The 55,655-nt window shown below is 57.8% G+C and carries 58 protein-coding genes, 1 tRNA gene and 1 pseudogene (2 of these 60 cut by a window edge); 32 read left to right on the top strand and 28 right to left on the bottom strand.

What is annotated here, in order from left to right:
- Both G502_RS0104625 and der read left to right on the top strand, forming a co-directional pair.
- Positions 1 to 874: the 3' portion of a PQQ-binding-like beta-propeller repeat protein gene (locus tag G502_RS0104625; protein ID WP_022727493.1), read on the top strand. The gene continues 458 nt to the left of window position 1, outside the view; only the last 874 of its 1,332 coding nucleotides appear in the window; the start codon falls outside the window, past its left edge; its stop codon occupies positions 872 to 874.
- Positions 875 to 883: 9 nt separating this feature from the next.
- Complete coding sequence (gene der, locus G502_RS0104620) at positions 884 to 2,236, top strand: ribosome biogenesis GTPase Der (protein ID WP_022727492.1); 1,353 nt, start codon at positions 884 to 886, stop codon at positions 2,234 to 2,236.
- Positions 2,237 to 2,293: 57 nt separating this feature from the next.
- Here the strand turns inward: der and G502_RS0104615 are convergent, their stop codons facing one another.
- From G502_RS0104615 to rpsF, 13 genes are all read right to left on the bottom strand, one after another.
- Positions 2,294 to 3,052: an SDR family NAD(P)-dependent oxidoreductase gene (locus tag G502_RS0104615; protein ID WP_022727491.1), complete on the bottom strand. Its 759-nt coding sequence runs from the start codon at positions 3,050 to 3,052 to the stop codon at positions 2,294 to 2,296.
- Positions 3,009 to 3,566 carry a DUF2937 family protein gene (locus G502_RS0104610; RefSeq protein WP_022727490.1) on the bottom strand — a complete coding sequence of 186 codons (558 nt, stop codon included), beginning with the start codon at positions 3,564 to 3,566 and terminating at the stop codon, positions 3,009 to 3,011. Before G502_RS0104610 ends, G502_RS0104615 begins: the two co-directional genes overlap by 44 nt.
- A 24-nt stretch (positions 3,567 to 3,590) precedes the next feature.
- Complete coding sequence (gene purF / locus G502_RS0104605) at positions 3,591 to 5,048, bottom strand: amidophosphoribosyltransferase (protein ID WP_022727489.1); 1,458 nt, start codon at positions 5,046 to 5,048, stop codon at positions 3,591 to 3,593.
- 17 nt (positions 5,049 to 5,065) lie between these two features.
- The gene (locus G502_RS18660) at positions 5,066 to 5,713 is read right to left on the bottom strand and encodes a CvpA family protein (RefSeq protein ID WP_022727488.1); all 648 of its coding nucleotides are present in this window, start codon (positions 5,711 to 5,713) and stop codon (positions 5,066 to 5,068) included.
- Positions 5,714 to 5,722: 9 nt separating this feature from the next.
- Positions 5,723 to 7,117: a DNA repair protein RadA gene (radA, locus tag G502_RS0104595; protein WP_022727487.1), complete on the bottom strand. Its 1,395-nt coding sequence runs from the start codon at positions 7,115 to 7,117 to the stop codon at positions 5,723 to 5,725.
- Between the two features lie 6 nt (positions 7,118 to 7,123).
- Positions 7,124 to 7,888 (bottom strand): ABC transporter ATP-binding protein, encoded by a 765-nt coding sequence (locus G502_RS0104590; RefSeq protein WP_022727486.1) that lies wholly within the window; start codon positions 7,886 to 7,888, stop codon positions 7,124 to 7,126.
- A complete protein-coding gene (locus tag G502_RS0104585) occupies positions 7,885 to 8,658 on the bottom strand; it encodes an MlaE family ABC transporter permease (RefSeq protein WP_026989067.1) in 774 nt (257 codons plus the stop codon). Before G502_RS0104585 ends, G502_RS0104590 begins: the two co-directional genes overlap by 4 nt.
- Positions 8,658 to 9,764 carry an alanine racemase gene (alr, locus tag G502_RS0104580; protein WP_022727484.1) on the bottom strand — a complete coding sequence of 369 codons (1,107 nt, stop codon included), beginning with the start codon at positions 9,762 to 9,764 and terminating at the stop codon, positions 8,658 to 8,660. The genes G502_RS0104585 and alr overlap by 1 nt, the downstream gene beginning before the upstream one ends.
- Entirely contained in the window at positions 9,754 to 11,277 is a 1,524-nt protein-coding gene (locus tag G502_RS0104575) for a replicative DNA helicase (protein WP_022727483.1), read from the bottom strand. Before G502_RS0104575 ends, alr begins: the two co-directional genes overlap by 11 nt.
- 109 nt (positions 11,278 to 11,386) lie before the next feature.
- Positions 11,387 to 12,616, bottom strand: coding sequence for an SAM-dependent methyltransferase (locus G502_RS18655; protein WP_040487693.1), 1,230 nt, complete (start codon positions 12,614 to 12,616; stop codon positions 11,387 to 11,389).
- A gap of 236 nt (positions 12,617 to 12,852) precedes the next feature.
- Complete coding sequence (gene rplI, locus G502_RS0104565) at positions 12,853 to 13,479, bottom strand: 50S ribosomal protein L9 (RefSeq protein WP_022727481.1); 627 nt, start codon at positions 13,477 to 13,479, stop codon at positions 12,853 to 12,855.
- 20 nt (positions 13,480 to 13,499) lie between these two features.
- Positions 13,500 to 13,757 (bottom strand): 30S ribosomal protein S18, encoded by a 258-nt coding sequence (rpsR, locus tag G502_RS0104560; RefSeq protein WP_022727480.1) that lies wholly within the window; start codon positions 13,755 to 13,757, stop codon positions 13,500 to 13,502.
- Position 13,758: 1 nt separating this feature from the next.
- Positions 13,759 to 14,172, bottom strand: coding sequence for a 30S ribosomal protein S6 (gene rpsF, locus G502_RS0104555; protein WP_022727479.1), 414 nt, complete (start codon positions 14,170 to 14,172; stop codon positions 13,759 to 13,761).
- A gap of 356 nt (positions 14,173 to 14,528) precedes the next feature.
- Between rpsF and fabD the strand changes: the two genes are divergently transcribed.
- The 5 genes and pseudogenes from fabD to mltG form a co-directional block, all read left to right on the top strand.
- Entirely contained in the window at positions 14,529 to 15,485 is a 957-nt protein-coding gene (gene fabD, locus G502_RS0104550) for an ACP S-malonyltransferase (protein WP_022727478.1), read from the top strand.
- 31 nt (positions 15,486 to 15,516) lie between these two features.
- Positions 15,517 to 16,254: a 3-oxoacyl-[acyl-carrier-protein] reductase gene (gene fabG / locus G502_RS0104545; protein ID WP_022727477.1), complete on the top strand. Its 738-nt coding sequence runs from the start codon at positions 15,517 to 15,519 to the stop codon at positions 16,252 to 16,254.
- A 211-nt stretch (positions 16,255 to 16,465) separates the two neighbouring features.
- Positions 16,466 to 16,699 (top strand): acyl carrier protein, encoded by a 234-nt coding sequence (locus G502_RS0104540; RefSeq protein ID WP_022727476.1) that lies wholly within the window; start codon positions 16,466 to 16,468, stop codon positions 16,697 to 16,699.
- 67 nt (positions 16,700 to 16,766) lie between these two features.
- On the top strand, positions 16,767 to 18,032 hold the full coding sequence (gene fabF, locus G502_RS0104535; protein ID WP_022727475.1) for a beta-ketoacyl-ACP synthase II: 1,266 nt from the start codon (positions 16,767 to 16,769) through the stop codon (positions 18,030 to 18,032).
- A 48-nt stretch (positions 18,033 to 18,080) separates the two neighbouring features.
- Positions 18,081 to 19,025, top strand: a pseudogene (mltG, locus tag G502_RS0104530) (endolytic transglycosylase MltG); the annotation flags it as partial.
- Positions 19,026 to 19,032: 7 nt separating this feature from the next.
- On the opposite strand, the gene G502_RS0104525 reads toward mltG, so the two are convergent.
- A complete protein-coding gene (locus G502_RS0104525; protein WP_022727473.1) occupies positions 19,033 to 19,812 on the bottom strand; it encodes an SDR family NAD(P)-dependent oxidoreductase in 780 nt (259 codons plus the stop codon).
- Between the two features lie 89 nt (positions 19,813 to 19,901).
- Between G502_RS0104525 and G502_RS0104520 the strand changes: the two genes are divergently transcribed.
- Together G502_RS0104520 and gmk are read left to right on the top strand one after the other, a co-directional pair.
- Complete coding sequence (locus G502_RS0104520) at positions 19,902 to 20,801, top strand: YicC/YloC family endoribonuclease (protein ID WP_040487502.1); 900 nt, start codon at positions 19,902 to 19,904, stop codon at positions 20,799 to 20,801.
- A gap of 11 nt (positions 20,802 to 20,812) precedes the next feature.
- The gene (gmk, locus tag G502_RS0104515; protein ID WP_022727471.1) at positions 20,813 to 21,451 is read left to right on the top strand and encodes a guanylate kinase; all 639 of its coding nucleotides are present in this window, start codon (positions 20,813 to 20,815) and stop codon (positions 21,449 to 21,451) included.
- 2 nt (positions 21,452 to 21,453) lie between these two features.
- Here the strand turns inward: gmk and rsmA are convergent, their stop codons facing one another.
- From rsmA to G502_RS18645, 4 genes are all read right to left on the bottom strand, one after another.
- Positions 21,454 to 22,299 (bottom strand): 16S rRNA (adenine(1518)-N(6)/adenine(1519)-N(6))-dimethyltransferase RsmA, encoded by an 846-nt coding sequence (gene rsmA / locus G502_RS0104510; protein WP_022727470.1) that lies wholly within the window; start codon positions 22,297 to 22,299, stop codon positions 21,454 to 21,456.
- Positions 22,292 to 23,323 (bottom strand): 4-hydroxythreonine-4-phosphate dehydrogenase PdxA, encoded by a 1,032-nt coding sequence (pdxA, locus tag G502_RS0104505; RefSeq protein ID WP_022727469.1) that lies wholly within the window; start codon positions 23,321 to 23,323, stop codon positions 22,292 to 22,294. The genes rsmA and pdxA overlap by 8 nt, the downstream gene beginning before the upstream one ends.
- A 50-nt stretch (positions 23,324 to 23,373) precedes the next feature.
- The gene (locus G502_RS18650; protein WP_022727468.1) at positions 23,374 to 24,927 is read right to left on the bottom strand and encodes a peptidylprolyl isomerase; all 1,554 of its coding nucleotides are present in this window, start codon (positions 24,925 to 24,927) and stop codon (positions 23,374 to 23,376) included.
- A gap of 123 nt (positions 24,928 to 25,050) precedes the next feature.
- A complete protein-coding gene (locus G502_RS18645; RefSeq protein ID WP_022727467.1) occupies positions 25,051 to 27,276 on the bottom strand; it encodes an LPS-assembly protein LptD in 2,226 nt (741 codons plus the stop codon).
- Between the two features lie 310 nt (positions 27,277 to 27,586).
- Here G502_RS18645 and G502_RS0104490 point away from each other — a divergent pair, with 310 nt between their 5' ends.
- Positions 27,587 to 29,089, top strand: coding sequence for a leucyl aminopeptidase (locus G502_RS0104490; RefSeq protein WP_022727466.1), 1,503 nt, complete (start codon positions 27,587 to 27,589; stop codon positions 29,087 to 29,089).
- A gap of 12 nt (positions 29,090 to 29,101) precedes the next feature.
- Positions 29,102 to 29,557 (top strand): DNA polymerase III subunit chi, encoded by a 456-nt coding sequence (locus tag G502_RS0104485; protein ID WP_022727465.1) that lies wholly within the window; start codon positions 29,102 to 29,104, stop codon positions 29,555 to 29,557.
- A gap of 33 nt (positions 29,558 to 29,590) precedes the next feature.
- Here G502_RS0104485 and G502_RS0104480 read toward each other — a convergent pair whose 3' ends face one another.
- Positions 29,591 to 31,477, bottom strand: a complete 1,887-nt coding sequence (locus G502_RS0104480; RefSeq protein ID WP_022727464.1) for an ABC-F family ATP-binding cassette domain-containing protein — start codon at positions 31,475 to 31,477, stop codon at positions 29,591 to 29,593.
- Between the two features lie 133 nt (positions 31,478 to 31,610).
- Here G502_RS0104480 and ndk point away from each other — a divergent pair, with 133 nt between their 5' ends.
- Positions 31,611 to 32,033 carry a nucleoside-diphosphate kinase gene (gene ndk, locus G502_RS0104475; protein ID WP_022727463.1) on the top strand — a complete coding sequence of 141 codons (423 nt, stop codon included), beginning with the start codon at positions 31,611 to 31,613 and terminating at the stop codon, positions 32,031 to 32,033.
- Between the two features lie 51 nt (positions 32,034 to 32,084).
- On the opposite strand, the gene G502_RS21900 is transcribed toward ndk, so the two are convergent.
- From G502_RS21900 to purM, 3 genes are all read right to left on the bottom strand, one after another.
- Complete coding sequence (locus G502_RS21900; RefSeq protein WP_022727462.1) at positions 32,085 to 32,207, bottom strand: aa3-type cytochrome c oxidase subunit IV; 123 nt, start codon at positions 32,205 to 32,207, stop codon at positions 32,085 to 32,087.
- Between the two features lie 85 nt (positions 32,208 to 32,292).
- Entirely contained in the window at positions 32,293 to 32,964 is a 672-nt protein-coding gene (gene purN, locus G502_RS0104465; protein WP_022727461.1) for a phosphoribosylglycinamide formyltransferase, read from the bottom strand.
- Between the two features lie 4 nt (positions 32,965 to 32,968).
- Entirely contained in the window at positions 32,969 to 34,006 is a 1,038-nt protein-coding gene (purM, locus tag G502_RS0104460; RefSeq protein WP_022727460.1) for a phosphoribosylformylglycinamidine cyclo-ligase, read from the bottom strand.
- Between the two features lie 107 nt (positions 34,007 to 34,113).
- Between purM and G502_RS0104455 the strand changes: the two genes are divergently transcribed.
- From G502_RS0104455 to ltrA, 9 genes are all read left to right on the top strand, one after another.
- Positions 34,114 to 35,289, top strand: a complete 1,176-nt coding sequence (locus G502_RS0104455; protein ID WP_022727459.1) for a DUF2066 domain-containing protein — start codon at positions 34,114 to 34,116, stop codon at positions 35,287 to 35,289.
- Positions 35,290 to 35,303: 14 nt separating this feature from the next.
- Entirely contained in the window at positions 35,304 to 35,873 is a 570-nt protein-coding gene (locus tag G502_RS0104450; protein WP_022727458.1) for a CDP-alcohol phosphatidyltransferase family protein, read from the top strand.
- Positions 35,870 to 36,961, top strand: coding sequence for an AI-2E family transporter (locus G502_RS0104445; RefSeq protein WP_022727457.1), 1,092 nt, complete (start codon positions 35,870 to 35,872; stop codon positions 36,959 to 36,961). Before G502_RS0104450 ends, G502_RS0104445 begins: the two co-directional genes overlap by 4 nt.
- The gene (locus tag G502_RS18640; RefSeq protein WP_022727456.1) at positions 36,958 to 37,692 is read left to right on the top strand and encodes a P-loop NTPase family protein; all 735 of its coding nucleotides are present in this window, start codon (positions 36,958 to 36,960) and stop codon (positions 37,690 to 37,692) included. The genes G502_RS0104445 and G502_RS18640 overlap by 4 nt, the downstream gene beginning before the upstream one ends.
- A complete protein-coding gene (locus tag G502_RS0104435; RefSeq protein WP_022727455.1) occupies positions 37,689 to 38,468 on the top strand; it encodes an SDR family oxidoreductase in 780 nt (259 codons plus the stop codon). The genes G502_RS18640 and G502_RS0104435 overlap by 4 nt, the downstream gene beginning before the upstream one ends.
- 96 nt (positions 38,469 to 38,564) lie before the next feature.
- The gene (locus tag G502_RS0104430) at positions 38,565 to 39,014 is read left to right on the top strand and encodes a flagellar basal body-associated FliL family protein (protein ID WP_022727454.1); all 450 of its coding nucleotides are present in this window, start codon (positions 38,565 to 38,567) and stop codon (positions 39,012 to 39,014) included.
- Positions 39,015 to 39,143: 129 nt separating this feature from the next.
- Complete coding sequence (locus tag G502_RS21320; RefSeq protein WP_022727453.1) at positions 39,144 to 41,858, top strand: methyl-accepting chemotaxis protein; 2,715 nt, start codon at positions 39,144 to 39,146, stop codon at positions 41,856 to 41,858.
- Between the two features lie 193 nt (positions 41,859 to 42,051).
- Positions 42,052 to 44,151: a sodium-translocating pyrophosphatase gene (locus tag G502_RS0104420; protein ID WP_022727452.1), complete on the top strand. Its 2,100-nt coding sequence runs from the start codon at positions 42,052 to 42,054 to the stop codon at positions 44,149 to 44,151.
- Between the two features lie 467 nt (positions 44,152 to 44,618).
- Positions 44,619 to 45,986, top strand: coding sequence for a group II intron reverse transcriptase/maturase (gene ltrA / locus G502_RS0104415; RefSeq protein WP_026989061.1), 1,368 nt, complete (start codon positions 44,619 to 44,621; stop codon positions 45,984 to 45,986).
- A gap of 107 nt (positions 45,987 to 46,093) precedes the next feature.
- Here ltrA and G502_RS18630 read toward each other — a convergent pair whose 3' ends face one another.
- Positions 46,094 to 46,645: an outer membrane protein assembly factor BamE gene (locus tag G502_RS18630; RefSeq protein ID WP_022727450.1), complete on the bottom strand. Its 552-nt coding sequence runs from the start codon at positions 46,643 to 46,645 to the stop codon at positions 46,094 to 46,096.
- Positions 46,646 to 46,776: 131 nt separating this feature from the next.
- Between G502_RS18630 and G502_RS0104405 the strand changes: the two genes are divergently transcribed.
- The 10 genes from G502_RS0104405 (at position 46,777) to cutA (ending at position 52,308) form a co-directional block, all read left to right on the top strand.
- Complete coding sequence (locus G502_RS0104405) at positions 46,777 to 47,340, top strand: ubiquinol-cytochrome C chaperone family protein (protein WP_022727449.1); 564 nt, start codon at positions 46,777 to 46,779, stop codon at positions 47,338 to 47,340.
- Positions 47,341 to 47,434: 94 nt separating this feature from the next.
- Complete coding sequence (locus G502_RS18625) at positions 47,435 to 48,001, top strand: YceD family protein (protein ID WP_022727448.1); 567 nt, start codon at positions 47,435 to 47,437, stop codon at positions 47,999 to 48,001.
- A 112-nt stretch (positions 48,002 to 48,113) separates the two neighbouring features.
- Positions 48,114 to 48,299, top strand: a complete 186-nt coding sequence (gene rpmF / locus G502_RS0104395; protein WP_022727447.1) for a 50S ribosomal protein L32 — start codon at positions 48,114 to 48,116, stop codon at positions 48,297 to 48,299.
- A 48-nt stretch (positions 48,300 to 48,347) separates the two neighbouring features.
- Positions 48,348 to 49,400 carry a phosphate acyltransferase PlsX gene (gene plsX / locus G502_RS0104390; RefSeq protein WP_022727446.1) on the top strand — a complete coding sequence of 351 codons (1,053 nt, stop codon included), beginning with the start codon at positions 48,348 to 48,350 and terminating at the stop codon, positions 49,398 to 49,400.
- Positions 49,400 to 50,374 (top strand): beta-ketoacyl-ACP synthase III, encoded by a 975-nt coding sequence (locus G502_RS0104385; RefSeq protein WP_022727445.1) that lies wholly within the window; start codon positions 49,400 to 49,402, stop codon positions 50,372 to 50,374. The genes plsX and G502_RS0104385 overlap by 1 nt, the downstream gene beginning before the upstream one ends.
- A gap of 90 nt (positions 50,375 to 50,464) precedes the next feature.
- Positions 50,465 to 50,761 (top strand): integration host factor subunit alpha, encoded by a 297-nt coding sequence (locus G502_RS0104380; RefSeq protein WP_022727444.1) that lies wholly within the window; start codon positions 50,465 to 50,467, stop codon positions 50,759 to 50,761.
- A gap of 37 nt (positions 50,762 to 50,798) precedes the next feature.
- On the top strand, positions 50,799 to 51,200 hold the full coding sequence (locus tag G502_RS0104375) for a MerR family transcriptional regulator (RefSeq protein ID WP_022727443.1): 402 nt from the start codon (positions 50,799 to 50,801) through the stop codon (positions 51,198 to 51,200).
- A gap of 119 nt (positions 51,201 to 51,319) precedes the next feature.
- Positions 51,320 to 51,396: transfer RNA gene (locus G502_RS0104370), tRNA-Pro, on the top strand.
- A gap of 100 nt (positions 51,397 to 51,496) precedes the next feature.
- Positions 51,497 to 51,955, top strand: a complete 459-nt coding sequence (locus G502_RS0104365; protein WP_022727442.1) for a protein tyrosine phosphatase family protein — start codon at positions 51,497 to 51,499, stop codon at positions 51,953 to 51,955.
- 26 nt (positions 51,956 to 51,981) lie between these two features.
- Positions 51,982 to 52,308, top strand: a complete 327-nt coding sequence (gene cutA, locus G502_RS0104360; protein WP_022727441.1) for a divalent-cation tolerance protein CutA — start codon at positions 51,982 to 51,984, stop codon at positions 52,306 to 52,308.
- A gap of 18 nt (positions 52,309 to 52,326) precedes the next feature.
- Here the strand turns inward: cutA and G502_RS0104355 are convergent, their stop codons facing one another.
- A complete protein-coding gene (locus G502_RS0104355; RefSeq protein ID WP_026989057.1) occupies positions 52,327 to 52,767 on the bottom strand; it encodes a CoA-binding protein in 441 nt (146 codons plus the stop codon).
- Between the two features lie 136 nt (positions 52,768 to 52,903).
- Between G502_RS0104355 and G502_RS0104350 the strand changes: the two genes are divergently transcribed.
- Positions 52,904 to 54,178, top strand: a complete 1,275-nt coding sequence (locus G502_RS0104350; protein WP_022727440.1) for an MFS transporter — start codon at positions 52,904 to 52,906, stop codon at positions 54,176 to 54,178.
- Between the two features lie 22 nt (positions 54,179 to 54,200).
- Here G502_RS0104350 and G502_RS0104345 read toward each other — a convergent pair whose 3' ends face one another.
- The 4 genes from G502_RS0104345 to G502_RS0104330 form a co-directional block, all read right to left on the bottom strand.
- A complete protein-coding gene (locus G502_RS0104345) occupies positions 54,201 to 54,551 on the bottom strand; it encodes a HesB/IscA family protein (RefSeq protein ID WP_022727439.1) in 351 nt (116 codons plus the stop codon).
- 64 nt (positions 54,552 to 54,615) lie between these two features.
- Positions 54,616 to 55,092 carry an SUF system Fe-S cluster assembly protein gene (locus tag G502_RS0104340; RefSeq protein ID WP_022727438.1) on the bottom strand — a complete coding sequence of 159 codons (477 nt, stop codon included), beginning with the start codon at positions 55,090 to 55,092 and terminating at the stop codon, positions 54,616 to 54,618.
- Complete coding sequence (gene sufU, locus G502_RS0104335; RefSeq protein ID WP_022727437.1) at positions 55,089 to 55,556, bottom strand: Fe-S cluster assembly sulfur transfer protein SufU; 468 nt, start codon at positions 55,554 to 55,556, stop codon at positions 55,089 to 55,091. The genes G502_RS0104340 and sufU overlap by 4 nt, the downstream gene beginning before the upstream one ends.
- Positions 55,557 to 55,655 carry the final stretch of an aminotransferase class V-fold PLP-dependent enzyme gene (locus tag G502_RS0104330; protein ID WP_022727436.1) on the bottom strand. 1,173 nt of this gene lie beyond the right edge of the window, so the window shows 99 of its 1,272 coding nt (coding positions 1,174-1,272); its start codon lies off the right edge, out of view — the gene reads right to left on this strand; it ends in the stop codon at positions 55,557 to 55,559.

Genomic DNA, 55,655 nt, shown 5'->3' with positions numbered 1-55,655 from the left:
ACGGTTCGGTGGCGGCTTGGCCTATCAGGGCGGGACACTTTTCGCCACCACGGGATTCGGCGAAGTTTTCGCGCTGGATCCTTCGAATGGCCAGATCAAGTGGGAGAATACGACACTCCTGCCCGTGAGGGCTGCGCCCACCGTCGCCAACGGCCATGTTTACGTGATCTCACTGGACAATCGGCTTTATGCTTTTGATGCCGACAGTGGAGAACGTATCTGGGATTTTGCTGGCATCGAGGAGGAAACCGCCTTCATCGGTGCTGCGGCACCCGTGGCGAATGACAGTTCTGTCGTGGCGGCCTTTTCGTCCGGGGAAATTGTCTCGGTGATGTCCCGCAATGGCCGTGCCCTCTGGGATGACAGTTTGTCCGGTTTCCGCCGGTCGGATCGCAGCCGTGACCTTTCTCATATTCGCGGCATGCCCGTACTGGATCGCGGATTGCTGACGGCGATCAGCAATGCGGGACGCATGGTGGCGATTGACCAGCGTCGCGGTTTGCGTGTTTGGGAAGCCTCGGTCGGCGGCATCGAGATGCCCTGGTCAGCGGGAAACATGGTCTATGCCCTGTCCAACAACAACGAATTGGTTGCCTTGTTGCGCGAGGAGGGGACCATTCGCTGGGTGGCACAACTTCCGCGTTTCGAAGATCCGGATGACCGGGAAGATCCCATTATCTGGTATGGGCCGGTTATGGGCGCCGGCAATCTGGTGATTGCCGGCAGCAACGGAGAACTGCGCCTTTACGATGGACGCAGCGGAGAACTGACAAACCTCATCAACTTGCCAGCAGGCGCGGCTCTTAGTCCGGTGATTGCTGGCGAGACACTATATGTCGTAACCGACAACGGGCAACTTGTGGCCCTGCGCTGAATCAGGAAGATGGCTTTTACCCTTGCTATTATCGGCCGGCCAAATGTCGGCAAGTCGACCCTGTTCAATCGACTGGCAGGCCGCAGGGTTGCGCTGGTGGACGATCGTCCCGGAGTGACCCGCGACCGACGCGAGGGTGAAGGCCATCTGTTCGATCTTGACTTCAAGGTGATCGATACGGCCGGGCTTGAAGATGTGGACGATGACAGCCTGGAAGCCCGTATGCGGCGGCAGACTGAACAGGCAGTACATGACGCAGATGCGGTCTTGATGCTGATCGATGCCCGTTCCGGTGTGACGCCGCTGGACCAGCACTTTGCCGACTGGCTGCGCCGCGAGGAAACGCCAGTCCTGTTGGCCGCCAACAAGTCTGAAGGTGCGGCCGGAGAAGCAGGACGCCTGGAGGCTTACAGCTTGGGGTTGGGCGAACCCATTGCCCTGTCGGCTGAGCATGGCCTGGGACTGGATGAACTCTACGAGTTCCTGGCCCCGTTCTTCAAAACCGAAGAGGCGTCCGAAGCAGAGGGTGATGTCGAGGATCTCGGGGAAGATCGCGGGCCCTTGCAACTGGCTGTCGTTGGGCGTCCCAATGTGGGCAAGTCGACCTTGATCAACAGGTTGTTGGGTGAAGAACGCCTTTTGACCGGTCCCGAGGCCGGGATCACGCGGGATGCCATTTCGGTGGATTGGGATTTCAAGGGGCGGCCCATACGGCTGGTCGATACGGCGGGATTGCGCCGGCGCTCGCGTGTGGATGACAAGGTCGAACGGCTGTCTGTCGCCGAAACCAAGCGCTCCATCGATTATGCCCAGGTGGTGATCCTTGTCCTGGATGCGGGACTTGGTCTGGAAAAGCAGGACCTGACGATTGCACGGCAGGTGGTGGATGAGGGACGCGCACTGATCATCGCCGTGAACAAGTGGGATGCCTGTACGGATCGGCAGGGCACGATGCGAGCCATACGTGACCGGCTGGAACGCTCCTTTCCTCAAACCCGGGGCATACCGCTGGTCACGATCTCGGCACAGGAAGGACGCGGTCTCCCGCGCTTGCTCGACGCCGTCATGGCGGCCTATGAAATATGGAACAAGCGTCTTTCGACCGGGTTGCTCAATCGCTGGCTGGAAGATGTCACGGCCGCGCATCCACCGCCTGCGCCGGGTGGCCGCAGGATTCGCATGAAGTACATTACACAGGCGCGCACCCGACCGCCGACCTTTGCGATATCCTGTTCAAATCCCTCAGACTTACCGGACTCCTATCTGCGCTATCTGGAGAATGCCCTGCGCGAGGATTTCGACATGCCGGGTACACCCATCCGAATCCACCTGAAGAAATCGAAGAATCCCTATGCATCGTGAATCCTGCGCATCGTGAATCCTGCGCATCCTGAATCCTGTGCGTCCTGGCAGGTGTCCTCAATTACGGGGGATGTCGATGATCTGACCGGTTTTATCGTAGTCGGGAGAGAGGGGCGGCAGGAAGGCTGGTGCTATCTGTTCAGGCGTGCGCAGCTTTTCCGGATCCTCGCCTGGAAAAGCCTGGGCGCGCATGGCTGTCCGAATTGGGCCGGGGGAGAGAAGATTGGCCTTGATTCCGAATTTCCCTACCTCTTCGGCATAGCTTTTCACCAGTGCATTCAGGGCTGCCTTGGTGGCGGCATAGACGGACCAATAGGCGTTTGCCTTGTCGGCCTGGCCCGAGGTCACGAAGAGCGCACGGCCGGCATCGGACAGGCGCAACAACGGGTCCAGGCTTCGCAACAAGCGATAGTTGGCGTGCACATTGACGGTGAAAGCTTCTTCCCAGGTTTTCGGGGGAATATGGGCAATCGGTGACAGCACGCCCAGGCTTCCCGCATTGCCAACCAATGCGTCCAGCTTGCCATATCGCTCGTAAAGTGCCGAACCGATCCCATCTATTCGATCCAGTTCGCTCAGGTCCAGTGGGACCAATGTGGGCTTCAACCCACCTGCCTTGCAGATTTCGTCGTCAACCTCTTCAAGAGCGCCGACGGTGCGTGCCACCAGTATGGTCTGGGCCCCCTCGGCAGCCAGAAGCTTTGCAGCGGAACGCCCGATACCACGCGTAGCTCCGGTTACGAGGGCCACGCGTCCGGCCATGCTGCCACCCTCAATGGCCTTGTTGGCGGAAGGAGCTGCTGTGTTGTCCGCCATGATAAGGCTTTCCTTTCATTCGTCTTAGGCTGCGCATGATGCTGCGCCCGGCATATTCCAGCAGGGCAGCGAAAGCAACGCCGATCAGGAGTCCGATACCGGCGTAGGCTAGCCCCTCCAGATTCAGAGGTAGGGCAGGCTGGAAATGGGACGCAACTGAACTTGCGATCTTTGGATCAAGATGTTGAAGCAGTATGAAGGGGCGGCTTACAGGATCACTGTTGGACAAGGCGCCATAGGCTTCCTGAAGGCGCTGGTAGGCCTGCAGGGTGATGCGCGAATCTTCAACCAGGATGCGGGTGTATGCCCCCGATTCCTGTTCAGCGCGCTGCAGGAACTGTTCCGGCGTCTGTCCCCTTGCTTCGGCTTCTCTCAGCAGCTGTGCGATATCCTGGCGAGCCTGATCCAGGCGTCCGGCAAGCTGTTGCCGGTATTGGGCCTGAAAGGCAGGAGCCTGCCCTGCAGCCGCTGCCCCCAGGGTTGCCAGCAGGGCGTTGATCAGGCGCCCGAGCATGACTGGCGGCTGCGCGTGCGGCTGTCAGCCCTTCTGCAGCTCCGTAAGCAATGACAGTTGGGGCGCATCGCTCGACTCCCGGTCCGTCAAGGGTGTGGGGTAATCGCCGGTAAAACAGGCATCGCAGAACTGGGGAATCTGCACGTTTCGCTTCGCTTCTCCCATGGCACGGTAAAGACCGTCCATGGAGATGAAAGCCAGGCTGTCGACGTCCAGGTGTGCGGCCATTTCCTCCACAGTCATCTTGTGGGCCATAAGTTGTTCACGCTCTGGCGTATCAACGCCATAGAAGCAGGAGTGCGCGATGGGCGGTGCGGCAATACGCATATGCACTTCGGTCGCGCCGGCTGCACGAACCATCTGCACGATCTTGCGCGAAGTGGTACCTCGAACGATGGAATCATCCACAAGGATGACCCGCTTGTCCTTCAGTTTGGCGCTGTTTGCATTGTGTTTCAGACGAACGCCAAGGTTGCGGATCTCCTGTCCCGGTTCGATGAAGGTACGTCCCACATAGTGGTTGCGGATGATACCGAACTCGAAGGGCAGGCCGCTTTCCTCGGAAAAGCCCAGTGCGGCCGGAACGCCGGAATCGGGAACCGGCACCACAAGATCGGCCGGTATGGGGCTTTCCCGTGCCAGTTCGTGGCCGATGTACTTGCGTGCGTCATAGACCGATTTGCCTTCCAGAACCGAGTCCGGACGGGCGAAGTAGATATACTCGAAGACACAGAAGCGTTGGGCCTGCTTGGGAAAAATGCGCAGCGAGCGTGGTTCGCCCCCGTCCAGGATCACCATTTCGCCTGGTTCGATTTCACGCACCAGTTCAGCGCCAATGATATCGAAGGCACAGGTTTCACTGGCCAGCAAATAGGAGTCTCCAATTCGGCCCATCACCAGGGGACGTACACCCAGCGGATCACGTACGCCGATAACGCCGTCTGCGGTCAAGGCCACCAGTGAATAAGCCCCCTCGACCTCGATCAGGGCCTCGGCCATGCGTTCAATGATGCTCTCGCCCTTAGCCGTGGCGATCAGGTGGATGATGACTTCGGTGTCAGACGTCGACTGGAACAGCGAGCCACGCCGCACCAGTTCACGTCGCAGGCTGTTGGCATTGGTCAGATTGCCGTTGTGCGCCAGGGCAAAGCCGCCGAATTCCAGATCCGCGAACAGCGGCTGGACGTTGCGCATGATCGTGCCGCCGGAGGTGGCATAACGGTTGTGCCCTACGGCCGCATGCCCCTTCAGTCGGGACATGACATGCTCGCTGCCGAAGATGTCGCCGACCAGTCCTATGTCCCTGTGGGCATTGAATTGGCTTCCGTCGAAGGAAACCATACCTGATGCCTCCTGGCCGCGATGCTGCATGGCGTGAAGCCCCAAGGCCGTATGGGCTGCAGCATCGTCGGAGGGGCCATGGATGCCGAAGACGGCGCACTCTTCGTTCAGACGGTCATCGTCGAAGGGATGCCTGCTCATCGTGGTGTCTTCCATCTCTATTGCTGCTGCTCCATCAGCCGATTCAATTCGCGACGTGTATCATCGGTATATCCACCTGACTCTTCTTCTGTGGAGCCATTGTCACCGGTTCCCGGCTGTAACGGGGGAACCGGATTGACGGTTTTGCTCTTCCCTGTGTCTTCACCGGGCAACATCAGTTCCTTGGGGACAATTTCCCGGATCAGGTCGGCCCCATCTTCCAGCATCGGCAACGCCCGGGCATTCTGTACCCATTGCGGGCGATCGGCCGGCGGCATCAGCCAGGCAAAGACCAGCCAGAGCAGACAAACGATAAGGGCGCCGCGCGCAATGCCGAACAAAAGCCCGAGGGAACGATCCAGAAAACCTATGCTGCTCTCCCGGACACGCTTACCGATTGTGCGTGAAATGATCGAGAAGAAGAACAGCGCCACAAGGAACAGTGCCAGTCCGGCTGCAATGTCCGCCAGTATTTCGATCGCGATGATATCACGTGCGACCTCCTGTGCGGGTAGAAAGAAATGAAGGGTAACCAAAGCGGCGCCGACCCAGGCTATAAGGCCCAGGAATTCATGGACGAGCCCCCGGCTGAAGGCCAGTAGCCCCGAGAGGAGGACCACGATCAGTATTGCGAGATCGACGGCATTGATCGGCAGGTTGTCCATGAGCCTTCTCTAGTCTTTTCCCGAACCGGCGGCGATGTGAGCGACAAGGTCCTGAAGGTGCGCAACTTCCTGGAGCTCTATACCGGGCGGCGGTGTCAGCTTGCGCCCTCGACGTGGAGGCAGCAGTGCGCGTGTGAAGCCCAGCTTTCCAGCCTCCTTCAATCTGACCTCGGTCTGGCTCACTGCCCGGATTTCTCCAGACAGGCCGATTTCCCCAAACACCACGAACTCCTCGGGCACAGCCGTGTCGCTGGCTGCGGATACCAGTGCAGCGGCCACGGCTAGGTCTGCAGCCGGTTCATTGATCCGCAACCCGCCTGCAACATTCAGATATACGTCCTTACCCGCCATCACAAGGCCACAGCGTGCTTCCAGGACGGCCAGAACCATGGCCAGGCGTCCGCTGTCCCATCCGACGACCGTTCTGCGGGGCGTTCCAAGGGGGGAGGGACTGACCAGAGCCTGGATTTCCACCAGCACCGGACGTGTCCCTTCTAGGCCTGCAAAGACCGATGCCCCGGATATGTTTCCCCTGCGTTCTGCCAGAAACAGTTCCGATGGGTTGGCGACTTCACTCAAGCCCTCGTCCACCATCTCGAAGACACCGATCTCGTCGGTGGCGCCATAGCGGTTCTTGACGGAGCGAAGGACACGGAACTGATGACCGCGTTCGCCCTCGAAGGTCAGGACGCAATCGACCATGTGTTCCAGGACCTTGGGACCGGCAATCATGCCGTCCTTGGTCACATGACCGACCAGCAGAAGGCAGAATCCGCGTTTCTTGGCCAGACGAATCAATTCCTGGGACGAGGCGCGAACCTGCCCGACTGTACCGGGGGCGGATTCCATGTTGTCCACGTGCATGGTCTGGATGGAATCGATGACAACAATGCGTGGCGGGTCTGGCCGATCCAAAGTGGCGACCAGGTCGCGCACCGAAGTTTCAGCGGCCAGCTGTACCCGGGAGTCCGTCAGTCCCAGTCGTGAAGCCCGCAACCTGATCTGGTCCACCGCTTCCTCACCCGATACATAGGCACAGACTTGAGCATTGTCTTCGCCTGCCAGAGCCGCTGTCACCTGAAGCAACAATGTCGATTTCCCGATACCGGGATCACCACCGACCAGGACGGCGGATCCTGGGACGAGGCCACCGCCACAGACACGGTCGAACTCACCGATGCCGGAAATGAAACGGGGCGGCGTGGCGCCCGTTCCCTTCAAGGCAACGAATTCAACCTCACGTCCTTTTGCATTCCCCTTGGATTTAAGACCCCCGGGGGTGGCTTGCTGGACCATCTCTTCTGCCAGGGTGTTCCACTCACCACAGCTATCGCAGCGGCCGCTCCATTTGGGATGGAAGCTTCCGCAGGATTGGCAGACATACTGGGTTTGGCGCTTTGCCATGATCGATCAGAACTGCACCTGGATGGGGCCTTCCGTTTGTCCGGTCACGAACTGTTCCACGTAGGGGTTGTCGGGGTGGTCCAGTGTCTCCGTGGGACCTTTCCATACGATGCGCCCCTCATAAAGCAGAGCGACCTCGTCGGAAATGCGCCGCACACTCGCCATGTCATGGGTGATTGTCAGACCGGTGAAGCCGTACTCGGTAATGCATTTGCGAATCAACTGGTCAATCATGTCGCCCATGATGGGATCCAAGCCCGTTGTCGGCTCGTCAAAGAAGATCACGTCCGGTTCAGTTGCAATGGCACGGGCCAGTCCGACGCGCTTTCGCATACCGCCTGAAAGTTCCGCAGGATAGAGTTCGGCTATATCGGCATCGAGACCGACGTTGGCAAGGAAACGCAAAGCGACCTCGTGCGCCTTCTTGCGGGACACTCCCTGGCTGTGCAGGGGATAGAAGGCAACATTTTCCCAGACGGGCAGGGAATCGAACAGGGCTGCGCCCTGGAAGAGCATTCCGAAGCGGGTGCGAAAACTGTCCAGAGCTCGGCCGTAGAGCTCCGTGATTTCTTCTCCATTGACGCGGATGGTTCCGGAATCAGGTTGGAGGATTCCGAGAATGCATTTCAAAAGAACGGACTTGCCACTGCCGGATCCCCCAATCACGACAAGCGAACTGCCTTTGGGAATATCCAGATTCACTCCCCGCAGGACATGGTTGCTGCCGAACGAGATGTGAAGGTCCCGGATTTCTATTGCGGTGCTGCTCATCGGTCGAAGAATAGGCCGGTGACAATGTAATTCGCACAGAGAATCAGGATCGAGGCAGAGACCACGGCATTCGTGGTTGCACGTCCAACGCCCTGTGCGCCGCCACGGGAATGATAGCCGTGATAGCAACCCATCAATGTGACCAGCATGCCGAAAACGGCGGCTTTCACCAGTCCTGAAATGACGTCCTGGGCGTGCAGGAAGTCCATGGTGTTGTTGATATAGTTGCTGGGATTGAAGCCCAGGCTGTAGATGGAGACCAGATAACCGCCAAAGACGCCAATAATGTCCGCAATAAGAACCAGTACCGGCAGCATCGTCATGCCGGCGATCAGCCGCGGGGCAATCAGGTACTTGAAGGGGTTCGTGGCCAGGGTCTTGAGGGCATCAATCTGTTCTGTAACCCGCATGGTCCCGATTTCGGCAGCGATGGCCGCGCCGATGCGTCCAGCCACCATCAGGCCGGCAAGAACCGGCCCGAGTTCACGGGTGATGGAGACGACAACAACGTTGGGAATGGCGCTTTCCGCCGAAAAACGGGCGAAGCCGGTATAACTCTGCAGGGCCAGGACCATGCCGGTGAATATGGCTGTCAAACCAACAACAGGCAGCGAGTAATACCCGATCTCGATCATCTGGCGTGCGATGAGCCTGGGGTAGAAGGGGGGACGGACGCAGTGAGAAAGGGCACGCCCTGAGAATATCACCAGGCGTCCAGTGACCTGAAGGAAGGAAAGAAAGGTCCGACCCAGCGGCGTAAGGATGGGAATCACGTCGTGTGGTCCAGATAGTGTCTGTGATAACGGCGACCGAGGCTTGTCAGGATCTCATAGGGGATGGTTCCAGCCTGCTCGGCCAGTCCGTCAACGTCCTGATCCGGGCCGAGAAGATCCACGCTTTGGCCTGCCCGGGCAAGGGCTGGCGGTAGATTGCTGACATCCAGTGTTATGAGATCCATGGAAACGCGGCCCAGAAACGGCAATTCATATCCTTCCATCCAGGCCCGACCTGTATTGGACAGCGCGCGGTGTAATCCATCGGCGTAGCCTGCCGCAATTGTGGCGACACGCCGAGGCGCATCTGCCGTGTAGGTCGCACCATAGCCAACGCTCTCGCCTGAATCAATCTCGCGCACCTGCAGGATTCGAGTGTTGAGCCGTACGACGGGCTGCATCGGTGAAGGCTGGCTCGGGGTCGGGTTGGCGCCGTATAAGGCCACTCCAGGTCGGGCCAGTTGGAAACTGTAGTCCGGCCCCAGAAAGAGGCCTGATGAATTGGCCAAGCTGGCCGGTATTTCCGGCAGGAATGCCTGTATCTGGCGAAAGCGCTCCAACTGCTCGGCGTTCATCGGGTGTGCGTCATCTTCCGCACAGGCCAGATGGCTCATGAGCAAGCGCAGATCCAGCCCCTCTATCAATTCTGGATGTTCCTGGAGCTTGTGCCATTCCGCACGGGACAGTCCCAGCCGATTCATGCCGGTATCCAGATGAAGGCTGGCAGGAACCGGGTGATCTTCCACAACCTGTCTGTAGCGCTCGATATCGCCGAGGCTGTTGAGCACGGGGCGAAGCTGATACTCGGCATAATCTGCTTCCGCCCCGGGGAAATATCCGCTGAGCACATAGACGGTTACATCGGGCAGGAGGCTGCGCAGTCTCATCCCTTCCTCGGGCAGGGCCACGAAAAAGGTATTGGCGCCGGCTTCCGCCAGTGCGGGTGCCACCTGGTCCAATCCCAAACCGTAGGCATCCGCCTTTACGACCGCTGCGCAGCGCGCTGGTGCTGCCTGATTAGCCAATCGGCGATAGTTCTGCTGAAGGGCCGTCAGGTCTATTGTGAGAAGGGCGCCCGCACGGGCCGGGACATCAGCGCACATCGGGCAGGTGATCGTCGGGTATGAAGTCGCTGAAGCGTGTGGTGTCGCCGTCGAAGGCCAGGGTCCGAATGCCGATCGGGCCGTGACGCTGCTTTGCGACAATGACTTCTGCCTGTCCGTAGGCCGCTTCACAGCGTTGCTGCCAGCGCTGATAGCGCTCCTGATACTTGTCTTCGGCCTCATTTTCGCGGTGAACAGGCTCGGCGCGCTCCAGATAGTACTGCTCGCGATAGACGAACATCACCACATCGGCGTCCTGCTCGATGGACCCTGATTCCCTAAGGTCTGCCAGCTGTGGCCGCTTGTCTTCGCGTTGCTCCACAGCGCGACTCAACTGGGAAAGCGCAATGACCGGCACGTCCAGATCCTTGGCCAGGGCTTTGAGGCCACGCGTGATGTCGGAAATTTCCTGCACGCGATTGTCGGAACGGGTTCCTGCCGGAACGGACATGAGCTGCAGGTAGTCCACCACAATCAGGCTCAGGCCGTGCTGACGCTTCAGGCGGCGTGCGCGGGTGCGCAGGGCCGGAATGTTGATGGCCGGTGTATCGTCAATGAACAGGCGCAGGTTCTGAAGGTTCCGGCTGGCTTCGAAGATGCTTTCGAATTCCTCCTGGTTGATTTCACCCTTGCGCAGGGAATCCGAGCGCACGCCCGACTGTTCCGAGAGAATGCGGGCTGCCAACTGATCGGCCGACATTTCCAGCGAGAAGAAGGCAACGCTTTCGGGAACTTCATAGGCCTGGCCATTCTCGTCGCGCTCAATCCGCTTGGAGCGTGCAACGTTGAAGGCGATATTGGTGGCAAGTGCTGTCTTGCCCATGGAAGGCCGACCCGCAAGGATCAGCAGATCCGACTTATGCAATCCGCCAAGTAGCTTGTCCAGATCGGTGAAACCTGTCGAAACGCCGGCCAGGTTCCCATCCCGCCGATAGGCGGCCTCGATCAGGCCGACGGCTTCGCTGAGGGCATTGCCGAAGCCTTGCAGTCCACCTTCGGACAGACCGGTTTCGGCCAGTCGGTAGAGTTTTTCTTCAGAGCCTTCGATCTGCTGCAAGGCGTCGGAGTCCAGGGAATGCTCGTAGGCCTTGTTGACGATATCCTCACCCAGGTCGATCAGTTCACGACGCAGATAAAGGTCGTGGATGATACGGCCGTAATGCTTCACATCGACGATGTTCACGTATGAGGCCTGCAGCTCGGCCAGATACTTGGCACCGCCGACTTCCGCCAGTGCGCCGTCCTGCTCGAAGTGATTCTTGAGCGTGATCGCTGTGGCCAACTGGCCGCGTTCGATCAAGGTGCGGCAAGCTTCAAAAAGACGTGCGTGTGCCGGATCGGTAAAATGGTCCGGTTGCAGGAAGCCCGCGACTTTCTCGTAAGCATGATTGTTGGCAAGCATTGCCGCCAGCAAGGCCTGTTCCGCCTCTAGATTGCTGGGCGGCATGCGTTCCGGCAAAGCGGAGTCCGCGCCCGAAACGGCACTAAGATGTGGGCTGCTCTGTGCTTCCATGATCCTGACTGTAACAGTTCCGTCCAGCCTTGGCGTGACCTTCAGGCCTGTGGATAACATAAATTAACGGGGATAACTTTACCCTGATCTCCCCGCTGGGGAAGGTGCGTTATTCGGCAGCCCGGACTTCCAGGTTCTGAACCTTGTTTTCCCACTCGTATATGTAGTCACGAGTCAGGGGTACGGCTTCGAGGTTCTTGGTGAGCTGGATCTGGAATACGCAAAGGCCCTCGTAACGGAAGCCCATTTCACTTCCGGCCAGGTACATCTCCCACATACGGCAAAAACGTTCGTCGTAGATTCGGGCGACTTCCTTGCGGTTCTTCTGGAAGCGTTCGTACCAATTGCGAAGGGTTTCCGCATAATGCAGGCGGAGGATCTCAATGTCTGTCGTGATCAGGCCGCTCTTCTCGATAACATCCGTTGCCTCGGAAAGCGAAGGCAGGTCGGCGCCGGGAAAGACGTATTTGCGGATGAAAGGATTTATGGGAGCCGGCTGGTCCAGGCGGCCAATGGTGTGCAACAGGCAGACACCGTTGTCATCAAGAAGGTCACGGACCTTCGTAAAGAACTCCTCATAGTTCCCCTTGCCCACATGCTCGAACATCCCGACTGAGACGATTCGGTCGAAGGACCCCTTTACATTCCTGTAGTCTTCCAGTTGGAAGTGGCAGCGGTTTGACAAACCTGCCTCAGCGGCGCGTTCTTCACTCAGATTGTGCTGTTCAACGCTCAGGGTCACACCGGTCACATCGCAATCCGCGACCTGTGACAGGTAGAGGCCCATTCCACCCCAGCCGGAACCAATATCAAGAACCTTCAGGTCCGGCTGATTGAGCAGCAGCTTGGCTGCGATATGCCGCTTCTTGTCCTCCTGCGCTTTCTCAAGTGAGTTGTTCGGGTCAGTGAAATAGGCACAGGAATACTGTCGATCACTGTCCAGAAACAGGTCGTAGAGTTCGCTGGACAGGTCATAGTGATGGGCGACGTTCTTCTGCGCCTTGCCGATTGGATTGAATTGTTTCAAGCGTCTGGTTTGACGAAACAGGTCATTGGTGGCCTGAAACAGGGCTTGGGATTCCAGATTGCTGTAGTTTGAAAAAACGACATGCAGCACGTGACGGACATCCTCGTCCATCGTCAAGGTGCCTTCCATGTAGGCTTCCGGAACACGGAGGGCCGGATTGATGGCCAGCGACCATTCCAGGGATTTCCTGTGCAAACGAATGGTGCAGCTGGGTTCCTCGCCCGAACCATAGGTTTCCGTTTTCCCCTCTGCGTCAACAAGGCGGATGGTGCCTTTTTGTACCATCTTTGCCAGCATGCTCTTGAACAGCATTTTCAGGCTCCATGATCTCAAAACGGACAGAATGGTGATGCCCCTCACCAATTTGTCCGTAAGCATTCCTGTCCTTTCAACGACTCGCGTCGTCACGCCACTTTGATTATTTGCCTTTTAGAAAGGAAAACGCAAGAGGAGGAGGCCGCATGGATTCGACAAAGGAAAAAAATGGCGACCGGGACCGGTCGCCATTTTCATGCTTGAGAACATCGCTCGAAATCGAAGAAAGAGGCTCAGTTGACCTCTTTTTGCTCTTCGTCGACCTCTGCCTGTGAAGCCTCGGCTTCAGCTTCCGCTTCAATTTCCTCAGCTTCAGCTGCACGCTCGAGGGCTTCCGCTTCCGCAGCTTCTTCCTGAGCCTGCTGTTCCTCGAAGCTGACAAACTTGCCGGCCTTCTGCTGCAGCTCGGCTTCGCTCTCGGAGCGGGCGACATTGATGGTTACGACTATGGAGACTTCCGGATGCAGACGCACCCGAATGTCGTGCAGGCCGAGGGACTTGATGGGACGGTCCTGAATAACCTGGTTACGTGTAACCGTTGCGCCGGCTTCCGTGATGGCTTCGGCAATGTCTTTCGAAGAGACCGAGCCGTAGAGCTGTCCGGAATCGCCAGCTTGGCGAATGACGATGATCTGAAGGCCATCAAGCTTCTTGGAGACCTCTTCGGCCTCCTGACGGCGCTTGAGATTCTCTGCTTCCAGCTGAGCTCGCCGTTGGCGAAAGACCTCAAGATTTTTCTCGTTGGCCCGGAGGGCCTTGCTTTGAGGAAGCAGGAAATTCCGGGCGAAACCCGGGCGAACCTTCACGACGTCGCCCATCTGACCCAGATTTTCTATGCGTTCCAGAAGAATAACTTCCATTGTTCTCTCCCGCTCAGCAATCAGCTGATGGTGTAGGGCAGAAGCCCGAGGTAACGCGCGCGCTTGATAGCGCGTGCAAGCTCACGCTGCTTCTTGCTGGAAACGGCCGTGATGCGGCTCGGGACGATCTTGCCGCGTTCAGATATGAAGCGCTGCAGCAGACGCACGTCCTTGTAGTCGATCTTCGGTGCGTTGGGGCCGGAGAAGGGGCAGGACTTGCGACGACGGAAAAAGGGGCGACGCGGTGCGCCACCACGGCTAACGACTTGTACACTCATATCAATTCTCCTCCCGACGTGGGGGACGGCCACCGCCACGACCGCGATCTTCGCGGCCACGATCATCACGACGTCCGCCACGGCCACGTTCATCGCGCGACTGCATCATGGGGGACGGCTCGGGATCCAGCTCCTTGACCTTCACGGTCATGTAGCGAAGCACATCCTCGTTGTAGCGCATGACGCGCTCGAATTCGTGGATGGCAGAGGAGGGTGCATCCAGGCTGAAGAGGACATAGTGCCCCTTGCGGTTCTTCTTGATCTTGAAGGAGAGGTTCTTGAGGCCCCAGTATTCACGCTTGGCGATTTCGCCGCCCTGATCCTTGATCAACTGAGCGAATTCGTCTGTAAGCGTTTCCACCTGGGCCGCAGCGATGTCTTGGCGTGCAATGAACACGCTTTCATAATACGGCATATAGGTGCTCCTTACGGCTGTTAACGGCCCGGTGCCCCGAAAATGATTTCGGCGGCGCTCCGGCCCTAGCCGATCCCGTCATTCACGCAATCACGACAAAGAGAGGGAACCGGCAAGGAGATCCAGATTTTCACGTCTGAGTCTGAAGGCGCGCACTATACATTTCTTGTGGCTGTCTGCAAGCGTTGGAAGCATAGCAAAATGCGGCATGAGCCTGTTGTCGGGCAGGAAGCTATGGATTCCAGCCAAGTATCGGTTTTCTCGTTGGCTTGACAGTATTATGTGCGGCGTTATCAGTAGCCATCACTGTCCTGAAAGAGGGCAAGAATTCTGAACAGACAGAAACGGGGTATTCCATGCAGCGCGCCTTTGTTTTTCCCGGTCAGGGCAGCCAGAGTGTCGGGATGGGCCGGGAGTTGGCCGAGGCCTTTCCTGCGGCTCGCATGGTGTTCGAGGAAGTGGATGACGCGCTTTCCCAGAAGCTCTCTCGCCTGATGTTCGAGGGCCCGGCCGATGAGCTGACCCTGACCGAGAACGCCCAGCCTGCACTGATGGCAACAAGTCTGGCCGTCGTGCGCGTGATCGAGGAAGAGGGAGGGTTCTCCCTTTTCGACAAGGCCAGCTATGTAGCCGGCCATTCACTCGGCGAATACTCAGCCTTGGCCGCTGTACGGACTCTCAGCCTTGCGGAGACAGCCCGCCTTCTGAAGAAGCGCGGGCAGGCCATGCAGCAAGCCGTGCCTGTCGGCACCGGCGCCATGGCGGCCTTGCTGGGACTCGAAATGCCAACTGTGCAGGAGATTGCGGAGAAGGCTGCAAAGGACGAAGACGGCAATCACCAGGTGTGCACCGCAGCAAACGACAATGCGCCAGGGCAGATTGTGATCAGTGGTCACAAGGAGGCCGTGGAGCGTGCCGTGAAGCTGGCGGGTGAAGCCGGCGCAAAGCGCAGTGTGCTGTTACCAGTCTCCGCTCCGTTCCACTGCCCATTGATGGCACCGGCTGCCGATGTAATGGCGGAAGCACTGGCTGAAGTGGTCTTTGCCGTCCCGCCGTTGCCGCTCGTTGCCAATGTCACTGCGGAGCCCGTACAGGAGCCGGAAACCCTGCGACGTTTACTGGTCGAGCAGGTGACCGGAATGGTCCGCTGGCGTGAAAGCATGCTGGCCATGAAAGCGGCGGGCGTGGAATCCATTGTGGAACTGGGCGCAGGGAAGGTTCTGAGTGGACTGACAAAACGGATTGATCGCGAGCTCAAGGGAACGGCGGTCGGGACCCCGGAGGATATAGAGGCCTTCCTGAAAAGCCTCTAGGAATCATGCAATAGCAAGAAAGGCTCGGAACATGTTTGACCTGACAGGACGTGTGGCACTGGTCACGGGCGCTTCCGGCGGGATTGGCGGCGCCATTGCACGTGCCCTGCATCAGCGCGGCGCCAAGGTGGCCCTTTCCGGCACGCGGCGCGAAGCGCTTGATTCGCTTGCAGCCGAGATGGGCGAGGGGACATCGGTTCTGCCTTGTGCTCTGGATGATGCAAAGGCTGTGGCGGCTCTGCCGGGCCAAGTGAGCGAGGCTCTCGGTGGGTTTGACATTCTTGTGAACAATGCGGGCCTGACACGGGACAATCTGGCCATGCGCATGAAGGACGAGGAGTGGGAACAGGTCCTGGCCGTCAACTTGACGGCGGCCTTTCAGTTGAGCCGTGCGGCTCTTAAGCCGCTTATGAAGAATCGCTGGGGGCGGATTATCGGAATCACGTCCATTGTCGGGGTGACAGGAAATCCGGGACAAACCAACTATGCTGCCTCAAAGGCCGGAATGATCGGGTTCTCCAAGTCCCTGGCTGGAGAAGTGGCAACGCGCGGGATCACGGTCAATTGCGTGGCGCCAGGGTTCATCGAGACGGCAATGACCGATGTCCTGAATGAAGACCAGAAAGAGAGGATGCTGGCTTCGATTCCTGCGGGAAGGCTGGGGTCTCCTCAGGATGTTGCGGCGGCCTGTGTCTACCTTGCAAGCGAGGAAGCCGGCTATATGACGGGGCAAACCTTGCATGTTAATGGTGGGATGGCCATGATATAGCCGCCTTGGGTTCCTGATGCCCCGGGCAGGATACAAAGTCGTGCCGTGAATGATCGGGAGCGTTGGCAAGCAGTTTATACCTGTGCTAATAGGCGCCGCCAGTATCGGCAGAGCAGCGGTATCAAAGGCGAGAGAGCCGAAAATGCCGTGCAGGGGACCGAACGGAACACGAAAGACACTTCAGCTTTAGCTTTTTGGGGATTAGACAATCATGAGCGATGTCGCGGAACGCGTGAAGAAAATCGTTGTTGAGCACCTCGGTGTGGAGGAATCCAAGGTCACGGAGGATGCCAGCTTCATTGACGATCTCGGTGCCGACAGCCTCGACACGGTTGAGTTGGTCATGGCGTTTGAGGAGGAATTCGGCTGCGAAATCCCCGATGATGCCGCTGAGAAGATCGTAACCGTCAAGGATGCGATCAACTTTATCCAGGAGAACACCTGAGCACGATTGAAGCGTCCGGCCGGTCCGGACGCTTCAATCCCGCTTGGGTGCTGAGTGTCTTTTCAGTATGAGAAGAGTTGTCATAACGGGCCTCGGACTGGTCACACCGGTTGGGACCGGGGTTGAGTATGTCTGGAAGCAAATTCTTGATGGCAAATCGGGAATCGGGCCTGTCGAAGGCTTCGATATATCCGATCTTCCTTCCAAGATCGCCGGCAAACCCCCCGCTGGCAATGCTGCCGAGGGTGGGTTCAATGCCGACGAGTGGATGGCGCCCAAGGACCAGCGCAAGAACGACCGCTTCATCGTCTATGGGATGGCAGCTGCGGAGCAGGCCATAAAGGACGCCGGTTGGGAACCTCAGGATGAGGATAGCCTGGAACGTACGGGCGTGATGATCGGGTCCGGTATTGGTGGCTTGGAGACAATTTATGAAGGGGCGTTGACCGTAAAGGAGCGCGGCCCCCGCAAGCTTTCGCCCTTTTTCATTCCAGCCGTACTGATCAATCTTGTTTCTGGACAGGTTTCAATAAAGTATGGGTTCAAAGGGCCCAACCACTCTGTTGTGACAGCCTGCTCCACCGGTGCTCACGCCATTGGCGATGCGGCGCGTTTGATCATGGCCGATGATGCGGATGTCATGATTGCCGGCGGTGCGGAAGCCGCCATCTCGAGAATCGGTCTTGCTGGCTTTTGCGCATCGCGTGCCCTGAGTACGGGATACAATGATACGCCCGACAAGGCATCTCGCCCTTGGGATAAGGGCCGGGATGGCTTTGTCATGGGCGAGGGCTCAGGCGTGCTGGTGCTCGAGGAATACGAGCACGCCAAGAAGCGCGGCGCCAAGATTTATGGTGAAGTGGTGGGTTATGGCCTTTCGGGCGATGCCTACCATGTCACGGCCCCTCCCGAGGACGGAAATGGCGGATACAGGGCCATGCGCGCCGCACTTAAACGTGCCGGCATTTCCGCAGAGGATATCGACTATATCAATGCACACGGCACTTCGACGCCGCTGGGCGATATCATCGAACTGGGGGCCGTCAAGCAGTTGTTCGGAGAATCCGTGAATCGTGTGAAGATGTCCTCGACCAAATCCGCGATCGGGCACCTGCTGGGGGCTGCTGGGGCTGTCGAGGCAATCTTCTGCATTTTGGCATTACGAGACGGCGTGGTGCCTCCCACGCTCAATCTTGATGAACCTGCTCCTGAAGCAGATGGGGTGGACCTCGTTCCGCATGAACCAAAGGAGTGGAAAGTGCGCTATGCGCTTTCGAACTCGTTCGGGTTTGGCGGGACGAACGCCAGCCTGATTCTCTCCTCGGCCAGCTAGCGTTTCATCATGCGAGGTACGCTTCGCTTCTTCCTGGTCCTGATCGTTACCGGCGGTCTCCTGCTCGCTGTTGCGGGGCTGCTTGCCTATCAAGCCTACGAAGGCGAAGGGCCAGCCAAGGAAGAGACGGTTGTGCTGATCGAGCGTGGTAGCGGCGTTCGCAGCATTTCCACCGAACTGGAAGCGCGGGGGGTCATCGATGATGCCCTGGCTTTCCAGGTGGCGGCGCGTCTCAGCGGAAAAGCCGGACGTCTTCAAGCGGGAGAGTATGAGTTTTCTCCAGGTGCATCCTTGCGGGAAGTCCTGGAGAAACTGGAAAGCGGTGATTTCGTCGTTCGGCAGCTTACGGTTCCCGAGGGCCGCACCTCCTATGAAGTCGTCGGCTTGCTTGAAAGAACCGAGGTGCTGGAGGGCGATGTTCCGGAACTGCCCGCTGAGGGCTCGCTTCTGCCCGAAACCTATCACTTTCAGTGGGGTGATCGACGGCAGGACTTGATTGATCGCATGCAGAAGGACATGCAGACTCTTGTCCAGGCGCTCTGGTCAGAGCGAAACGAAGGACTGCCTCTTGAGACCCCGGAGGAAGCGGTCACATTGGCCTCCATTGTGGAGAAGGAAACAGCGGTTGCCAGCGAGCGCCCGATGGTGGCCAGCGTTTTCATCAATCGATTGCGCCAAGGGATGCCGCTTCAATCGGATCCGACGGTCATCTATTCCCTGACCAAAGGGGAAGGCCCTCTCGATCGTGAGTTGACGCGCAAGGACTGGGAAATCGAAGACCCTTACAATACCTATTACATCAATGGGTTGCCTCCGGGCCCGATTGCCAATCCGGGCCGGGAGTCCCTGGAAGCTGTGTTGAATCCGGCCGATACGGATTATTTCTATTTCGTCGCCGATGGGTCGGGTGGGCACGCCTTCGCGCAAACCCTGGATGAGCACAACAGGAATGTCCGGAACTGGCGCCGCATTCGTGACGGAGAGGACGAGTAATCGGTACTCATGCCTTTCGCGGCAAACGTGCAAGTAAGCTGTCTGTCAGGCCGACCGGAAGTGCGCCCAGTAGCCAGGCAGCAAAGTAGGTGGGAAGGGGGAAAGCGATGCGTGCCCGGTTTCTTGCCAGGCCGCGGGCCATGATTTTGGCAGCCTTCTCTGCCGACATGAGAAAGGGCATCGGAAAATCGTTGACCTCTGTCATGGGTGTCTGGACATAGCCGGGACAGATGACGTTTACGGCGAGTCCTCGGGGAGCCAGTTCACCGCGTAAAGCCTCTCCCCACACCCGCACCATCGCCTTCGAACCACAATAGGCAGGTGCGCCTGGAAACCCCCTGAAGGCAGCCAGAGAGGACATGAGGGCGATCTGGCCCTTGTCTCTGGACTTCATCCGCTCAAGTACGGGCATCACGTTGTTGATGAGGCCTGTGCAGTTTGTCTCCAGAATCTGGCGGGTCTGCTCTTCCGTTTCTCCACCATTTCCGGTTCCAGCAGAGATACCGGCGTTTGCAATCATCAGGTCCAGGGGCTTCCAGTCGTCAGCCTTACGAACCCAGTCTTCGCATTCTTCTCTGTCGCAGACATCCAAAGGGGTGGCCTCAACAATCGCGCCCTTGTCCCGGCAAGACTGTGCGATCCTGTCCAAGCGGGACTTGTTGCGTCCGGACAGGCTCAATTGGCAGCCGCGTTCGGCGTAATACTGGGCCAGGGCTGCTCCAAGGCCACTGGAGGCCCCAGTAATCATCACATGGCCTGGGACAGTCTGTTTGCTGCGGAACAGCATGGCGGACTCCTCTGCAGGTTGCCGTTACTCCTTCAGACGGTTATTAAGTGACGCCTTTTCCAAAGTAACTCACAGCTTGGTATCACTTCATGACTTCTTCTGCCATTGCCTCCATGACCGGTTTTGCCCGCGTACAGGGAGGAAACGATATCTACTCCTGGGTTTGGGAGGTGAAGAGCGTGAACGGCCGCGGTCTCGAGATTCGCTTTCGCGGGCCGCAAGGCTTTGACAGCTTGGAGCCCGACTTAAGACGGCGGCTCAAGGAGCGGCTCCACCGTGGCAACGTGAATGTCTCCCTGTCCCTAAGGAAGCTGAGTCCCCAAGCCCAGGTCCGTGTCGATGAGGTCTTTCTGGAGCGTTTGGCCGGGCTCTGTGACCGTCTGTGCCAGGACTATGATGTGGCGCCGCCAAGGGCGGATGGGCTCCTTGCCCTGCGTGGTGTCCTTGCAGTGCAGGAGGAGGATGAGGACGAGGCGATTCGCCAGGTCACGGAAAGTGCCTTGATGGATGATTTCGATCAGGCTTTGGGCAAGTTGGAGCAGGCGCGCCTGGACGAAGGCCGCCGAATGGCAGAACTGCTGCAGGGGCATATGGATCGGATTACACAGATTGTCGCTGCCGCCGAACAATTGGAAGCGACACGTCCAGAGGCTATGCGCACACGCTTGCGCCAACTCGTTCATCAACTGCTGGAAGCTTCGGCTGGAGAACTGCAAGAAGATCGCCTGAGTCAGGAGGCTGCCTTGCTGGTCAGCAAGGCGGATGTCCGCGAGGAGCTTGACCGGCTGAAGGCACATGTTGCGGCAAGTCAGGAGCTTTTGACAGGTGGCGGTGCCGTGGGGCGTCGCTTGGACTTTCTCTGTCAGGAGTTCAATCGGGAAGCCAACACCCTGTGTTCAAAGTCCCCTGATCCCGAGCTGACCACCTTGGGGCTGGACCTGAAGGCGACGGTCGACCAACTGCGTGAGCTTGTGCAGAACATCGAGTAAGCGAGGCAAGGATGGACGAAAGCGGTATCAGTCGGCGCGGCCTCATGCTGGTGCTGTCTTCCCCCTCAGGGGCAGGGAAGACAGCCATTTCACGCGAGATACTGAAAGAGGACAGCAATCTGATCCTGTCGGTTTCGGCAACCACCCGTCCGAAGCGTCCGGGGGAACGTGATGGTGTGGACTATCATTTTGTGGACGAACCATCCTTCAAGACCATGGCGGAAACAGGAGAGCTCCTGGAGCATGCGCAGGTCTTCGATCGATACTATGGGACACCGCGCAAACCCGTGGAAGAGGCCTTGGCAGCGGGACGGGATGTCTTGTTCGACATCGATTGGCAGGGAACCCAGCAACTCAGTGGGAAGATGCCAAAGGATTTGGTGAGGATCTTCATCCTGCCGCCCTCACAGGACGAGCTCGAACGCCGTTTGCACACGCGTGCGCAGGACAGCCCCGATGTCGTGAAGTCCCGGATGGCAAAGGCTGCAGACGAGATGAGCCATTGGGATGCCTATGACTACATTATCGTGAATGAGCAGCTGGAACGGTCGGTGGAGCAGGTGCGTTCCATCCTGACAGCAGAACGCCTGAGGCGAGACCGGTTGCTTGGTCTCGGAGATTTCGTGCACCGACTGCGTTCGACCGGCTGAAGTCAGTCGTTCGAGAGACGCTGCGCCAGGGCGCAAAAATCCTCTATGTCCAACTCCTCGGCCCGTGCCGTTTCCTTGAGGCCAAGATCCCCAAGCACCTCGGCAGCGTTGGGGAACAGGCCTTTCAGTGATTGGCGCAGCATCTTGCGCCTCTGGCCGAAGGCTGCGGCTGTGACCTTTTCCAATACCTCAAGATGGGCTTCGGCACGTGGCTTTTCACGGGGAATCAGACGCACAACCGATGAGGTTACCTTTGGCGGTGGCGTGAAGGCTCCAGGGGCAATGTCAAATAGCAACTCCGTCTCGCAAAGCCATTGAGAGAGGACTGAAAGTCGCCCGTATGCCTTGTTTCCCGGGGGTGCCGTAATCCGTTGAGCCACTTCCTTCTGAAACATCAAGATCATGTTTTCGAGGCAGTGGGGACTGCGGTCAATGGCGTGCAGCCAACTGATCAGCAGGGGAGTGGCAATATTGTAGGGCAGGTTGGCAACAATCTTCCGCGGTGCCTGTCCCAAGGTGTCTATCGGAACTTTCAGAGCATCCCCGCTTAGAAGTTCCAGGCGACCGTTGCTCGCGCAGCGTGTTTCTTCCAACGCTTCCAGGCAGCGCAAATCCTTCTCTACTGCAATGACGTGGCGGGCCCCTGCTAGCAGCAAGGATCTTGTCAGTCCACCTGGCCCGGGTCCGATCTCTATGATGCTTCCCGTGCTCAGATCGCCCGCGGAGCGCGCTATACGTCCAGTAAGGTTGGGGTCGAGCAGGAAATTCTGCCCCAGACTCTTGCGTGCCGCCAAGCCGTGGCGCGCAATCACTTCGCGCAGGGGTGGCAAGTCCCTGAGTTCAGTCATGTTGGGAAGACACGTGGGGCCTGCTACGTGCCTGGGCCATATCGGCCGCCATCTTCAGGGCAGCCAGCAGGCTTGAGGGATTGGCCTTGTCTTGTCCGGCAATGTTGAAGGCCGTGCCATGGTCGGGAGAGGTGCGCACGATGGGCAGTCCCAGCGTTACGTTCACAGCACTGTCAAAGTCCAGGGTCTTGATCGGGATGAGGGCCTGATCATGATACATGCAGAGGACGGCATCGTAGGTATCGCGTGCCTGTTCATGGAACAGGCTGTCTGCAGCCTGGGGTTCTTCAATGCAAAGGCCGCGTTCCTGCAGGAGTTTGACCGCAGGCCGTATGACGTCGATTTCCTCGGTTCCCATGGCGCCACCTTCACCTGCATGGGGGTTGAGGCCAGCAACGGCCAGACGTGGCCTTTCGATGGCAAAATCCGATAGAAGTGCCTGGTGCGTCACTTCAGCGGCGTGGAGTATCGTCGCCTTGGATAGCATTGCGGAAACCTCGCGCAAGGCGATGTGGATCGTCACTGGCACCACACGCAATCGTTTCGAGGCCAACATCATGACCGGCGGATGTGCAATTGAGGAAAGCGCAGCCAGGTACTCCGTGTGTCCGGGATGGCTGAAGCCGCAGGCGTAGAGACTGTCCTTGTGGATCGGATTGGTTACCAGGGCCGAGGCCTGGCCGTTGGTAACTGCTGCATGTGCCTGCTCTATGGCAGCCATGACCGCGGGGCCATTGCGGCTGTCAGCGAATCCCGGGCATGACGGAGCGGGCAAGGGGATATCAAGGACAGGAAGAGCATCGGGAAAAATGCCCCGAACTTTCGAAAGGTCCTGTATCCGCTCAATCGGTACATTGCATTTCAGTGCCGCCGCCTGGCGTTCCAGCAGGTCGGCAGAACCGAAGAAGACAAAGTCCGGACACATGGCTTGGCGATGGTTGGCCCAGCACTTCAAGGCGATTTCAGGCCCAATACCAGCCGGATCGCCCATGGTCAGCGCAATAGGGGCAGGTGTCGTCTGCATCAGTTGTTCTTGCGGATTCCGCAAACCGGCAAGTCGGGATCAGATAACAATCACATCCTGATATCGATGTTGGCCGAGCGCCGCAGGTCGCGCAGATAGCGGTCGGACTTGCGGTTGATTTGCTCGCGTCGCAAGCTCTCGGCAACCTGCTGCTCCAGCTCGCTGCGTTCCTCCTGTATCTCGGGCTGTTCGATTGGCTCCATATCCTCGGACATCAGGTTTTCAGCGGCGCTTTTCTCGCTGGCTTCCTGCTCTTCCTCGGTTTCAGGAACATCCTCTTCACCTTCCGCCATTGGACGTGGGTCGATGTTGCTCTGAAATTGTGCGGCCACGTCGGGGGCTGGAGGTGCCTGTCGTTGTTGCTGTGGATTGACGGCGGTCACAGGATTGCCGTTGGAATCCACGCGTTCACAGACGAACAGCACACTGACAGCACCGCTCATTCCCAATGGCGGGCTGGGCTGACCGACCGGCAGTCGCAGCAGAAGATTCTGAAGCTGCTCGGGCATCTCGGAGGCCACGACACGTCCCATATCACCGGAGCCGGGCATGCCAATTTCCGCGGCCAGTTGGTTTGCCTGTTCGCATCCCTGGAGGCCCTGAACGCGTTCAGCCAGCTCTTCAGCAGTCTGTTCCTCTTCACCTTCCGGCGCCTCCACGATGATCTGGGACAAACGCAGGCGTGCATTGCGCAGCTGTGCGACTGTAGGTCCTTGAGGTTGCGCCTGAGGCTGTGGCTCCGGCTCGCGTGGTGCGACGCGTTCGACCTCTCCCTGGGCATTGATCCGGCGCCGGTCGATTACGGCGATAATGTAATAGCCGTTGACGGCCTCAATCGGGCCAGCCAGGTCGTTGCGACCCATGTCTTCCACTTCACGGGCGACATCCGGGTCCAACTCGGTCGGCAGAACCCAGCCAAGGTCACCCCCCCGGGCCGCTGTCGGGGATTGCGAGAACTGACGGGCCAGGCTCCTGAAGTCGGCACCGCGCCTGACTTCCTGGTAAATCCTGTCTGCGAGCTCCCGTACCTCGCCCCGCTCAGAAGGGCTGTCGAACGGCAGAAAGATCTCGGCCACACGCACCTGGGACTGGTTGCTGGTTTGCTGAAACTGTTCCAGAGCGAAATCGATTTCCTCCTGGTTGATTTGCACTTCCGGTACAACACGGGCGGAGAGGACGCGATTCCAGGCAATTGTGGTGCGCACCTGCCGCCGCAATGTGGAGGGGGCAATACCGTTCTGCTCCAGCATGCGGTCGAATTCCTCGACCGAACTTCCATTGCGCTGGGCGATCTCCGCTACGGCTGCTTCAACTTCACCGTCGGGGACCTCCAGTGCCAGCCTCTGGGCTTCCTGCATCTGCAGGCGCTCATCGATAAGCTGGCGCAAGACTTGTGGCGCCAGGTTCTGCCGCGTTTCCTCGTTGTTGGGAAGGCCACTGGAAAGCAGGGACAGCTTCAGACGCTGATCAAGGTCCAGCTGGGATATGACCTGATCGTTCACAACCGCCGCTGCGCTCAGGGTTTCCTGTGCTTCAGCCTCTTGAGTGTCACCATATGCCACGAGCAAGAAGGCACTGAGCGCTAGGGCAAAAATCTTTCTCATAAGCTATCCATCTCCAGCCATACAGGCGGCACTTTGTTGGGGACCCTCAGATATTGAAACATTGCGAGCAATATAAGCGTGAACTCATGAAGGAACAATGTAACAGATTGAAAAGCAACAATGTCACTCCGTTCCGAAGGCACCAAGGTATTTTAAGCTGATTCGAACTCCAAAGGTGTCCTCTGGTTGGGTTTCGCGATTGCGAAAGCGGCGTCGCTCAAATCCAGCAAACAGGGTAAAACACTCGTCCTCATAGATCAGATTTATTCCTGCGCGTGGTGTATAGTCATTTTCAATATCGTGTTGGGCGTAAATACGTGTGCGCCAATGATCTGTTAGCTGGTTTGATAGGGAAATTCTTATCTGTTCGCGTGATCCGTAGCGACTGCTTTCAGTGGTCTCTTCGAAATTCAGGTAGCTTCCTGTAACCCTGAATTCAGGTATCCCAGCTCGAAATCGAGCCTCTTGCTGTCGGAAGTCAAAGTCGTCTTGATCTAGCCGGAAACGATAGAGTAGATCCAGTTCACTAAAGGGCTGTATTCTGATACGCCCAACGTAATCAGAGCTATTGGATCTAAGGCCAGTTCCTTCTGAAAAATCTTCATTATCCTGAATGCGATAACTCTGGCCAATAAAGGCTTCACTATAAAATTCGGTGTAGGTCGAAAAGCTATAGTTCATACCATAATCTATACGGCTGCCCTTATCTATTCGGTCCAGGCCGGCGTAGCGGTTGAGAGCAAAAAGGTTAGTATCGTCAAATTCGACATCCAGGCTATCCTCATTGGGAATATCGTCGTAATTCCCGAAATTCGGCGCCGCAACAGCCTGGACGATAGGTTCGAAAGTCTGTTGAAAATGCTCTGATTGCGCTACCCAAGGATAGCGCCATTCCATTGAAAGTTGGGGAAAAACACGCCCTGCGAAATCTGCGCCTTCAGAGGGCGATGGATCAAAGGCTGTAGAGCCTGGATAGTGATCGTTTGTCCAATAGCCATCGGTTCTTAAACTGGCGCGAAGCGTATAGACATCGCCTATGGCACCCATGAAAGGCTGGTTCCAGGCGGTTGTGAGTGAAAGGCGGCGAACTTCTCGTCCTTTTTCCCTTTGAAGTGACAAGAGGTTGGCGTCCAGTTCGTAGTATCCACTGCCTAGAACTGGCTCACTCACATGATTCCAGTCTAGCATCGGAGCCACGATTGGTTGTCGCGTTGTTGAAACCTGGTCTGACAGGGACTGGTAAGCGAAGGCATTGGCCGAAAAGTAATTGCGCCCTTCTAGCCGCTCAGCAAAGAGGCGACTCTCGTACAATTGTTCTTCGTCACGAAGGTCCACATCATAGACCTTGGGGTAGCTTTCATCGGTGGAACGCCGGATATTGAACCCGGCACGCCATGTGTCCGACAGGTCGAAGCGGCCCATGGCATCGATGTGCCCGCGGAACTGGTCTTCCTTCAACTCACCTCTGGAATTGACCAGGTCAGCTTGTGTGCCGGAAAGGGTGGTTTCGAGAATACCATTCTCAAAAATCTTCCGGAACTCAGTGGAAAGCTGAAGTCCCTGGTTTTGCGTATACATGGGCGTGATGGTGACATCACTGGTTGGCCCGGTTACCCAGTAGTATGGGACCTTTCCATAGTTGCCCAGGAAGTCATCTCTGCCATATTCCGCTGCCAGAAAACCGCTCTTGCGATCCACTGTCCAATCGGCGTGCGAGAAGTAGGGCGTGTAGAAGGATGGTATGCCGAAGAATTCCAGGCGCGCGTTGCGGTAGCGCATCTCCTGGGCTTCCTTGTCATGGATCGCCCGATCGGCCTTGATCTGCCAGAGGGGAGCAGCTTCAGGATCATCCTTGCAGGGCAGACAAGGGCTGAAAACCCCCTGACGAAAGACGGTCCTGTTGTCGTTGGTGCGCACCGCATTGTCCGCCGCAATGCGGGTGTTGTCCGTCAACAGGATGCGTACGTCACGTACGAAGGCCTCCTTCATGTCGCTGGTAATCTCGACATACTCGCCGAAGATTACCTCGCCACTGGGCTCGACCAAGGCAACATTGCCGGTTGCCGTGGCGACATCCGTATTGGTGTTGTAGGTTACGGTGTCGGCCAGAAGTACGCGATCACCCTGGGAGAGTTCCACATTCCCCGTGGCCGTCAGGATGCCAGTTTCCTCGTTATTGCTGACTTCGTCCGCACGCAGAAGGGCGCGTTCATCCTGTTCTTCGGAGGTGTTGGTCGCTGTGGCCGTCTGTGCGGCAACCGGGCTGGCCGATTCGATGAGAAAAGGGGTCAGCAGGGCCAGTATGGCGCCACCCGAATAGAGAATGTTCTTTAAAGTTCCAGAGCTCATTTTGACTCTGAGATCCCCCTGAGATCACGGCAGGCCAACATGGCCCCCAATTGCCCGCCTGGTCCACTGTCAAAACAGATCCAGTATGTCGCTTGAAGCGCAAACTGGTGCCAGCGTCAACCAGCCTTGTCCACTGTAAGTGAGAAAATGCGCAATCGCATGGAATAATGTCCGCACAGGAGGATTGAAGGCCGGCTTTGTCTGTCCAGGCAGCATGCCAGCAGGGCGAGTACGGCAAGTTAGGGGTTTAGCTTGCCGGGCGCTCGTCCTATCTTCATGGCCATCCGCCAAAAATAGCGAGGAAGAATAGATGAAGATCGGTTTTTCAGCACCTGAGGTGCCCGGCAAGGGCACGGTTGTCGTGACCGTCCAGGAAGACGGGCAGTTCGGCGAGATCGGTGCAGAACTGGATCGAACGTCCAACGGAAGCCTTAAGCGTGCCTTGGAGGCAAGCAAACGTTTTCAAGGCAAGAAAAGCGAGTTTCTCGATGTCCTGGCTCCGCAAGGGCTTGAACTGGACCGGATCGTTCTCGCAGGCATTGGCAAGCCATCGGAAAATGGTGAGTTGGACTGGGAAGCACTTGGCGGAAACCTGCTGTTCCACCTGAACCAGACCGGAGTCACGAAGGCCACTCTGATGCTGGAATCACAGAGTTCTGGGCAGATCAGTCAGGAGCAGTTGGCAGCCCGTATCGGTTACGGCGCAAGCCTGCGCAGTTACCGTTTTGACCGCTACCGTACGCGGGAGAAGGAAGACAAGAAGCCGACACTGGAGACAGTGACCCTGGCTCTGAAAGAGCACAAGGCCGCTGAGAAGCTTTACCAGGATCTGGAGAAAACGGTTCCGGGCGTGTTCCTTGCGCGCGACGTCATATCCGAACCAGCCAACATCATCTATCCGGAAAGCTTTGTCGAAAGAGCGCGCCAACTTGAAAAGCTGGGCGTGAAGATCGAGGTCCTGGGCGAAGATGAAATGCGCAAACGGGGTATGCACGCCTTGTTGGGTGTTGGAGAGGGCTCGCAACGGGAATCTCAGCTTCTGGTCATGACCTGGCAGGGTGCCGGGACAAAGAATGATGATTTTCCGGTTGCCTTCGTCGGCAAGGGTGTCTGTTTCGATACAGGGGGCATTTCCATCAAGCCAGCGGCCAGCATGGAGGACATGAAGTGGGACATGGGCGGAGCCGGTGTTGTCCTTGGCCTCATGCATGTGCTCGCTTCCCGCAAGGCGAAGGTGAATGCTGTGGGTGTTTGCGGTTTGGTCGAGAACATGCCGGACGGGCGTGCCCAGCGGCCGGGTGATATCGTCACCTCCATGTCCGGGCAGACCATCGAGATCATCAACACGGACGCCGAGGGTCGCTTGGTCCTGGCGGATGCGCTCTGGTACGCGCAGGAACGCTTCAAGCCCAAAACGATTATCGACCTGGCAACCCTGACAGGCGCCATACTGGTGGCATTGGGCAAGTCTCAGGCGGGATTGTTTTCCAACAACGAGGATTTGGTGGCCAGCCTCGAGAAGGCAGGAGAAGCAACTTCGGAAGCTGTCTGGCACATGCCGATGGGCGAGGAATTCGACCAGCTCATCAACAGCGATGCCGCCGATATGAAGAACACCGGCAACCGATGGGGCGGTTCCATCACGGCGGCGCAGTTCCTGAAGCGGTTCATACAGGATGGAGTTTCCTGGGCACATCTGGACATTGCCGGTGTGACCTGGTCCGAGAAGGACAAGCCGACTGTCCCAAAGGGTGCGACAGCTCATGGTGTTCGCCTTCTGGATCGCTATGTGGCGGACACCCTGGAAGACTGACGGAAGGCAAGCGTGGCCGAGGTTCGTTTCTATCACCTGACGGCGACGAGCCTCGAGTCCGCCTTGCCAAAACTTCTGGAAAAGACCCTGGAGCGTGGCAAGCGGGCGGTTGTCCTGGCGCGCTCGGAAGAACGGGTGGAAGCTCTCTGTTCACATCTGTGGAGCTACAGCGACCGCTCGTTCCTGCCGCATGGCACGCGCCGTGATGGTTTCGCAGAGCAGCAACCGATCTGGCTGACGGATCGCGATGAAAATCCGAATGGGGCCCAGTATCTGTTTCTAACTGATGGTGCGGCCAGTGAGCGACTGGACGCCTTTGAACTTTGCGCACTGCTTTTCGATGGCAGGGATGCAGAGGCCCTGCAGGCCGCACGCGCAGAATGGAAACGCTGCAAGGAGCTGCCCTTGGAGATGACCTACTGGCAGCAGGACGAGCAAGGGCAATGGCAGAAGAAGCAGACAAGCTGAGCGAGGGACTCACATAGGCAAGCCTGGGCTGTTTTAGCCGGCCGCCTCCAGGCTTTCCTGTGCCTTCAGCCAATCTTCCTCCAGGCGGGAAATTTCCCGCTCCAGTTCCGAATGCTGTCTTTGCAACAGAGTGGCGCGTTCCGGATCGTTTGTGTAGAGCGCCGGATCCGCCATTTCGTTTTCCAGCTTCTGTTTCTGCTCTGACAGCTTGGCCAGTTTGCGCTCCATGGCCTTGGCGGATTTGCGAAGCTCTGCCAGTGCAGCCCGGTTCTGCGCAGCTTCCCTGCGTTGTTCCTTGCGTGAGGGACCTGTGGGGGCGCGGACCTTTTCCTCCTGTGAGCGGCGTCGCTCCTCACGCCGTTGCTCCAGCAGGAGTTGTCGGTATTCCTCCATATCACCCTGATAACTTTGAACAGAGCCGTTCTGAACCAGCCACAGCCGTTCGGCGACCGTTTCCACCAGATAGGCGTCATGGCTGACCAGGATGATTGCGCCTTCGAAGTCATTGAGCGCTTCCATCAAGGCATCACGTGCGTCGATGTCCAGGTGGTTCGTCGGTTCGTCCAGGATTAGCAGATGCGGATTCTCTCGGCTTATCAGGGCAAAGAGCAGGCGTGCCTTCTCACCCCCACTCAGTTTCTCAACAGGTGTTTCCGCATGGTGACCAGAGAAGCCAAAGCGCCCCAGATGGTTCCTGATGGCCTGGGGCTTGGCCTCCGGCATCAGGCGCCTAAGGTTCTCGATGGGCGTGGCGTTGTAGTCCAGTTCCTCGCTTTGATCCTGGGCAAAGTAGCCCACGCGCAGCTTGCCCGAGTTGTGCTTGTTTCCAGCCACCGGGGCAAGGCGCCCGGCCAGCAGTTTGGCCAGGGTTGATTTTCCGTTGCCGTTCGCCCCAAGCAAGGCAATGCGATCATCCATATCCACACGCAGGTTGAGATTGCGCAGGACAGGCGGATTCGGAGGATAGCCGACCTCGGTCTGCTCGAGCGTGATGATGGGCGGAGCAAGAGATTCCGGCCGAGGAAAGTTCAGGGAAACCTTGTGATCGTCCACGATCGTGGTGACGGTCTGGAGCCGCTCCAGCATCTTGAGACGGGATTGGGCCTGCTTGGCCTTGTTGGCCTTGGCCCTGAAGCGGTCCACGAAGGCTTGGATGTGTTTGCGCTGGGCGATGACCTTCGCATTATAGGCGGCTTCATGCTCAAGCCTCTCCTGCCGTGTGCGCGCGAAGGTGTCATAATTGCCATTGTAGAGTGTGAGTTTTCCACCTTCCAGATGAAGGATATGATCGGGAATGTTGTTGAGGAGCTGGCGGTCATGGCTGATCAGCAAGAGTGTGCCCGGATAGTTGGCCAGGTAGTTCTCGAGCCAGAGCGTTGCTTCCAGGTCCAGGTGGTTGGTGGGCTCATCAAGCAATAGCAACTCAGGTTCGGAAAAAAGCAGTGCCGCCAAGGCCACACGCATCCTCCAGCCGCCTGAGTAACTGGAGCAGGGCCGATTCTGGGCTTCTTCGTCAAAGCCAAGACCTGCCAGGATCCGGCTCGCGCGCGCTGGGGCACTGTCAGCCCGGATTGTGGTCAGGCGTTCGTGAATTTCAGCAATGCGCATGGGATCGGTTGCACTTTCGGCCTCATTCATGAGAGCCGTTCGTTCCCGGTCCGCCTGCAGAACCGTGTCGATCAGGCTCGTTTCCCCACCCGGAGCTTCCTGCGAGACCTGTCCAATTCGCCTTTGACCGGCCAGCGCGATCTCGCCCCGGTCGGGAGACAGGCTGCCGTCGATCAGGCGGAACAGCGTGGTCTTGCCCGTGCCGTTTCGTCCAACGATTCCAACGCGCCACTTTTCGGACAGCGTGACGGAGGCTTTCGCAAAGAGCGCGCGCCCTTCGACGTGATACTCGAGATTGCTGATTTGGAGCATGTTTCAGACTGTTTGTAACTTGCTGTCAGGAACGGCAGCCTTTCCAAAAAGGCAGAGCCGGCGAGGTTGTGGTTGCCGCTTTGGGCCAGTATAAGGCGCGCGACATTCACGCCAGCAGGAGATTTACACGATCATGGCCAAGGAACGCACTCTTTCAATCATCAAGCCTGATGCAACCCAGCGCAACATCACCGGAAAGATCATCGACCGCCTGGAATCGGCGGGCCTGCGTGTGGTCGCGCAAAAGCGCATCAAGTTGAGCAAGGATCAGGCCGAGGGTTTCTATGCTGTGCACAAGGAACGCCCCTTCTTCAATGACCTCGTTTCCTTCATGACTTCTGGTTCTGTCGTTGTCCAGGTTCTGGAAGGTGACGATGCGATCGCAAAAAACCGGGAAGTCATGGGCGCAACCAACCCGGCCGAAGCGGCAGAGGGGACCATTCGCGCCGACTTTGCCGAGAATATCGAAGCAAATTCAGTTCATGGCTCCGACTCCCCGGAGACGGCCAAGCAGGAAATTTCCTTCTTCTTCAAGGACGAGGAAATTGTCGGTTAAGCTGCCCAGGCAGCAGCAAAAAGGCGGGATATAGATCCCGCCTTTTTTGTGTCATACCAGCAAGAGTCCCATCAGGATCAGCACGATGGCCACGATGGAAGATCCAATAGTGGCAAATTTAAGGAAACCTGAATAAGTCGACTTGTGATCCTGCAGCATGCGGTCTTCGTTCATCTTCTTCCCCCTGACACAGTGGTTTGGCGCTGATGGCTGCTTGGTTCTGCGCGACTATCTAGGAAAAAACACAGATCCATACAAGCTAAACTGCGGCCGGATTGAGCAGAACCTGGCGTTCATCGCAAAGATCGGTGGCCAGGAATACAGAGTCTGAGCCAATTTGGACCTTTCCCTCTGCAATCAGCTTCAGGCAAGTCGGATAAAGCCTGTGTTCTGCCTGCAGCACGCGTTCTGCCAGGCTGTCCGGATCGTCATTGGGCAATACCGGAACGGCGGCCTGCCCGATGATGGGACCGCTATCCACTTCGGACCGCACCATATGAACGGTGCAGCCATGCACCCGAACACCTGCCTCCAAGGCACGCTCATGGGTCTTGAGGCCCGGAAAGGCTGGCAGCAGTGAGGGGTGGATGTTGATCAGCCGTCCGTTCCAACGTTCGATGAACCAGGGTGTCAGGATACGCATGAAACCTGCCTGGCAAATTATATCCGGTGATGCGCTTTCGAGAACATCAGACATTTCCCGCTCAAAGGCTTCGCGGCTGTCGAAATCGCGGTGAGGAACAACTTCGGTCCTGATGCCGGCGACCTTGGCGCGCTCCAGAGCCTGCACGTTGGGAACATTCGAGACCACAAGCCCTATCGAGGCAGGGGAGTCGGGTGCGTCCGCCGAATTCAGCAAGGCCTGCAAATTGCTGCCGCGCCCGGATACCATAACGGCAACACGCAGGGGCTCTCTGAGGGCGCTCGCCATTGCGTCAGTCCAGCACCACGGCCGGGCCGTCCCCTCGTGGAACGACGTAACCAAGTGTGGTCACCTCTTCCCCCTTCTGGCGGGCCACTTCAGCCACAACGTCGGCCAAGCCAGCATCAGCCAGCAAGACCATACCAATACCGCAGTTAAAGGTCCGATAGAGGTCCGTTGTCTCGACCTGACCCGTCCGAGCAATCCAGTCGAACTCCGCGGGCCGTTTCCAGGACGCGGTATCTATTCTGGCTGCTAGCCCGGCCGGCATGACCCGTGGCAGGTTCTCAACCAGGCCACCACCTGTGATATGAGCCATTGCCTTGACGCCACCGGTGGACAGTGCGGCCAGACAGCTCTGGACATAGATCCGGGTCGGGGACAGGAGCGCTTCCGCGAGTGTCCTGTCTGTGTCAAACGGTGCCGCGTCAGCGTAATTGAGCCCCAGGTCGGAAACAATTTTGCGGACGAGTGAAAAACCATTCGAGTGGAACCCGCTGGACGAGAGGCCCAGCAAAAGGTCGCCGTCCTGAACGGTGTCCCCGGTAATCAATCCGGATCGCTCCACGCCTCCCACGCAAAACCCTGCGAGATCATAATCGCCCTCGGCATACATACCCGGCATTTCCGCCGTTTCGCCCCCGACCAGGGCGCAGCCTGCCTGATGGCACCCCTCAGCAATTCCGGCAACAATCTGCCGGCCTGTTTCAGGCTCAAGATGGCCGGTTGCGTAATAGTCCAGAAAGAAGAGTGGTTCGGCACCCTGTACCACCAGATCGTTGACACACATGGCGACCAGGTCGATGCCGATTGTGTCGTGTTTGCCTGCGGCAATTGCCACTTTCAGCTTTGTTCCGACACCATCTGTTGTGGAAACCAGCAAGGGGTCTGTGAAGCCCGCGGCTTTCAGGTCAAAGACCGCGCCAAAGCCACCAAGGCCGCCAAGTGCGCCGGGCCTGGACGTTTTGTCCGCAAGCGGCTTGATGGAATCCACCAGCCTCTTGCCCGCGTCAATATCCACTCCGGCGGCCTTGTAACTATGCCCTGTCATTCCTGTCCCCGCATTTGTATCGGACGCCGTCTTGAAGTATGACTTGCTTCATGTCCCGACGGTCATCAACGGACGGGGCGAGCATAAGCATTCCAAAGGGCCATGCAATGTCGTTTCGCTCTCTAACAGTCGCTCTGAGTGCTGTCCTTTTCATGGGGATTGCGCTTGTCGGTCAGCCCAAAGCCAATGATCTCTACAGGGTCAGTGGCATAGATGTTGACGTGGAAGCGTCAAATGCCGTTGAGGCCCGCGAAGCGGCCATCGCGTTGGGGGAAAGCCGTGCGCTTTCGCGGCTCATGGACCGATTGGTTCCCAGCTCCGCGCGCAATCAGGTGCCCTCGCTTGGTGCTTCCGAAGTATCGAGCCTTGTCGAGGACCTGAGGGTTTCCGACGAGAGGACAACAAGCAGTCGATACATTGCCAGTCTGACGGTTAGTTTTCGTCCCCAGGCTGTCCGGCAATTGCTTCGCGAGAAGCGGGTGCCTTTCGCCGAGCAGCGGAGTGAAGCGGTCGTCGTGCTTCCTGTCTTCGAGCGTGGACAGGATGTGACGCTTTGGCGTGACGACAATCCATGGCTACAGGCTTGGGCGGATCATAGGGGGCGAGGGCTTGTTCCCTTCAGTGTGCCGCTTGGAGATGCCTCGGCCATGTCAATGATTTCGGCACAGGATGCACGTTCCGGCGATCGTGAGGCCCTGGATAGGATTGCCCAGGCAAATGGAACGGATGGTGTGCTTGTTGCCGTAGCAAGGGAAAGCGGCTCGCTGATTCAATTGAATGCACAGTGGTACGAAAACGGGAATGCGCGAAATGTTCCCGTGGAGTCCGTTTCCCGGCGCGATGGTGAGGGGCTGCAACAGGCGCTTGGTCGTGCGGCTGAACAGATATCGTCTGCCATGAATGATATCTGGAAGGAAGAGAACATTCTCAGGTTTGACGAGCAGGAATCGCTGTTGGCTGAAGTCCCCGTGAACAGCCTCGAAGACTGGGCACGTGTGCAGCGTAGCCTGGGGTCGACTTCTGCGGTTCTGGAATATGATGTAGAGCGCATTTCCCGCAGTCAGGGTGTCATCCGCGTCGTCTTTTTCGGTGGTACGGAACAGCTTTCACAGGCCCTGGCACGCGAGAACCTGAGACTGGAACCCAAAAACGGACAGCAGATCGAAGGCGAGGAGCCCGCTCCAACGAGGGGTGAGGCGATGCGCCGTTTTCAGCAGCCGCAATGGCGGATCGTCAACAACCGAGGGGCTGCCAACGAGAGCGTTTCCTTTGACGCTGAGTGAAGCAGGGGTTGGCATTGGACTGGCGTGAACGGCTTGTCTGGCTGCCCAATCTCATTTCGCTGATCCGGCTTTTTGCAGTCCCGGTCATTGTCTTACTCATGCTTGAGGAAGCCTATGCTCCGGCTTTCTGGCTGTTTGTTGCAGCCGGGGCGTCCGATGCCCTAGACGGTTTCATAGCCAGGCGCTGGCGATTGATGACCCGCCTGGGTGCTTATCTGGACCCTCTGGCGGACAAGGTCTTGCTGGTCGCGATCTATGTTACGCTTGGCTTTCAGGAGCAGGTTGCGACCTGGCTTGTTATCCTGGTGCTTTCACGTGATGTCCTGATCATGGGCGGGGCCTTGTTGTATCATCACCTGACGCATGATCTGAAGGTGCAGCCCTTGTTTGTAAGCAAGCTCAATACCGTGGCCCAGATACTTCTGGTTGCGCTGATTATGGCCAAGCTGGGATTGTCACTGGAAACAGGTTATATCGTTGAGAATGCCCTGGTAGCGTTGGTTGCGCTTACAAGCTTCGTTTCTGGTGGCGCCTATCTCGTGATCTGGGGGCGCAAGGCCATGGGGCAGGAGGATTTGTGGTGAGAAATCAGAAGGCCTTGTTGTTCTGGGGCGGCGCCCTTCTTCTCACTGTTGTCCTAATCTACTATCTCAGTACCATTCTGCTGCCGTTCGTGGCTGGAATGGCCATTGCCTATTTCCTGGATCCCTTTTGCGACCGCCTGGAAGAGCGGGGCTGTTCGCGCACGCTTGCAACCACCATTGTTGCCATAGGCTTTTCGCTGCTGGTGCTTCTGTTGCTGGGCTTGATTGTCCCGACAGCCGTAATTCAGCTTTCGGACTTCATTGCACGTATCCCCCAGTACCTCTCTAGCCTTCAGGAAATGGTCAAGGTTATAGGCGAACGCCTGGACGGCTCCTTCTGGGAGGACATGATCCAGCGTGCACGTCAGGCAAGCAGCGAATCGTCCGGTCAATTGACGGAAGTGCTCTGGTCCACACTCAGCGGGATCTGGTCCGGTGGCATGGCCTTGATCAATCTGCTTAGCCTGCTGTTCCTGACACCGGTTGTCTCATTCTTTCTGCTGCGGGACTGGGACAAGCTCGTCCAGCGTATCGACAGCTGGTTGCCGCGCAGGCAAGCACCGACCATACGTCAGCTTGCCGGAGAAGCGGACGATATCCTGGCGGCCTGGGTTCGCGGCGTACTGATGGTCTGCGTTATCCTTGCGACATTCTACTCGGTTTCACTGTCGCTGGTCGGTTTGCAGAGCGGCCTTGTGGTGGGAATGATATCGGGGTTCCTGTCATTCATCCCTTTTGTAGGGGCCTTGACCGGATTTGTTCTCTCAGTGGGTCTGGCGCTGTTGCAATTCGATAGTCTGCTTCCGGTATTCATTGTGGCAGCAGTTTACGGAATTGGTCAGGTGGCGGAAGGCAATTTCCTGACGCCCATGCTTGTCGGTGATCGTGTTGGCCTGCATCCGGTTTTGGCGATTTTCGCCTTTCTGGCCGGTGGGGCCTTGTTCGGTTTCACAGGTGTCATGTTGGCCTTGCCGGTTGCCGCTGTCATTGGTGTGCTCGCGCGCCATGGCCTGAAACGCTATCTAGACAGTTCGCTTTATCGGAAGTTGCCGCAGGACAGTGCCGAGTCCATAGAGGACAGATCATGAAACAGCTGACACTGGAAATAGAGCCCCGCCCGGCCCTGGGGCGTGAAGACTTCCTGGTGTCGGCGGGAAACCGGGCGGCTGTGGAATGGATAGATCGCTGGCCGGAATGGCCGGCTCCAAGTCTGGCCCTGGCGGGCCCTGCAGGCAGCGGCAAGACCCACCTGGCCCATGTCTGGCGTGCACGCAGCCGTGCACTTGCATTGCAGGGCAAAGACCTTATGCGACCCTTGTCGGCCCTGCCCGACAATACCCAGCATTGCCTGATTGACGAGGCCGACCGGCTGGCCGGGGACTCAGTGGGCGAAGAGAATCTGTTCCACATCTATAACCGCCTCAATCAGCAAGGCGGCCACCTGCTGCTGGTGGGGCGCAGCCTGCCCATGCGTTGGCCGCTCGAAATGCCGGATTTGCGCTCTCGCCTGGCAACAGCTGTTCCGGTTGAATTGGCCTTGCCGGACGATGCCCTCATGCAAGCCCTTCTGGTCAAACTCTTTTCCGACCGCCAACTCTTGCCAGGAAAAGGGGTCATCGATTTTCTGATCATGCGCATGGAGCGATCCTATGCTGCTGCCAGCCGGATCGTTTCCGAGATGGACGCGCGCGCGCTCGAGGAACGACGCGAGGTTCGCCTTCCTCTGGCGCGTGCGGTGTTGCATGACCAGGAGCTGCAGGAGCAAGCCGCAGCTGAACCCCATATGGAATTTGAACGAACAGAGGAGACAGAAAGATGAATCTAGGTATTTCAGGACGCAGGGCGCTTGTCTGTGCGGCCAGTCGTGGATTGGGGCGAGCCTGTGCAGAAGCGCTGGCGGCAGAAGGTGTGTCTTTGACAATTGTTGCCCGCAATTCAGAGCCCCTTGAAGCGACGGCAGCGGCTTTGCGCAAAAATCATGGTGTGGACGTGCAGACTGTCGCTTGCGACATCACGACCGTAGAGGGCCGGCAAAAAGCGCTCAATGCCTGCGCAAAGCCGGACATCCTGGTCAACAATGCCGGCGGGCCGCCTCCGGGCGACTTTCGTGACTGGTCCCGTGACGACTGGATCGCAGCGCTGGACGCCAACATGCTGGCGCCCATCGAGATGATCAAGGCAACCATAGATCCCATGATGGACAATGGCTTCGGACGCATTGTCAACATTACCTCGGCTGCTGTTAAGGCGCCCATTCAGACCCTCGGCCTTTCCAATGGCGCGCGGGCAGGGCTGACAGGTTTTGTTGCCGGCTTGGCGCGCCAGGTTGCACATCGCAATGTGACGATCAACAACCTCCTGCCGGGGCCGTTCGAGACAGATAGATTGCGTTCGAACTTCGAGACCGCCGCCAAGAAAAGCGGCAAATCCGTCGAGGAGGTGCGTGAAGCGCGCATGAAATCCAACCCGACAGGACGCTTTGGCAACCCCGAGGAGTTTGGTGAAGCTTGTGCTTTCTTCTGCTCGGTCCGTGCAGGGTATATTACGGGGCAAAATCTTGTTCTGGATGGAGGCTCCTATCCGGGTACTCTGTAAAGCCTCCGTTAATCTTGCCAGCGCAGAATTGGATCGTTTGAGCATTAGCCATTTGCTGCTGCTGGCGTGCGGGAGCGACCCTGGACTGGATTCGGTTTGAAGCGCGTTATCCTGATTTTTCTGTTTCTGCTCTTGCTGGCTGCTGGTGTGGTTGGCTACTGGCAGTTCGGCCTGCCTGGGCAAAAGGATAGCGCGCAACCCGAGCCGGTCATGTCCGAATATCTTCAAGTTCCACCGTTGGTTGTGCCTGTCATCGAGGAAGGGGTTGCCGTTGAGCAAATCCAGCTGCGGGTGGAGCTGGAGCTGGCTGGGCCATCGAGCCTGGAGGAGGCCGAGGAGAAAATGCCTCGACTGGTCGATGCCATGCTTGCACAGTTGCATGGCTTGATGGCTTATCGCCAAATACGAGAAGAGAGCAACGAGTTGCCTTTTCTCAAGAAGAGATTGCAAATCTCCCTAGAAGATAGTTTCGGTGAGGGGGAATTGCGTGATGTATTGATCAAGGATATCTCTCGCCGTCCCTTGGGGACGGGGGTAGTGGATTGATTTCACGTACTTTCCTTGGGGTTCATGGCCTTCCTCCGGGAAGTCAGCGTTATTAACCGGACTTCAATACTTTGGTGCGACACAAGAGAGAGGTTTCTTTCTTGTGTGGAACAACGGTTGGAATAAGTCATGAAGCTCTGGCCCTTCAGCAAGGGGCGTCCTGTCAAGGCGTCCCAATCCGAGGTGCATGAATTCGCTGCGGAGGATGTTTCTGCTCAGGAGCAGAACGATGAAGCCTTCGACGAGGGCGCAGATGCCGGCGGAAAGGCGCGCCGCTTTTCTGGTCTGATGCGGATCGGGATACGCCCCCGTCTTTACTGTGCCTTTGGTGGGGTCGTTGCTTTGACCCTGCTGGCCAGCGGTGTGGCCTGGTATTCCTATACCAATGTTGAACAAGCCTATGGCAGCGCGACCGAGCGCGATGTTCCGGCCATGAATGCTTCCCTCAGGCTTCGGGGGGATGCTTTGCAGCTGGCCTCGGATGCACCGCTGCTGGCCCGCACTTCAAATGAGACTGCCCGGAAGGAGTTGACCCAACAGATTGATCAGCGCGTCGAGGCTATCCGCTCGCGCATGGAGGAGCTCGAGGGCTATGGAGTTCGTGGCGAGTCACTCGAGCAGCTCAGCCAAGAAGTGGATACCCTGGCCACGGCCATGAACAGCCTCGACGACCGGGTCAGCCAGGCATTGTCTCGTGGCCGGGAAATCAGTCGCATGGAGGAGGAAGCTGCTAAAAGGCACGAAGTGCTATTGAAGCAGATCCGTGACACGCTCGATTCCGTGCAGTTGAGCTTCAAGACGGCTGTGCAGGAGACGACCTTGGCGGCAGGAGATACGATCCGCTCTCTCGTACGCCGCCAGGTGGGCCTGCTGCGCAACGCGCTCGATGCATTGATCGATGCCAGTCATCTCACGTCAGTATTGTCCCAAGTGCCGAACGTAGAGGAAGAATCGGTTTTGGCGGAGATGGAGATGAACTTCATCACCCGACTGGCCAGTTTTGACAGTAAGGTTCGCAGCCTCAACGATCAGCTTGAAAATGAAGCCCTGGCGGAAGCTGTGGATAAATATGCAGCCCTTGGAAGCAGTGACGAAAGCGTATTCCAGGCGCAGAAGGAGTTGCTTGAAGCACCGGCCTATTCTCGTTCGCGTTACACCCGCACCCTGCAGGCACGTCTTGATGAAGTGGTCAGCCTCAACAGCACATTTCTTGGTGAGATGGGGCCGGTTGTCTCCAAGGTCTACAGCCAGATTCTGGATGGCGCAGACGAGGCAACCAACAACAATACCAATGCGTTGTCCGAACTGATTGAGAACGATGTGGGAGCCCTCTTCAGCCTGATGCGGGTCGAGGCGGAATCGAACCTAATGCTTGGGGTCTTGACCCGCGTGTCCGCAGCAGGAAACACTCAGGATGTGGATAATCTGGAAGAGGCCTTTGGAGCATCCAGGGAAAGAGCGGATGAGGCTCTGGCCGATTACGAAGATACGGAACTTCCACAAGCATTCGCGGCATTGGCCTCCCTGGGGCAGGGAGATGAAAGTCTCTTTGCCGAGCGCAGGGAGCAGAGCAAGGCCCGTTTCCTTGCCACCACCGCTGCCAATGAGGTCGATAGCGCGGTGGCTGGCTTGCGAGATGGTGTTAGCACCGTCATCACCGAAGTCGAATCGGGCCTTGAGGCGGGAACAGCATCCGTTCAGAACGCCATTGAAACGAGCAAACTGTGGCTGGCTGGGATCGCTGTCGCCAGTGTCGTCATTTCGGTTCTGATTGCCTGGCTTTACGTGGGGCGCAATCTTGTCGATCGTATCAGTCGCCTGTCACATTCCATGAAGGAGATATCGGAGGGTGACCTGACAGCCGATGTTCCCGCTGGTGGAAGAGACGAGATTGCCGATATGGCGAATGCTCTGTCGGTTTTCCGAGACAATCTTGCTGAAGCTGCCGAAGAACGTAAAAGACGGGAAGAGGAGCGTGCCGAGCAGGCCAAACGCCGCCGGGAAGAAATGGTGGAATTGGCCGGGTCGTTCGAAAGCAGCGTCAAGTCCGTGGTTGAGTCCGTATCCAGCTCCGCCAAGGAAATGGAGGGCACGGCAGGCTCCATGAGCGACAACGCCAAGCAGACGGGTGACCGAGTCCAAACGGTTGCCTCGGCTTCCCAGGAGGCCTCTTCAGATGTGCAGACAGCTGCATCCGCGGCTCAGGAACTGGCAGGGTCCATCGCCGAGATTGGACGACAGGTTGCGCGCTCGAACGAGATTTCGTCCAAGGCATCCGAGAGTGCAGAGGCCAGTAATACCCAGGTGGCCGGCTTGTCAGAAGCTGCCCAGAAGATTGGCGATGTGGTGAAGCTGATCCAGGACATTGCCGAGCAGACGAACCTGCTGGCGCTGAACGCCACCATCGAGGCGGCGCGGGCTGGCGAGGCCGGCAAGGGCTTTGCCGTGGTGGCAAGTGAAGTGAAGAACCTGGCCAACCAGACCGCCAAGGCCACCGAGGAGATTTCCCAGCAGATCTCGGGTATCCAGAACGCCACCGAGGACACGGTTTCCATGATCCAGGGGATATCGAGCGTGATTTCCGAAATGAACGAGATCTCGACGTCCATTTCTGCTGCCGTCGAGGAGCAAGGGGCGGCAACTGACGAGATCGCCAGTACCATGAACCGTGTTTCCGATGGAACTCAGAAGGTCAATCAGAACATCGAAGAGGTCAGTGCGGATGCCCAACAGACAGGGGCCGCTGCCAATCAGGTTCTGACTGCTGCTGCAGAACTTTCCAGGCAGGCTGATACCCTGAGAGGTGAAGTTGACAGCTTTGTTGAAAAAGTACGTTCAGGTTAATGTTTTTAAGGCTTAATCTGACCAAGTAATCTTAAAAAGGCGCGGCTTGGCCGCGCCTTTTTTGCTTTCGGCAGACCAGTTGCACCTCGTTCAGGATTCTGTCATCGTTTAAATGCAACCAGATAAAGTTGGATATTCCGGCATCTGCTGAAGGTAGCAGCAGGTTTAGAAACAGGGATGAGGGGGGTATGCCATGACATTTGTTCTGGCCTTTGTTTTGCTATGTGGTCTTGTTGGTGTTCTGTATGGGGTATGGGCATCCCGCTCCGTTCTGTCGGCCAGTGCCGGGAGCGCACGGATGCAGGAGATTGCCTCGGCAATTCAGGAAGGGGCGAGTGCGTATCTGAACCGTCAGTATCGAACGATCGGTATTGTCGGTGTGGTGATCTTCGTCATTATCTCGTTGCTTCTGTCCTTGGAGGTCGGAATTGGCTTCCTAATTGGCGCCATACTTTCGGCCGCAGCCGGTTATATCGGAATGCACGTTTCCGTTCGCGCCAACGTTCGGACGACGGAAGCCGCCCGGCACAGTCTTGCGCGCGGTCTTGAGATTTCATTCAAGTCGGGCGCCGTCACTGGCATGCTGGTAGCGGGTTTGGCTCTGCTGGCGGTTGCCGGCTATTACGTGATCCTGCTTTGGCTCGGTGCTGAAGGGCGCGGCCTGATCGATGGTCTGGTTGCCCTTGGCTTCGGTGCATCCCTGATTTCAATCTTTGCACGCCTTGGAGGCGGGATTTTTACCAAGGGGGCTGACGTGGGCGCCGATCTCGTCGGTAAGGTCGAGGCCGGTATTCCGGAAGATGATCCACGCAACCCTGCCGTCATCGCCGACAATGTTGGCGACAATGTCGGTGACTGTGCCGGTATGGCGGCGGACCTGTTCGAGACCTATGCTGTCACGGTCGTGGCGACCATGGTCCTGGCCTCAATCTATTTCGGCGCAGATTCAGGCATGTTCGTCTATCCCCTCGCCATAGGTGCAACCTGCATCATTGCCTCTGTCATCGGGACATTCTTCGTCAAGTTGGGCAGTAGCAATAATATCATGGGCGCACTTTACAAGGGCTTCCTGGCCAGCGCGGTCATATCCCTGGTTCTGCTGTTACCGGTGACAGCCTGGGTCATCGGTCTTGGCGAGGGCTTCGAGGTCGCAGGACGCAGTTTCAGTGGCTGGGCGCTTTATCTCTGCGGCATCGTTGGTCTGGTGGTCACGGGGCTGATCATCTGGGTTACGGAGTACTACACCGGTACGGAATACCGCCCGGTACGTTCCATTGCGAAGGCCTCTGAAACGGGGCATGCGACCAATGTAATCCAGGGGCTGGCCGTCTCAATGGAGGCAACGGCCATTCCGGCCCTGATCATCGTTGCCGGCATCGTCTGTACCTACCTTCTGGCCGGCCTGTTCGGGATCGCCATCGCGGTAACCACGATGCTGGCATTGGCGGGCATGGTGGTTGCCCTGGACGCTTATGGGCCCGTTACGGACAATGCCGGTGGCATTGCCGAAATGGCGGACCTGGAAGAAGAGGTACGCAATACCACAGATGCCCTGGATGCTGTCGGAAATACCACCAAGGCCGTGACGAAGGGCTATGCCATCGGGTCGGCAGGTCTGGGGGCTCTGGTCCTGTTCACCGCCTATACCGAGGATCTCAGCTATTTCGCAGCCAATTCCGCTGACTATCCCTTCTTCGCCGGCGTCGACGTGAATTTCTCACTGTCAAATCCATGGGTGGTGATCGGCCTGTTTATCGGTGGCCTTCTGCCTTTCCTCTTTGGATCCATGGGCATGATGGCTGTGGGCCGCGCAGGTGCGGCTGTGGTGGAAGAAGTGCGGCGTCAGTTCCGTGAGGTAAAGGGTATCATGGACGGCAGCGGAAAGCCGGAATATGGACGCTGCGTCGACATGCTGACCAAGGCGGCCATCAAGGAGATGGTGGTGCCTTCGATGCTGCCGGTACTTTCGCCGATCGTTCTTTACCTGGTGATGTACGCTATAGCCGGCAAATCGGCGGCTCTGTCCTCTGTCGGTGCAATGCTCATGGGCGTGATCGTCACCGGCCTTTTCGTGGCGATTTCCATGACCGCCGGCGGAGGAGCCTGGGACAATGCTAAGAAGTATATCGAAGACGGCAATCATGGCGGCAAGGGCTCTGAAGCGCACAAAGCCGCCGTCACGGGTGATACGGTCGGTGATCCCTACAAGGATACGGCCGGACCGGCCGTCAACCCGATGATCAAGATCACCAACGTCGTGGCATTGCTCTTGTTGGCCGTGCTGGCTGCCTGAAGCAACAGAGCGGAAGTGAGAAGGCCGGAAGCGACCGGTCGGCACAAGAAAAGGGAGCCGGGGCTGATCCCCGGCTCCCTTTTACGGTGCGCCCGGCATGGGCGCACTCCTGCGGGTGAAAGTCCCGCCATGAGTAGGTCACGACGAGTGAAGTGAAGCGCAACTGCGTGAGGGCGACCGAGCGTGGGGAGGCAGCGTGGAGCATAAACCGTGAGCCGATGGACAAGAACCGGATATGAGGCGCTGCCGACCGGGGCGAGCGGGCCGTAAACCGCGAAGCTCCAGTGACCAAGGGGAGGTGGCGTAAATTCGGCGGCGGTGCGGTGAAGGAGTGCGTTCTTACCCGGGGAGGTCTCGCCTTGTGCCTGAAAGGGTGACGGTGTCGAGCCGGAGCGAGACGTCAGCAGAGGTCATAGTAGCTGCCGGGCAGGCGGTGAAGGACCGAACGAGGAGGAGTGTTCGACGACATGGCGATGAGCCAGGCACGGCGTCAGATGCCCGCCGAGGCGGGGCGGTCCGGGAGCGGGCGCGGTGAAGCTGCGTCCCAGCCGGGCAGCGACGAAGCCTGTCTCCCGCGCCATGCCCTGGAGGACACAGGGCCGGGACTGCTGGAGGCGGTTCTGGAGCGCGAGAACCTGCAAAGGGCCTGGAAGCGGGTCAAGGCCAACAAGGGCGTGGCCGGGGTGGATGGCCTGTCCGTCGAGGCGACTGCCGCCCATCTGCGCACGGCCTGGCCAGCCATCCGTGCCCGGGTTCTGGCAGGAACGTACCGGCCACAGCCGGTACGCAGGGTGACGATCCCGAAACCGGACGGCGGTGTGCGCGAACTGGGCATCCCGACGGTGACGGATCGCTTGATCCAGCAAGCGCTGCTGCAGGTCCTGCAGCCGCTGCTTGATCCCACTTTCAGCGAGCACAGCCACGGCTTTCGTCCGGGCCGCAGCGCACAGGGGACTGTCCTCGAGGCGCAGTCCCACGTGCAGGCGGGTCGGCGGATCGTGGTGGATGTGGATCTGGACCGGTTCTTTGACCGGGTCAACCACGACGTCCTGATCGACCGTCTCGGGAAACGGATTGCGGACCGGCGGGTGGTCCGCCTGGTTCGGGCCCACCTGAACAGCGGGATCATGGACCAGGGTGTGGCCTGCGAACGGGTGATGGGCACGCCCCAGGGCGGGCCGCTCTCGCCGTTTCTGGCCAACCTGCTGCTCGACGAGGTGGACAAGGCGCTGGAACGCCGGGGACATGCGTTCGTGCGCTACGCGGACGACTGCAATGTCTATGTGCGCAGCCGCAAGGCCGGTCTGCGGGTTCTGGCGTTCCTGCGACAGCTTTACGGAAAGCTGCGTTTGAGGGTCAACGAAGAGAAGAGCGCGGTTGCCAGTGTGTTTGGCCGCAAGTTCCTGGGCTACAGCTTCTGGGTGGGCCCGGGCGGTGTGGTCAAGCGCAGGATGGCCGACAAGGCGCTCAAGGCGTTCAAACGTCGCATCCGGCAGCTAACCCGCCGCGCCGGCGGGCGCAGCATGCCGGAGGTAGCCGCGCGTCTGCGTGCCTATGTCCTGGGCTGGAAGGCTTACTTCCGCTTGGCGCAGACCCCCGGGGTCTTCAAGGCCCTGGAGGAATGGATGCGTCACCGGGTGCGTGCAATTCAGCTCAAGCATTGGAAACGTGGTAAAACCATCTACAAGGCCTTGCGCGCCATGGGGACCAAGCCCGAGGTGGCGCAGAAGGTCGCGGCCAACAGCCGCCGATGGTGGCACAACAGCGGCAAGGCACTGAACGCCGTCCTCACACTCAAATGGATGAATGCTCTCGGCATCCCCCGTCTCGCCTAACCTCAAATCCTCGAACCGCCCGGTGCGGACCCGCTTGCCGGGTGGTGTGGCAGGGGTGCGGTCCATCAGGGCCGCCCCCTATGCCGATTTCTGTAGCGGTCTTGAGTTCAGAAGATTCCGCCGCTGCCGCCGCCACTGCCGCCAGGTGCGCCCGGCGTGCCGGTGGTGGGGCCGGTGTTCCCACGCCCGCTTTCTCCCTGGCCGGCATTGAAACGTCCGATGTTGCCCAGCAATTGCTGCAGAATGGTGATATCCTGGCCTTCGGTCGGTGTTTCACGCTCCACCAACTCGATTTCCTGGCCTTCGGCCAAGGTGTAGAGCTGTTTGTCGGAGACGATATCGTTGGTTCCGAACTGGACCTTCAGCACCTTGCGCTCCAGGGCTTCTGGCCTGAAGAAGGCAAGCTGCTCGTTGCGCTGTCCAATATAATACCAGACGTCGTCCTGGAAGGTCGACATCGTCGAGGGCGTGCCCAACAGATTCACCACTTGTGTACGGCTGCTTTCCCCCGGACGGATTTCGGAAATGGTATCCTCCTCCGGCAGGTTGCCGTGCACATCGATGCGTGGTGAACAGGCACCAGCCATCAATACGCCCGCCACGGTCAGAGACAGGAGCGTGCGCTTTCCGACTTTTCCAGTCGTGGAGAGAAGGGTCATTCTAGCCATCATGTTCATGGATCCCAATCATCCTGCCGGCATGGCCCGACATCGCCTGTGCTTGATTAACGCCGGATAAGCGGGCATTTCAAGTATCTTCATCCTGTACTGCCAGCTGTGAGGGATATTCCTTGTTTCGTCGTCTGTTTTCCGGTGATCCCAGAGAAAGTGCCGCCAGGGCACTATACGAATCCATCATGCTGCAGTCACGTCAGCCGGAATTCTACACGGATTATGCCGTGCCGGACAGTACGGAAGGACGCTTCGAACTGTTGCTCATTCATTTGGGCTTGGTCATAAGGCGATTGAAATGCGAAGAGAACGAAGAAGCTCGCGAGCTTTCCCAGAACCTGTTCGATTTCTTCGTTTACGATATGGATCAGAGCCTGCGTGAAAGCGGAATTGGTGACCTGTCAGTCGGTCCGCGGCTCAGGCGTGTGGGAGAAGCGTTCTACGGACGGGTCAAGGCCTATGAGGCGGCATTGGACGCAGGTAATGAGTCTCAGGAACTGGGGGCCGCCCTGCTGCGCAATCTCTATGCAACTCGTGAAAGCGAACCCGGGCAGGAAACCGTGATGGCGATGGCGGAATATCTTTATCGAGTGGACGCTTTTTTTGCAGAGCAGGAAACACCAAATATACTGTCTGGGCAGATCAAGTTTTCTGAACTTGATGCGGCCAGAGACAAAGATTGACCTGTAAGGGCAGTTTGCATAGGTTCTCGACTTCCTTTGAAAAGGGTAGAACCTCGCATCTTGAGGTTATCTCCACTGTGATCCCGGTTGACCCATGAAGCAGATTCCGGAAACCGAATTCTCGAGGCCTTTCAAGCTGTCCGAACTCGGTGCCAAAGAGGTGGTTCAGGAAATATCGGCCGAGACGGAGGAACGAAGGGCCCTGGCAGAGCGCTTCGAGCTTTTGGCGCTTGATTATCTGCAGGGGACACTAAAACTGAAGAAGGTCAGGGCAGGGCGCGCACTGCATTTGTCCGGAACGATCAAAGCCGGTGTCGTGCAGCAATGTGTGGTGAGCCTGGAGCCGGTTGGAGCCGAGATCGAGGAAGTGATTTCCCAGGACTTCGACCTGCTTTCTGAGGAAGAACCAGAGGTGCCGCAGGGTAGTTCGGCGGATGAACTCGCTTTTGATCCGGAGGAGGATAGAGAGCCACTATACGGAAACGTGATTGATCTTGGCGAATTTCTGGCTCAGCAGATGGCTGTCAGCCTTCCTCCCTATCCGCGAAAGGTCGGGGTTGAGTTGGAACAAAGCCAGTGGGGGAGTGCGGAAGTTGAGGCAGAGGTCGAAGAAAGTGCTTCACCTTTCAGTAAATTGAAGGACCTCAAGAAAAATCTCTAGAGTAAAGTCGTTGCAGGCGTTAGTTAGTGGCGCGCCTGTTGCGAAGTGCTATCTTGGAATGTAAATCGGCACGCCGCGCAACAGCGGGTGCATTTGTAAACGAGAGAGTGTCATGGCAGTACCTAAAAAGAAAATCTCCAAGTCGCGTCGGGATATGCGTCGGTCTCACCACGCCCTGAATGCACCGGCCTATGTAGAGGACCAGGAAAGCGGTGAGATGCGTCGTCCGCATCACATAGACCTGAAAACAGGCAAGTATCGCGGGCGTCAGATTCTCGAGCCCAAGAGCGAATACTGACGCATCGGCGGCGGCTTTGCTGTTGCGGTTGCTTTCAGGAATCTGCTTGTGAGTGAGCGTCTGACGCTGGCACTGGATGCGATGGGCGGCGACCATGCTCCGGATATGGTTGTGCGTGGCGCCGATATTGCGCGCACCCGCTATCCCCAGGTCGATTTCATATTCTTTGGCCGCGAGTCAGAGATCAGCCCGCTTCTTGAGCGCATGAAGAAGCTGAAGGCTGTATCGCGTATCGTGCATACGGATGAGGCCGTTTCGTCCGATGACAAACCTTCTGTGGCTCTGCGCAATCGCAAATCGTCGTCCATGCGCCTGGCGCTGGACAGCGTGAAGGAAGGCGCGGCCAAGGCGGCCATATCTGCCGGCAATACGGGGGCGCTAATGGCCATGGCCAAGTTCGTGCTCAAGACCTTGCCGGGAGTTGACCGCCCCGCCATAGCGTCATTCTTTCCGACACTGCGCGGAGAATCGGTGATGCTGGATCTGGGGGCGAATGTACAATGCGATGCGCGCAACCTCATCCAGTTTACGGTCATGGGAAATGCCTTTGCACGGTCCGTCCTGGGTATAAAGGAACCGACCTATGGGCTGCTCAACGTCGGATCCGAAGAGCTCAAGGGACACGACACCCTTCACGAAGCCCGGCAGGAACTGAGCGGCCTGGACTTGCCTGGCCGTTTCCACGGTTTCGTCGAAGGCGATGACATTGCCAAGGGAACGGTGGACGTAGTCGTCACGGATGGCTTCACGGGGAATGTTGCCCTGAAGACGGCTGAAGGTACGGCAAAGCTTTATACCGAATTCCTGCGGCGCACCTTCCGGAGCTCCCTGTTGGCCAGCCTTGGATACCTTTTGGCGCGGCCGGCCATGCGCAAATTGCTCAAGCGCGTTGATCCGCGTCGCTATAATGGTGCCGTATTCCTGGGCCTGAACGGGATCACAGTTAAGAGCCATGGCGGAACCGATGCATTGGGCTTTGCACATGCCATTGGTGTGGCCGTGGATCTTGCGCGTCATGGCTTTCTTGAAACCATGGGGCGTGACTTCAAGGCCGTCGAGCATTCCACTTCCGGTGAACCGGCACAGGCGGCTGTAATCTGATGCAATTTCGATCACATGCGATCGGCTGCGGATCTTATCTTCCGAGCCGGATTATCACCAATGCTGACCTGGAAAAGACCCTGGATACCACTGATAGCTGGATCCGGGACAGAACAGGTATTGCCCAGAGGCACGTTGCGGCAGAGGGCGAGAAGACGTCGGACCTTGCCGTGGAGGCTGCGTGCAAGGCTCTCGACTACGCCGGCCTTCCAGCGTCCGAGGTCGACCTGATTGTTTGCGCCACCTCCACGCCGGACGAAACGTTTCCGGCCACGGCAACACGGGTGCAGTATCGCCTTGGAATCCGACAAGGGGCCGCTTTTGACGTTCAGGCTGTTTGCAGCGGCTTTGTCTATGCCCTGGCGGTTGCTGACAATTTCATACGCACTGGAATGGCTCGGAACGTCCTGGTCATTGGAGCGGAGACTTTCAGCCGTATTCTGGACTGGAGCGACCGTGGCACATGCGTACTGTTTGGCGATGGTGCGGGCGCGCTGTTGTTGCAGTCGCGGCCAGCCACTGGCGAGGCAGACGAACCGGGAATTCTCTCCACCCATATCTATTCGGATGGGCAGCACCATGATGCCCTGTATGTGGACGGAGGACCTTCCTCCACGGGGACCGTAGGTCATCTGCGCATGCAGGGACGCGAAGTGTTCCGCCATGCTGTTGTCCGGATGTCGGAAGCAGTTGATGCTGCACTTGAAAAAAACGGCCTAAAGGATTCGGATATCGATTGGTTGGTTCCGCATCAGGCCAATGTGCGCATTATTGATTCCATGGCAAAGCGCCTTGGCCTGCCGTCCGAAAGGGTGGTTGTCTCTGTCGACCGGCACGCGAACACCTCGGCGGCCTCGATTCCCCTGGCGCTTTGCGAAGCTGTGGAAGATGGGCGGATCGAAAAGGGAGACCTCATTTTGATGGATGCAATGGGTGGCGGCTTCACCTGGGGCTCCGCTTTGTTACGCTGGTAACTCTTTTTTCTCACAGGGCTGCCATTCAGGGTGATTGACCGCTATAAATCGCTGGGATAACCTTTTGAAAAGTATGGATTGGAGGCAGTCATGGCGGAAGGTACGGTCACCCGCGCCGATCTCGGTGAAGCGGTTTACCAGGAAGTCGGCCTTTCACGAAACGAGTCCATGGACCTCGTGGAAATGGTTTTGCAGGAAATGTCGGATACCCTCGTGAAAGGGGAAATGGTGAAGATTTCCTCTTTCGGGACATTTTCCGTACGACAGAAGGGTCAGCGTGTGGGCCGAAATCCGAAGACCGGGGAGGAAGTTCCCATCCTTCCGCGTCGCGTGCTGACGTTCCGTGCGTCGCATGTGTTGAAAAACCGAATCAACAAAGGTGGTTGAGGCGATAATTTTTCCTGGAACGTGAAGGCGCTTCTCCATGGGTTCGGCTCGGCAGGACGGTAAATCGGCAGCAGCATTCCGGACGATCAGTGAAGTCTCTGACGAGCTGAACGTTCCGCAACATGTCCTGCGTTTCTGGGAAACCAAATTTACCCAGGTGCGTCCTATGAAGCGGGGTGGTGGACGTCGCTATTACCGTCCCGAAGATATCGAGCTCTTGCGCGGCATAAGAGATCTTCTCTACCAGGAAGGATTCACGATTCGCGGAGTCCAGAAGCTTCTGCGTGAAGGCGGTGTCGCGGCGCTGGAAAATGGTGCGCCTTCGGGGGCAAGCGTAGCCGGGCAGGTGGCTCCGGCCTTGAAACCGGAAAAGGATCAGGCGCTGCGGGACATTCTTGGCGAGCTCCAGGAACTGTCTCAACTTCTCAAGGAAAAATAGGCTTTCCACTTCCTTTTTAAGCGGCCGCTGTGCTTGTCACAGAGAGGCTGTCTAGCTATACAGAAGACCCTTGATGACCCTCGTCGACATATGCATATCAAGTTGGCGAAGGCACGTATCGGAGCGTAGCGCAGTCTGGTAGCGCATCAGTCTGGGGGACTGGGGGTCGTGGGTTCAAATCCCGCCGCTCCGACCAATTCGACAAGCCCGACAGGTGACACATCTGTCGGGCTTGTCTGCTTTCAGGCCAGACATTATTTGTCAGGCACTTAACAGAACCGAAGGTGGGAAATCCTATGGTGCAGACCACTGAACTCGAGAACGGCATTCATACGGCGGGTCAGATTTCGGAAGCCGATATATCCGATTTGGCTGAAGCCGGCTTCAGAACGATCATCAACAATCGTCCGAATGAGGAAGAGCCGGGGCAACCAGCCTACGAGACGACGGAACGTGCCGCACGGGATGCCGGCCTCGATTATTATTATATTCCGGTGACTCAGGAAACTTTGACCCCGGAGAAGGTGGCCCGCTTTCGGGAAGCGATGGAAGAGGCGCCTCGTCCGGTCCTCGTTCACTGCCGATCCGGGGCACGCAGCACGCTTCTGTGGGCTTTGGCTGAGGCCCGCTACAACAAACGTTCGACTCAGGAGCTCATTGATGTGGCCGGAAAGCAGGGCAAGGACATATCCTCGGCTGCACCCCTGATTGATCACTATCGCGCCTGGGAAGACAGCGACGTCAAGAACACCTGATTTCCGGTTTCAAACGGGCAAGCGCAATGCAGTGTGCACTTCTCTATATCACCTTCTCCGATGAAGCGGCGGCTCGTGCCTTGGGCCGGAAGCTGGTCGAGGCGCGTCTGGCTGCCTGTGCCAATATCTTTGCGAGCATGATCCCCATTTTCCGTTGGGAAGACCAAATACAGGAAGACAGCGAATCCGTGATGATTGCCAAGACACGCAAGGAGCTTGTTGAGGAGGCGACGGACTTCATCAAACGGAATCACGATTACGATTGCCCTTGCGTCGTTGCCTTGCCGTTGGAGGGCGGAAACAAGGACTTCCTCGAGTGGATCGTCGAGGAAACCAAGGACCCTGAAACATAACCCAGTCGTCCGAAAACTTCAGCGATACTCTGTGGCCAGGCGTGGGTATTCGATCTTTGGAAAACGGTTCATGATGACCCGAAGACCGGCCGATACAGCCTGTTCCGCCGCTGCGTCATTCCTGACGCCCAATTGCATCCAGACCGTTTTCAGGCCCTTGTCCTCTGCGAGGGGGAGGGCTTCCTTGACGATGTCGCCGGCAGCTTCGGAATTGCGGAAGATATCAACCATCTCGAAGTTTTCCGGGACTTCAGAAAGTGAGGCGTAAACCCTCTTGCCCAATATCGTCTGTCCCTTCACGGTCGGATTGACCGGAATCACGCGGTATCCCTTCGACTGCAGAAAGGCCATGACCCCATGAGAGGGGCGGTCCGGTTTCGCACTTGCGCCTACCATAGCGATTGTCTTTGTGTTCTCCAGAATATCCCGGATCATCGTGTCCTGGGTATCAGGCTCCATCTTGTCCTCTCCATGATCGAGTGTTGTGCCCGCAGGCATAGGAATAGTTGAGGTCTGCTTGTGAGCTTCAATTGCTTGCCCTGATCGGTCTCTAGCCCTAGCTTGCGCAGGCTCCAAAAGGCTCAGAAAGCAGGTAATGACAAGACAGGCCGACAGCAACCCGAACCCATCGGCAGGCTATTCCATATGGAAGATCGTCCTGATGGTGGTCCTGCCCTTTGCTGGTGGGTATTTCCTTTCCTATCTGTACCGCACAGTCAATGCGGTCATTTCTGGCCGCATAATCGCGGATCTGCCGCTAGATGCTTCCGACCTGGGCCTACTAACCGCTTTCTATTTTCTGGCATTTGCCGCCTTCCAGATGCCACTGGGGTTGCTGCTGGATCGCTTTGGGCCGCGGCGGGTACAAACTGTCCTGTTGCTGGCAGCCGCCCTGGGAGCCTTTGTCTTTTCGATCGGCACAACCCTACTTGAACTCTCGCTTGGCCGTGCATTGATCGGGCTGGGTGTTTCCGGCTGCCTGATGGCATCGCTGAAAGCCATTACACTGTGGTTTCCCTCCGAACGTTGGCCACTCGTGAACGGCTGCTTTCTGGCCACAGGCGGTCTTGGGGCCGTGGCAGCAACTGGGCCCGTGGAAGCCCTGTTATCGATCACGGATTGGCGAGGTTTGTTCCTTGGTCTGGCCGTGGCCACCATTGTCGTTTCAGCGCTTATATTTCTGGTGGTTCCGGAACGACAGGAAGTGGGACGTTCTCGTGCATCTTTCAGGAGACAATGGAAAGGAGTGATCGATATCTACTCCAGCCGGGTCTTCTGGGCAGCTGCACCGCTTTGCATTGCAGTCCAGGGAGTTGGCTTTTCCATTCACGGCCTTTGGGCCGGGCCATGGCTTGCCGATGTAGGAGGACTGGACAGCGCAGGGGTGGCAACTGTGCTGATGGCAATGGCCTTGGCGTTGACTGCGGGGTTTGTCTTTACCGGAGTGGCAGCGGATCGGCTGCAAAGAATGGGATTGTCGCTGGATCAGCTAACGGGCTTTGGCGCCATCCTCTTCATTGCGGTTCAGGCCCTGATCGTATCAGGTCTTGTGACGAGCGAGATCTGGCCCTGGGTGCTGTTCGGCTTCACCTCTAACATGACGGTGCTGGTCTATCCCAGGCTGGCTCAGGCCTTTTCCCTGGAAATGTCCGGTCGTGTGAACACCTCCGTAAACATGATGGTCTTCATCAGTGCTTTCGTGATGCAGTACGCAATGGGAGCCTTGATCGAGCTTACCACACCAACTGGCGCAGATGGCTACACGGCCTCGGCCTATCGCATTACCTTCGGTATCGCGATACTGATAGAACTGGCCAGTCTGGTCTGGTTTACCGTTGCGGTACGCCGTCTGCCAGCGGCACGAAGTTGATCATCCTACGTTTCGGCAGGATTCACACGCTGAAGCTTTCTCCGCAGCCGCAACGGGCTTTTTCATTTGGATTCGTGAAGGTGAAGCCCGATTCTAGCTTGTCTTCGACATAATCCATTTCACTGCCAATCAGGAACATGGTCGAGGTCGGGTCGACAAAGATCTTCACGCCCTTGTCCTCGACGACATCCTCAAACTTTTTCTGCTCGCTGGCATACTCCACGAAGTAACTGAGACCGGAACAGCCACGCGTGTTCACGCCGACACGCAGTCCCAGGACGCCTTCCTCGGGACTCTTGCTGATCAGGTTCTTTACGCGGTCAGCAGCGCGATCCGTCAGTGTGAGAAGAGGGCCCATCAGTTCTTGCTCCATCCTCCTGTCAAAGCGTCACCTACCAATATAGCGTTGCAGGGCCTTTGATAGAAGAGTCAGTGATTCAAAAGATGCCAAGCGCCAGCCGTGCATCTTCGCTCATGCGATCCTTGTCCCAGGGTGGGTCCCAGGTCAGGACCACGGTGACTTCGCCGGCTCCCTTGACGCTGGCAGCCTTCTGGGCAACTTCCCCGGGCATCTGCCCGGCGACGGGGCAGGCGGGGGCCGTCAGCGTCATCGTGATATTCACGTCTCCATTTTCCTGAATCTTCAAGTCGTAGATCAGGCCCAGGTCATAGATGTTGACCGGGATTTCGGGATCGAAAACTTCGCGGAGCGCCTCGACGAGCTGGTCCTCGGTTGCCAATGGGACATCCGCGGGCTTGGGCTCGCCGGCATAGGCTGTGGTGCCTTCCTCTGCCTCCGGTGACATGCCACCGGCCCAGAGATAGGGATTGTAATGCGGGGCAGCCGGCATACCCTCCATGTCCAGGGCCGGGTCGAAAACGGGACGTTCCGGCTTGCGATCTTCATTGCTCATTCTGTCGTCACCTCCTGCTGGCCGTCCAATGCGGCTGACATGGTGTGCCAGGCCAGTGTGGCGCACTTCACCCGCACGGGAAATTCCCGCACTCCGGACAGCACTTCCAGGCGCTCCATATCGTCCTGATCGCTGTCCTCGCTTTCGTCAGCCGAAGGATCCTCGGTGCAGAGCAGGTGGAAGCGCTCAAAAAGTACGCGGGCTTCGTCTTCCTTCTTGCCCTTCAGGATCTCCGTCATCAGCGAGGCGGATGCTGTCGAGATCGCACAGCCCTTGCCCATGAAGGCACAGTCCTGGATCACGCCCTCGTCATCCACCTTGAGATAGATGAAGAGTGTGTCGCCACACATGGGGTTGAACCCGTGTGCCGTACGATTGGCATCATCCGGGTGGCGGAAGTTGCGCGGGTTCTTTCCATGATCGAGTATGACCTCCTGATAGAGGTCGCGCAGTTCATCCAACATTCAGCCGAAAAGCTCCTTAACCTGGTGCAGCGCATCCGTCAGCTTGTCGACCTCTTCGCGCGTGTTGTAGAGACCGAAAGAGGCGCGCACGGTTGCGGC

Source organism: Fodinicurvata sediminis DSM 21159, from assembly GCF_000420625.1.
Taxonomy (GTDB): Bacteria; Pseudomonadota; Alphaproteobacteria; order Kiloniellales; family DSM-21159; genus Fodinicurvata; species Fodinicurvata sediminis.
This window is presented reverse-complemented; position numbering and strand designations above follow the sequence as displayed.

Bases quoted from the DNA above. Each gene is read 5' to 3' on its own strand.
- G502_RS18630 (WP_022727450.1), bottom strand. From the start codon at position 46,645: ATGACCCTTCTCTCCACGACTGGAAAAGTCGGAAAGCGCACGCTCCTG.
- G502_RS0104345 (WP_022727439.1), bottom strand. From the start codon at position 54,551: ATGGAGCAAGAACTGATGGGCCCTCTTCTCACACTGACGGATCGCGCT.
- rsmA (WP_022727470.1), bottom strand. From the start codon at position 22,299: ATGACTGAACTCAGGGACTTGCCACCCCTGCGCGAAGTGATTGCGCGC.
- G502_RS0104365 (WP_022727442.1), top strand. From the start codon at position 51,497: ATGGTGCAGACCACTGAACTCGAGAACGGCATTCATACGGCGGGTCAG.
- ltrA (WP_026989061.1), top strand. From the start codon at position 44,619: ATGGCGATGAGCCAGGCACGGCGTCAGATGCCCGCCGAGGCGGGGCGG.
- sufU (WP_022727437.1), bottom strand. From the start codon at position 55,556: ATGTTGGATGAACTGCGCGACCTCTATCAGGAGGTCATACTCGATCAT.
- G502_RS18625 (WP_022727448.1), top strand. From the start codon at position 47,435: ATGAAGCAGATTCCGGAAACCGAATTCTCGAGGCCTTTCAAGCTGTCC.
- G502_RS0104480 (WP_022727464.1), bottom strand. From the start codon at position 31,477: ATGCTCCAAATCAGCAATCTCGAGTATCACGTCGAAGGGCGCGCGCTC.
- fabF (WP_022727475.1), top strand. From the start codon at position 16,767: ATGAGAAGAGTTGTCATAACGGGCCTCGGACTGGTCACACCGGTTGGG.
- G502_RS18655 (WP_040487693.1), bottom strand. From the start codon at position 12,616: ATGCTGTTCAAGAGCATGCTGGCAAAGATGGTACAAAAAGGCACCATC.
- purN (WP_022727461.1), bottom strand. From the start codon at position 32,964: ATGGCGAGCGCCCTCAGAGAGCCCCTGCGTGTTGCCGTTATGGTATCC.
- G502_RS0104435 (WP_022727455.1), top strand. From the start codon at position 37,689: ATGAATCTAGGTATTTCAGGACGCAGGGCGCTTGTCTGTGCGGCCAGT.
- G502_RS21320 (WP_022727453.1), top strand. From the start codon at position 39,144: ATGAAGCTCTGGCCCTTCAGCAAGGGGCGTCCTGTCAAGGCGTCCCAA.
- G502_RS0104385 (WP_022727445.1), top strand. From the start codon at position 49,400: ATGCAATTTCGATCACATGCGATCGGCTGCGGATCTTATCTTCCGAGC.
- G502_RS0104380 (WP_022727444.1), top strand. From the start codon at position 50,465: ATGGCGGAAGGTACGGTCACCCGCGCCGATCTCGGTGAAGCGGTTTAC.
- purM (WP_022727460.1), bottom strand. From the start codon at position 34,006: ATGACAGGGCATAGTTACAAGGCCGCCGGAGTGGATATTGACGCGGGC.
- fabG (WP_022727477.1), top strand. From the start codon at position 15,517: ATGTTTGACCTGACAGGACGTGTGGCACTGGTCACGGGCGCTTCCGGC.
- G502_RS0104350 (WP_022727440.1), top strand. From the start codon at position 52,904: ATGACAAGACAGGCCGACAGCAACCCGAACCCATCGGCAGGCTATTCC.
- rplI (WP_022727481.1), bottom strand. From the start codon at position 13,479: ATGGAAGTTATTCTTCTGGAACGCATAGAAAATCTGGGTCAGATGGGC.
- G502_RS0104355 (WP_026989057.1), bottom strand. From the start codon at position 52,767: ATGGAGCCTGATACCCAGGACACGATGATCCGGGATATTCTGGAGAAC.
- G502_RS18645 (WP_022727467.1), bottom strand. From the start codon at position 27,276: ATGAGCTCTGGAACTTTAAAGAACATTCTCTATTCGGGTGGCGCCATA.
- G502_RS0104340 (WP_022727438.1), bottom strand. From the start codon at position 55,092: ATGAGCAATGAAGATCGCAAGCCGGAACGTCCCGTTTTCGACCCGGCC.
- G502_RS18640 (WP_022727456.1), top strand. From the start codon at position 36,958: ATGAAACAGCTGACACTGGAAATAGAGCCCCGCCCGGCCCTGGGGCGT.
- radA (WP_022727487.1), bottom strand. From the start codon at position 7,117: ATGGCAAAGCGCCAAACCCAGTATGTCTGCCAATCCTGCGGAAGCTTC.
- alr (WP_022727484.1), bottom strand. From the start codon at position 9,764: ATGTGCGCTGATGTCCCGGCCCGTGCGGGCGCCCTTCTCACAATAGAC.
- fabD (WP_022727478.1), top strand. From the start codon at position 14,529: ATGCAGCGCGCCTTTGTTTTTCCCGGTCAGGGCAGCCAGAGTGTCGGG.
- G502_RS0104610 (WP_022727490.1), bottom strand. From the start codon at position 3,566: ATGCTCGGGCGCCTGATCAACGCCCTGCTGGCAACCCTGGGGGCAGCG.
- pdxA (WP_022727469.1), bottom strand. From the start codon at position 23,323: ATGCAGACGACACCTGCCCCTATTGCGCTGACCATGGGCGATCCGGCT.
- G502_RS0104575 (WP_022727483.1), bottom strand. From the start codon at position 11,277: ATGGAAGCACAGAGCAGCCCACATCTTAGTGCCGTTTCGGGCGCGGAC.
- G502_RS0104540 (WP_022727476.1), top strand. From the start codon at position 16,466: ATGAGCGATGTCGCGGAACGCGTGAAGAAAATCGTTGTTGAGCACCTC.
- rpmF (WP_022727447.1), top strand. From the start codon at position 48,114: ATGGCAGTACCTAAAAAGAAAATCTCCAAGTCGCGTCGGGATATGCGT.
- G502_RS18660 (WP_022727488.1), bottom strand. From the start codon at position 5,713: ATGGACAACCTGCCGATCAATGCCGTCGATCTCGCAATACTGATCGTG.
- G502_RS0104615 (WP_022727491.1), bottom strand. From the start codon at position 3,052: ATGGCGGACAACACAGCAGCTCCTTCCGCCAACAAGGCCATTGAGGGT.
- ndk (WP_022727463.1), top strand. From the start codon at position 31,611: ATGGCCAAGGAACGCACTCTTTCAATCATCAAGCCTGATGCAACCCAG.
- gmk (WP_022727471.1), top strand. From the start codon at position 20,813: ATGGACGAAAGCGGTATCAGTCGGCGCGGCCTCATGCTGGTGCTGTCT.
- G502_RS21900 (WP_022727462.1), bottom strand. From the start codon at position 32,207: ATGAACGAAGACCGCATGCTGCAGGATCACAAGTCGACTTATTCAGGT.
- G502_RS0104490 (WP_022727466.1), top strand. From the start codon at position 27,587: ATGAAGATCGGTTTTTCAGCACCTGAGGTGCCCGGCAAGGGCACGGTT.
- G502_RS0104520 (WP_040487502.1), top strand. From the start codon at position 19,902: ATGACTTCTTCTGCCATTGCCTCCATGACCGGTTTTGCCCGCGTACAG.
- G502_RS18650 (WP_022727468.1), bottom strand. From the start codon at position 24,927: ATGAGAAAGATTTTTGCCCTAGCGCTCAGTGCCTTCTTGCTCGTGGCA.
- cutA (WP_022727441.1), top strand. From the start codon at position 51,982: ATGCAGTGTGCACTTCTCTATATCACCTTCTCCGATGAAGCGGCGGCT.
- G502_RS0104455 (WP_022727459.1), top strand. From the start codon at position 34,114: ATGTCGTTTCGCTCTCTAACAGTCGCTCTGAGTGCTGTCCTTTTCATG.
- rpsR (WP_022727480.1), bottom strand. From the start codon at position 13,757: ATGAGTGTACAAGTCGTTAGCCGTGGTGGCGCACCGCGTCGCCCCTTT.
- der (WP_022727492.1), top strand. From the start codon at position 884: ATGGCTTTTACCCTTGCTATTATCGGCCGGCCAAATGTCGGCAAGTCG.
- rpsF (WP_022727479.1), bottom strand. From the start codon at position 14,172: ATGCCGTATTATGAAAGCGTGTTCATTGCACGCCAAGACATCGCTGCG.
- G502_RS0104590 (WP_022727486.1), bottom strand. From the start codon at position 7,888: ATGAGCAGCACCGCAATAGAAATCCGGGACCTTCACATCTCGTTCGGC.
- G502_RS0104375 (WP_022727443.1), top strand. From the start codon at position 50,799: ATGGGTTCGGCTCGGCAGGACGGTAAATCGGCAGCAGCATTCCGGACG.
- G502_RS0104525 (WP_022727473.1), bottom strand. From the start codon at position 19,812: ATGCTGTTCCGCAGCAAACAGACTGTCCCAGGCCATGTGATGATTACT.
- G502_RS0104420 (WP_022727452.1), top strand. From the start codon at position 42,052: ATGACATTTGTTCTGGCCTTTGTTTTGCTATGTGGTCTTGTTGGTGTT.
- purF (WP_022727489.1), bottom strand. From the start codon at position 5,048: ATGAGCAGGCATCCCTTCGACGATGACCGTCTGAACGAAGAGTGCGCC.